Annotated in this window: 51 protein-coding genes, 1 tRNA gene and 2 other RNA genes (1 of these 54 cut by a window edge); 22 read left to right on the forward strand and 32 right to left on the reverse strand. The window is 53.6% G+C overall.

Annotated elements, in window-relative coordinates; genetic code table 11:
- Window positions 1-211: the 3' portion of an amino acid permease gene (locus JTI98_RS03970; RefSeq protein ID WP_044253742.1), read on the forward strand. 1,088 nt of this gene lie to the left of the window's left edge; the window shows 211 of its 1,299 coding nt (coding positions 1,089-1,299); the start codon falls outside the window, past its left edge; it ends in the stop codon at window positions 209-211.
- 65 nt (window positions 212-276) lie between these two features.
- Here JTI98_RS03970 and dppF read toward each other — a convergent pair whose 3' ends face one another.
- The 11 genes from dppF to JTI98_RS04025 all read right to left on the reverse strand — a co-directional run bounded on the left by dppF (window position 277) and on the right by JTI98_RS04025 (window position 11,277).
- Window positions 277-1,290: a dipeptide ABC transporter ATP-binding subunit DppF gene (gene dppF, locus JTI98_RS03975; RefSeq protein ID WP_042998553.1), complete on the reverse strand. Its 1,014-nt coding sequence runs from the start codon at window positions 1,288-1,290 to the stop codon at window positions 277-279.
- Window positions 1,287-2,270: a dipeptide ABC transporter ATP-binding protein gene (gene dppD, locus JTI98_RS03980; protein WP_042998554.1), complete on the reverse strand. Its 984-nt coding sequence runs from the start codon at window positions 2,268-2,270 to the stop codon at window positions 1,287-1,289. Before dppD ends, dppF begins: the two co-directional genes overlap by 4 nt.
- A gap of 10 nt (window positions 2,271-2,280) precedes the next feature.
- Entirely contained in the window at window positions 2,281-3,183 is a 903-nt protein-coding gene (gene dppC, locus JTI98_RS03985; RefSeq protein ID WP_042998555.1) for a dipeptide ABC transporter permease DppC, read from the reverse strand.
- A 9-nt stretch (window positions 3,184-3,192) separates the two neighbouring features.
- The gene (dppB, locus tag JTI98_RS03990; protein WP_042998556.1) at window positions 3,193-4,212 is read right to left on the reverse strand and encodes a dipeptide ABC transporter permease DppB; all 1,020 of its coding nucleotides are present in this window, start codon (window positions 4,210-4,212) and stop codon (window positions 3,193-3,195) included.
- 160 nt (window positions 4,213-4,372) lie between these two features.
- A complete protein-coding gene (gene dppA / locus JTI98_RS03995) occupies window positions 4,373-5,980 on the reverse strand; it encodes a dipeptide ABC transporter periplasmic-binding protein DppA (protein ID WP_044253744.1) in 1,608 nt (535 codons plus the stop codon).
- A gap of 708 nt (window positions 5,981-6,688) precedes the next feature.
- Window positions 6,689-6,821, reverse strand: a non-coding RNA gene (locus JTI98_RS04000) — RtT sRNA.
- 32 nt (window positions 6,822-6,853) lie between these two features.
- Window positions 6,854-6,987, reverse strand: a non-coding RNA gene (locus tag JTI98_RS04005) — RtT sRNA.
- Between the two features lie 32 nt (window positions 6,988-7,019).
- Window positions 7,020-7,096: transfer RNA gene (locus JTI98_RS04010), tRNA-Pro, on the reverse strand.
- A 91-nt stretch (window positions 7,097-7,187) separates the two neighbouring features.
- Window positions 7,188-8,879 (reverse strand): kdo(2)-lipid A phosphoethanolamine 7''-transferase, encoded by a 1,692-nt coding sequence (eptB, locus tag JTI98_RS04015; RefSeq protein ID WP_058587423.1) that lies wholly within the window; start codon window positions 8,877-8,879, stop codon window positions 7,188-7,190.
- 262 nt (window positions 8,880-9,141) lie between these two features.
- Window positions 9,142-10,344, reverse strand: a complete 1,203-nt coding sequence (locus JTI98_RS04020) for an MFS transporter (RefSeq protein WP_044253750.1) — start codon at window positions 10,342-10,344, stop codon at window positions 9,142-9,144.
- Window positions 10,345-10,575: 231 nt separating this feature from the next.
- Window positions 10,576-11,277: an autotransporter domain-containing protein gene (locus JTI98_RS04025; protein ID WP_216081942.1), complete on the reverse strand. Its 702-nt coding sequence runs from the start codon at window positions 11,275-11,277 to the stop codon at window positions 10,576-10,578.
- A 156-nt stretch (window positions 11,278-11,433) separates the two neighbouring features.
- Between JTI98_RS04025 and tag the strand changes: the two genes are divergently transcribed.
- Complete coding sequence (gene tag, locus JTI98_RS04030; RefSeq protein WP_042998561.1) at window positions 11,434-12,012, forward strand: DNA-3-methyladenine glycosylase I; 579 nt, start codon at window positions 11,434-11,436, stop codon at window positions 12,010-12,012.
- On the forward strand, window positions 11,993-12,424 hold the full coding sequence (locus JTI98_RS04035; RefSeq protein WP_044267750.1) for an N-acetyltransferase: 432 nt from the start codon (window positions 11,993-11,995) through the stop codon (window positions 12,422-12,424). Before tag ends, JTI98_RS04035 begins: the two co-directional genes overlap by 20 nt.
- Here the strand turns inward: JTI98_RS04035 and JTI98_RS04040 are convergent.
- Window positions 12,402-14,726, reverse strand: coding sequence for a molybdopterin guanine dinucleotide-containing S/N-oxide reductase (locus JTI98_RS04040; RefSeq protein WP_371811904.1), 2,325 nt, complete (start codon window positions 14,724-14,726; stop codon window positions 12,402-12,404). The two genes, JTI98_RS04035 and JTI98_RS04040, sit on opposite strands and share 23 nt — an antisense overlap.
- Window positions 14,727-14,880: 154 nt before the next feature.
- Between JTI98_RS04040 and JTI98_RS04045 the strand changes: the two genes are divergently transcribed.
- The 6 genes from JTI98_RS04045 (at window position 14,881) to ghrB (ending at window position 20,819) form a co-directional block, all read left to right on the forward strand.
- Window positions 14,881-15,543 (forward strand): OmpA family lipoprotein, encoded by a 663-nt coding sequence (locus tag JTI98_RS04045; RefSeq protein WP_042998563.1) that lies wholly within the window; start codon window positions 14,881-14,883, stop codon window positions 15,541-15,543.
- A gap of 122 nt (window positions 15,544-15,665) precedes the next feature.
- Entirely contained in the window at window positions 15,666-16,682 is a 1,017-nt protein-coding gene (locus JTI98_RS04050) for a LacI family DNA-binding transcriptional regulator (RefSeq protein ID WP_042998564.1), read from the forward strand.
- A 100-nt stretch (window positions 16,683-16,782) separates the two neighbouring features.
- On the forward strand, window positions 16,783-17,532 hold the full coding sequence (locus JTI98_RS04055) for a sugar phosphate isomerase/epimerase (RefSeq protein WP_044253756.1): 750 nt from the start codon (window positions 16,783-16,785) through the stop codon (window positions 17,530-17,532).
- Between the two features lie 3 nt (window positions 17,533-17,535).
- Entirely contained in the window at window positions 17,536-18,474 is a 939-nt protein-coding gene (locus JTI98_RS04060) for a sugar kinase (protein WP_042998566.1), read from the forward strand.
- A 67-nt stretch (window positions 18,475-18,541) separates the two neighbouring features.
- The gene (locus JTI98_RS04065; protein WP_044253759.1) at window positions 18,542-19,822 is read left to right on the forward strand and encodes an MFS transporter; all 1,281 of its coding nucleotides are present in this window, start codon (window positions 18,542-18,544) and stop codon (window positions 19,820-19,822) included.
- A 22-nt stretch (window positions 19,823-19,844) separates the two neighbouring features.
- Window positions 19,845-20,819, forward strand: coding sequence for a glyoxylate/hydroxypyruvate reductase GhrB (gene ghrB / locus JTI98_RS04070; RefSeq protein WP_044253762.1), 975 nt, complete (start codon window positions 19,845-19,847; stop codon window positions 20,817-20,819).
- A gap of 42 nt (window positions 20,820-20,861) precedes the next feature.
- Here ghrB and JTI98_RS04075 read toward each other — a convergent pair whose 3' ends face one another.
- Entirely contained in the window at window positions 20,862-21,572 is a 711-nt protein-coding gene (locus tag JTI98_RS04075; RefSeq protein WP_042998569.1) for a DUF3053 domain-containing protein, read from the reverse strand.
- 443 nt (window positions 21,573-22,015) lie between these two features.
- On the opposite strand from JTI98_RS04075, the gene JTI98_RS04080 reads away from it, so the two are divergent.
- The 4 genes from JTI98_RS04080 (at window position 22,016) to cueP (ending at window position 25,137) form a co-directional block, all read left to right on the forward strand.
- Window positions 22,016-23,386 (forward strand): MFS transporter, encoded by a 1,371-nt coding sequence (locus JTI98_RS04080; RefSeq protein WP_058587419.1) that lies wholly within the window; start codon window positions 22,016-22,018, stop codon window positions 23,384-23,386.
- A 256-nt stretch (window positions 23,387-23,642) separates the two neighbouring features.
- Window positions 23,643-23,933 (forward strand): HTH-type transcriptional regulator, encoded by a 291-nt coding sequence (locus JTI98_RS04085; protein ID WP_216081944.1) that lies wholly within the window; start codon window positions 23,643-23,645, stop codon window positions 23,931-23,933.
- A gap of 272 nt (window positions 23,934-24,205) precedes the next feature.
- Window positions 24,206-24,418, forward strand: a complete 213-nt coding sequence (gene cspA, locus JTI98_RS04090; RefSeq protein ID WP_000014594.1) for an RNA chaperone/antiterminator CspA — start codon at window positions 24,206-24,208, stop codon at window positions 24,416-24,418.
- A 179-nt stretch (window positions 24,419-24,597) separates the two neighbouring features.
- Complete coding sequence (gene cueP / locus JTI98_RS04095) at window positions 24,598-25,137, forward strand: copper-binding periplasmic metallochaperone CueP (protein WP_216081945.1); 540 nt, start codon at window positions 24,598-24,600, stop codon at window positions 25,135-25,137.
- A 79-nt stretch (window positions 25,138-25,216) separates the two neighbouring features.
- On the opposite strand, the gene glyS is transcribed toward cueP, so the two are convergent.
- From glyS to JTI98_RS04110, 3 genes are all read right to left on the reverse strand, one after another.
- Window positions 25,217-27,286, reverse strand: coding sequence for a glycine--tRNA ligase subunit beta (gene glyS, locus JTI98_RS04100; RefSeq protein WP_058587417.1), 2,070 nt, complete (start codon window positions 27,284-27,286; stop codon window positions 25,217-25,219).
- A 9-nt stretch (window positions 27,287-27,295) separates the two neighbouring features.
- The gene (gene glyQ, locus JTI98_RS04105) at window positions 27,296-28,207 is read right to left on the reverse strand and encodes a glycine--tRNA ligase subunit alpha (RefSeq protein ID WP_042323214.1); all 912 of its coding nucleotides are present in this window, start codon (window positions 28,205-28,207) and stop codon (window positions 27,296-27,298) included.
- Window positions 28,208-28,303: 96 nt separating this feature from the next.
- Window positions 28,304-28,609: a YsaB family lipoprotein gene (locus JTI98_RS04110; protein WP_042998574.1), complete on the reverse strand. Its 306-nt coding sequence runs from the start codon at window positions 28,607-28,609 to the stop codon at window positions 28,304-28,306.
- A gap of 177 nt (window positions 28,610-28,786) precedes the next feature.
- On the opposite strand from JTI98_RS04110, the gene JTI98_RS04115 reads away from it, so the two are divergent.
- The gene (locus JTI98_RS04115; protein WP_216081946.1) at window positions 28,787-29,782 is read left to right on the forward strand and encodes an acyltransferase; all 996 of its coding nucleotides are present in this window, start codon (window positions 28,787-28,789) and stop codon (window positions 29,780-29,782) included.
- 129 nt (window positions 29,783-29,911) lie between these two features.
- On the opposite strand, the gene yiaB is transcribed toward JTI98_RS04115, so the two are convergent.
- From yiaB to xylA, 3 genes are all read right to left on the reverse strand, one after another.
- Window positions 29,912-30,259 carry an inner membrane protein YiaB gene (gene yiaB, locus JTI98_RS04120; protein ID WP_042998575.1) on the reverse strand — a complete coding sequence of 116 codons (348 nt, stop codon included), beginning with the start codon at window positions 30,257-30,259 and terminating at the stop codon, window positions 29,912-29,914.
- 167 nt (window positions 30,260-30,426) lie between these two features.
- On the reverse strand, window positions 30,427-31,881 hold the full coding sequence (gene xylB / locus JTI98_RS04125) for a xylulokinase (protein WP_216081947.1): 1,455 nt from the start codon (window positions 31,879-31,881) through the stop codon (window positions 30,427-30,429).
- 97 nt (window positions 31,882-31,978) lie between these two features.
- A complete protein-coding gene (gene xylA, locus JTI98_RS04130) occupies window positions 31,979-33,301 on the reverse strand; it encodes a xylose isomerase (protein WP_216081948.1) in 1,323 nt (440 codons plus the stop codon).
- A 363-nt stretch (window positions 33,302-33,664) separates the two neighbouring features.
- Here xylA and xylF point away from each other — a divergent pair, with 363 nt between their 5' ends.
- The 4 genes from xylF (at window position 33,665) to xylR (ending at window position 38,698) form a co-directional block, all read left to right on the forward strand.
- Window positions 33,665-34,657, forward strand: coding sequence for a D-xylose ABC transporter substrate-binding protein (gene xylF, locus JTI98_RS04135; RefSeq protein ID WP_042998578.1), 993 nt, complete (start codon window positions 33,665-33,667; stop codon window positions 34,655-34,657).
- A gap of 78 nt (window positions 34,658-34,735) precedes the next feature.
- On the forward strand, window positions 34,736-36,277 hold the full coding sequence (locus JTI98_RS04140) for a xylose ABC transporter ATP-binding protein (RefSeq protein ID WP_042998579.1): 1,542 nt from the start codon (window positions 34,736-34,738) through the stop codon (window positions 36,275-36,277).
- Window positions 36,255-37,436, forward strand: a complete 1,182-nt coding sequence (gene xylH, locus JTI98_RS04145; protein ID WP_216081949.1) for a xylose ABC transporter permease XylH — start codon at window positions 36,255-36,257, stop codon at window positions 37,434-37,436. The genes JTI98_RS04140 and xylH overlap by 23 nt, the downstream gene beginning before the upstream one ends.
- Before the next feature lie 83 nt (window positions 37,437-37,519).
- The gene (gene xylR, locus JTI98_RS04150) at window positions 37,520-38,698 is read left to right on the forward strand and encodes a D-xylose utilization transcriptional activator XylR (RefSeq protein WP_042998581.1); all 1,179 of its coding nucleotides are present in this window, start codon (window positions 37,520-37,522) and stop codon (window positions 38,696-38,698) included.
- 50 nt (window positions 38,699-38,748) lie between these two features.
- Here xylR and JTI98_RS04155 read toward each other — a convergent pair whose 3' ends face one another.
- The gene (locus JTI98_RS04155; RefSeq protein WP_042998582.1) at window positions 38,749-39,573 is read right to left on the reverse strand and encodes a protein bax; all 825 of its coding nucleotides are present in this window, start codon (window positions 39,571-39,573) and stop codon (window positions 38,749-38,751) included.
- 316 nt (window positions 39,574-39,889) lie between these two features.
- Between JTI98_RS04155 and malS the strand changes: the two genes are divergently transcribed.
- A complete protein-coding gene (gene malS / locus JTI98_RS04160; protein WP_216081950.1) occupies window positions 39,890-41,920 on the forward strand; it encodes an alpha-amylase in 2,031 nt (676 codons plus the stop codon).
- A 172-nt stretch (window positions 41,921-42,092) separates the two neighbouring features.
- Window positions 42,093-43,346 carry a valine--pyruvate transaminase gene (gene avtA, locus JTI98_RS04165; RefSeq protein ID WP_042998584.1) on the forward strand — a complete coding sequence of 418 codons (1,254 nt, stop codon included), beginning with the start codon at window positions 42,093-42,095 and terminating at the stop codon, window positions 43,344-43,346.
- 34 nt (window positions 43,347-43,380) lie between these two features.
- On the opposite strand, the gene JTI98_RS04170 is transcribed toward avtA, so the two are convergent.
- The 3 genes from JTI98_RS04170 to JTI98_RS04180 form a co-directional block, all read right to left on the reverse strand.
- Window positions 43,381-43,854: a 4Fe-4S dicluster domain-containing protein gene (locus JTI98_RS04170; protein ID WP_216081951.1), complete on the reverse strand. Its 474-nt coding sequence runs from the start codon at window positions 43,852-43,854 to the stop codon at window positions 43,381-43,383.
- A 239-nt stretch (window positions 43,855-44,093) separates the two neighbouring features.
- The gene (locus tag JTI98_RS04175) at window positions 44,094-44,501 is read right to left on the reverse strand and encodes a helix-turn-helix domain-containing protein (protein ID WP_224267565.1); all 408 of its coding nucleotides are present in this window, start codon (window positions 44,499-44,501) and stop codon (window positions 44,094-44,096) included.
- A gap of 479 nt (window positions 44,502-44,980) precedes the next feature.
- Entirely contained in the window at window positions 44,981-45,721 is a 741-nt protein-coding gene (locus JTI98_RS04180) for a MipA/OmpV family protein (protein WP_216081952.1), read from the reverse strand.
- 122 nt (window positions 45,722-45,843) lie between these two features.
- Here JTI98_RS04180 and JTI98_RS04185 point away from each other — a divergent pair, with 122 nt between their 5' ends.
- The gene (locus tag JTI98_RS04185; protein ID WP_042998587.1) at window positions 45,844-46,818 is read left to right on the forward strand and encodes a LysR family transcriptional regulator; all 975 of its coding nucleotides are present in this window, start codon (window positions 45,844-45,846) and stop codon (window positions 46,816-46,818) included.
- Here the strand turns inward: JTI98_RS04185 and JTI98_RS04190 are convergent.
- Both JTI98_RS04190 and JTI98_RS04195 read right to left on the reverse strand, forming a co-directional pair.
- Window positions 46,815-47,951, reverse strand: coding sequence for an HlyD family secretion protein (locus tag JTI98_RS04190; protein WP_216081953.1), 1,137 nt, complete (start codon window positions 47,949-47,951; stop codon window positions 46,815-46,817). The genes JTI98_RS04185 and JTI98_RS04190 overlap by 4 nt on opposite strands.
- Before the next feature lie 2 nt (window positions 47,952-47,953).
- Window positions 47,954-48,280 carry a DUF3302 domain-containing protein gene (locus JTI98_RS04195; RefSeq protein WP_046401671.1) on the reverse strand — a complete coding sequence of 109 codons (327 nt, stop codon included), beginning with the start codon at window positions 48,278-48,280 and terminating at the stop codon, window positions 47,954-47,956.
- Window positions 48,281-48,466: 186 nt separating this feature from the next.
- On the opposite strand from JTI98_RS04195, the gene JTI98_RS04200 reads away from it, so the two are divergent.
- The gene (locus tag JTI98_RS04200) at window positions 48,467-48,781 is read left to right on the forward strand and encodes a hypothetical protein (protein WP_044328075.1); all 315 of its coding nucleotides are present in this window, start codon (window positions 48,467-48,469) and stop codon (window positions 48,779-48,781) included.
- A 46-nt stretch (window positions 48,782-48,827) separates the two neighbouring features.
- Here the strand turns inward: JTI98_RS04200 and aldB are convergent, their stop codons facing one another.
- The 7 genes from aldB to JTI98_RS04235 all read right to left on the reverse strand — a co-directional run bounded on the left by aldB (window position 48,828) and on the right by JTI98_RS04235 (window position 57,299).
- Window positions 48,828-50,360, reverse strand: a complete 1,533-nt coding sequence (gene aldB / locus JTI98_RS04205) for an aldehyde dehydrogenase AldB (protein WP_042998591.1) — start codon at window positions 50,358-50,360, stop codon at window positions 48,828-48,830.
- Between the two features lie 92 nt (window positions 50,361-50,452).
- Window positions 50,453-51,604 carry an L-threonine dehydrogenase gene (gene yiaY / locus JTI98_RS04210; RefSeq protein ID WP_216081954.1) on the reverse strand — a complete coding sequence of 384 codons (1,152 nt, stop codon included), beginning with the start codon at window positions 51,602-51,604 and terminating at the stop codon, window positions 50,453-50,455.
- A gap of 184 nt (window positions 51,605-51,788) precedes the next feature.
- Complete coding sequence (gene selB / locus JTI98_RS04215) at window positions 51,789-53,636, reverse strand: selenocysteine-specific translation elongation factor (RefSeq protein ID WP_216081955.1); 1,848 nt, start codon at window positions 53,634-53,636, stop codon at window positions 51,789-51,791.
- The gene (gene selA, locus JTI98_RS04220; RefSeq protein ID WP_044328736.1) at window positions 53,633-55,024 is read right to left on the reverse strand and encodes an L-seryl-tRNA(Sec) selenium transferase; all 1,392 of its coding nucleotides are present in this window, start codon (window positions 55,022-55,024) and stop codon (window positions 53,633-53,635) included. Before selA ends, selB begins: the two co-directional genes overlap by 4 nt.
- A gap of 98 nt (window positions 55,025-55,122) precedes the next feature.
- Entirely contained in the window at window positions 55,123-55,731 is a 609-nt protein-coding gene (locus JTI98_RS04225; RefSeq protein ID WP_042998595.1) for a glutathione S-transferase, read from the reverse strand.
- Window positions 55,732-55,803: 72 nt separating this feature from the next.
- Entirely contained in the window at window positions 55,804-56,940 is a 1,137-nt protein-coding gene (locus tag JTI98_RS04230) for an HlyD family secretion protein (RefSeq protein WP_058587407.1), read from the reverse strand.
- A 2-nt stretch (window positions 56,941-56,942) separates the two neighbouring features.
- Entirely contained in the window at window positions 56,943-57,299 is a 357-nt protein-coding gene (locus tag JTI98_RS04235; RefSeq protein WP_099433954.1) for a DUF3302 domain-containing protein, read from the reverse strand.
- Between the last annotated feature and the right edge of the window lie 372 nt (window positions 57,300-57,671).

Genomic DNA, 57,671 nt, shown 5'->3' on the forward strand with positions numbered 1-57,671 from the left:
CACGCTGGTGATTTGGGTTTCCTTCCGTGTCTCCGTGCTGGTGTTCTTCCAGCTCGGCAGCCCGCTGTACGGGATCGTCTCCTGCCTGATTCCGTTCTTCCTGATTTATAAAGTCAGCCAGTTGGAAAAACTGCGCGGCCTGAAAAGCTGGCTGATTTTGCTGTACGGCGTTTTGCTCTGTTTGTCGCCGCTACTGAAGCTGATCGAGTAAATGCCTTACCTGGCCTACAAATCACCGTAGGCCAGGTAAAGCGAAGCCGCCATCAGGCACTTTTGTCAGATCGCTGTCTTCTGCGGGTTCTCATCCTGGTCAACCGCAAAACAGGCGACCAGTTGACCGTCGTAGTCTTTCAACTGCGGCTGCAACTGGGTGCAGGGGCCGAAGCGACGACGGCAGCGGGCGTTGAAGGCGCAACCCGGCGGCGGATTCAGCGGGCTGGGCAGCTCGCCGGTCAGTTTGATGCGCTCGCGGCGTTCGTCTGGATTCAGACGCGGCGTGGCGGAGAGCAGTGCCTGGGTATACGGGTGACGCGGATTATTGAAGATCTGATCCTTCGTCCCCTTCTCCACACAACGGCCTAAGTACATCACCATCACTTCATCCGCAATGTGTTCGACGACCGACAGGTCGTGGGAGATAAAGACGTAGGACAGCCCCAGTTCCTGCTGCAAATCCATCATCAGGTTCAGCACCTGCGCACGGACAGAAACATCGAGCGCAGAGACCGGTTCATCGGCAATCACCACATCCGGATCGAGCATCAGCCCACGGGCAATGGCGATACGCTGGCGCTGACCGCCGGAGAACATGTGCGGATAGCGATCGTAATGCTCGGTTTTCAGCCCCACTTTCGCCATCATCGCCAGCGCTTTTTCACGGCGCTGCTCTTTGCTCAGCGAAGTGTTGATCAGCAGTGGCTCTTCCAGAATCTGACCCACTTTCTTACGCGGATTCAGTGAACCATACGGGTTCTGGAACACAATCTGGATTTTCTGCCGACGCAGTTTCTGCGCATGTGGATCGTGCTTAAGCAGATCCTGTCCCTGGTAATACAGTTCACCGCCGGTCGGCGTTTCAATCATCGTCAGCAGACGGCCAAGCGTGGATTTCCCGCAGCCGGATTCGCCCACTACCGCCAGCGTTTTGCCGCGTTCAAGGGTAAAAGAGACCCCATCGAGCGCTTTCACCAGACGTTCAGGAGAGAAAATTCCCTTCTTCACCGGGTAGTGTTTTTTCAGGTCGATCGCCTGCAACAGCGGTTGTTGCGAGGTGGCCTCATGCGTACTCATAGTGTGGGCCTCCCGGCATCATCGAGTGGGTAATGACATTTCGACTGACGACCGCCATCCAGCAGGGCCAGTTCAGGTTCTTCACTGCGGCATTTGTCCGTTGCATAGGGGCAACGCGGGTTCAGCAGACAGCCCAACGGGCGGTCATATTTCCCCGGCACCACGCCAGGCAGTGAGGCCAGTCGCGCTTTATCCTGAGCAAACTCCGGCAACGCGCGCAGCAACGCCTGGGTGTAAGGATGACGCGGTGCGCGGAAAATATCGTGCGCCGCCCCCGTTTCCACCACCTGACCGGCGTACATGACAATGATTTTGTGCGCGGCTTCCGCCACCAGCGCCAGGTCATGAGTGATGAGCACCAACGCCATGTTCTCTTTCTGCTGCAGTTCCAGCAGCAGCTCGATGATTTGCGCCTGGATGGTCACGTCCAGCGCCGTCGTCGGTTCATCGGCAATCAACAGCTTCGGTCGACAGGCAATTGCCATCGCGATCATCACGCGCTGGCTCATCCCACCGGAAAGCTGATGCGGATACACGTCCAGACGCGAGGCCGGATCGGGGATCCCCACCTGGTTCAGCAGGTCAATCGCCCGCTGACGACGGGTTTGCTTGTTACCACCCTGATGCACCTTGATCGCTTCCATAATCTGGAAACCGACGGTGTAGCACGGATTCAGGCTGGTCATCGGGTCCTGGAAAATCATCGCCACTTCGGCGCCAACCAGATTACGGCGCTCTTTCTCAGAAATACGCTTCAGGTCCTGGCCGTTGAACAGCAGATTTTCCGCCATCACGCGGCCTGGATAATCAATCAGCCCCATAATCGCCAGCGAACTGACCGATTTTCCTGAGCCTGACTCACCGACAATACCAACCACTTCGCCCTGATTCACACTGTAGCTGATGCGGTCTACGGCGCGGAATTCGGAACCAACATCGCCGAAATGCACCGATAATTTATCTACATTTAATAACGCCATCTCGAACCTCTTACTGCTTCAGTTTGGGATCGAGCGCGTCACGCAGACCGTCACCCATCAGGTTAAATGCCAGCACCGTCAGCAGGATCGCCAGACCCGGGAAGGTCACGACCCACCAGGCGCTTTGTGCGAACTGCAACACATCAGCGAGCATGGTGCCCCACTCCGGTGTTGGCGGTTGCGCACCCATGCCCAGGAAGCCAAGCGCGGCCATATCGAGAATGGCGTTAGAGAAACCGAGCGACGCCTGAACGATCAGCGGCGCAAGGCAGTTCGGGAAGATGTTGATGAACATCTGGCGCATCGCGCCGGCCCCCGCCACGCGGGAAGCGGTCACGTAGTCGCGGTTGACCTCCACCAGTACAGCGGCGCGCGTCAGTCGCACATAGTGAGGCAGCGCCACGAACGTCAGTGCCAGCGCGGCGTTACCAATCGAGGGACCGAAGACCGCCACCAGCACCAGCGCGAGCAGCAGGCTCGGCAGCGCCAGCATGATATCGACGATACGCATAATGATGTTATCAACGATGCCGCCGAAATACCCGGCCACAAGGCCCAGCACGACACCCATCACCAGCGACAGCACCACCACCAGGCAGCCCACCAGCAGCGACAGACGCGCGCCATACATCAGGCGCGACAGGATATCGCGGCCCACGTCGTCAGTTCCCAGCAGATGCGCCAGCGTGCCGCCTTCCTGCCAGGCCGGCGGCGCCAGCAAGGTATCGCGGAACTGGTCTGCCGGGTTATACGGCGCCAGGAAGTTGGCGAATACCGCAATCAGGATCATGATCGCGACGTACACCAGCCCCACCACAGCGCCCTTGTTGCGTTTAAAATAGTGCCAGAACTCCTGCATCGGCGTCATCGGCACCGGCGCAGCAATAACTTTATTTTCAGTAACCTGTGACATGATGGCCCCTTACTTCTTATGACGAATACGCGGGTTCACCACGCCGTACAGCAGGTCGACCAGCAGGTTGACAAGAATAATCATCGTCGCCACCAGTAACACCCCACCCTGCACAACCGGATAATCGCGACGTTGCAGCGCATCAATCAGCCAGCGCCCAAGGCCAGGCCACGAGAAAATGGTTTCGGTCAGAATGGCGCCCGCCAGAAGCGTTCCCACCTGTAGACCAATCACGGTCACCACCGGCAGCATGGCGTTACGCAACGCGTGAATGATGATGACACGCATACGCGTCAGCCCTTTGGCGCGCGCGGTACGGATGTAATCTTCGCCCAGCACTTCCAGCATCGATGAACGAGTCATTCGCACAATCACTGCCAGAGGGATGGTGCCAAGCACCATCGCGGGCAGGATCATATGCACCACAGCATCAATGAAGTTGCCCTCTTCACCCCAGATTGCGGTGTCGATCAGCATAAAACCGGTCAACGGGTTCGAGTCATCAAGGAACACCATGTCGCTCACGCGCCCGGAGACGGGGGTCAGGTTGAGCTGCACGGAAACCAGCATGATCAGCATCATGCCCCACCAGAAGATAGGCATGGAATAGCCGGTCAGCGCCAGGCCAACAGCAGTATGATCGAAAATGGAACCGCGCTTAACGGCGGCCAGCACGCCCACGGGAATCCCCACGGCGGTAGCGAAAATCATGGCGCAGACACCCAGTTCCAGCGTCGCTTTAAAGCGAGGCACGAACTCGTCCCACACCGGTAAACGGCTTTTCAGCGAGATACCTAAATCACCATGCATAACCCCCCAGATGTAATGGAGGTACTGCTGCCACATCGGCTTATCGAGACCGAGTTCAGCCAACAGTTGAGCATGACGCTCAGGGGAGATACCACGCTCACCTGCCATGATCATCACCGGATCGCCGGGGATCATATGGACAAAAGCAAAGGTGAGAAGAGTGATACCGATAAACGTGGGGATGACGAGTCCCAAACGTCGGAGAATGAACTGCAACATAACCCGGATTCTCTCTAATGACGCACGGCCTGGAACCGTGAGTCTGTATTGCTCACAAATCTTATCCCCTCCTCAATGAGAAGGGGATAAAGCATTACTGCCGGGTGGCGCTACACGTACCGACTTAACGGTGCGTAGCGCTTACCTGGCGTTGCTTTTATTATTCGATAGAGACGTTTTCGAAGTGGTGTTTACCTAACGGATCAACCACATAGCCTTTGACTTCTTTACGCACTGGCTCGTACACGGTGGAGTGAGCCACGATCAGCGCCGGAGCCTGATCGTGCATCACGACCTGAGCCTGTTTGTAGAGTTCAATACGCTTGTTGTGGTCGTCGGTCGCACGCGCCGGTTGAATCAGATCTTCAAACGGCTTGTAGCACCAGCGAGAGTAGTTGGAACCGTCTTTCGCCGCCGCGCAGCTGAACAGGGTCGCGAAGAAGTTATCCGGATCCCCATTGTCGCCGGTCCAGCCCATCATTACCGCCTGATGCTCACCCGCTTTGGCGCGCTTCAGATACTCGCCCCACTCGTAGGTCACAATCTTGGCCTGAACGCCAATCTTCGCCCAGTCGGCCTGAACCATCTCAGCCATACGGCGGGCGTTCGGGTTGTACGGACGCTGTACTGGCATTGCCCACAGTTCAACGGTAAAGCCTTTATCCTGACCGGCTTCTTTCAGCAGGGCTTTCGCTTTCTCAGGATCGTAGGTGTAGTCTTTAACGTCGTCGTTATAGCCCCACATGGTTGGCGGGATCAGGTTCTTCGCCGCAACGCCAGCACCCTGATAAACGGCTTTGATGATCGCGTCTTTGTTCACCGCGTAGGTCAGCGCCTGACGTACTTTGACGTCATCAAACGGTTTCTTCTCGGTATTGAAAGAGAGATAGCCGACGTTCAGACCCGCCTGCTCCAGCAGGTTGATGTTTTTATCCTGCTTCATGCGCGCGATGTCAGCCGGGTTCGGGTATGGCATCACCTGGCATTCGTTCTTCTGCAGTTTGGCGTAACGCACGGACGCGTCAGGCGTGATGGAGAAGACCAGACGATCGATCTGCGGCTTAGTGCCCCAGTAACCTTCGAACGCTTTGTAGAGAATACGGGAGTCTTTCTGGTACTGCTGCAGCTGGAACGGACCGGTACCGATTGGGTTCAGGTCCACTTTTTCCGGCGAGCCAGCTTTCATCATATTGTCGGCATATTCTTTAGAAAGAATAGAGGCAAAGTCCATCGCCAGGTCAGCGAGGAACGGCGCTTCAGGACGCGTCAGCACGAACTGAACGGTGTTATCGTCCACTTTCTTCACTTCACTGATCAGGTCTTGCAGGCCCATGCCTTCAAAGTATTCATAGCTGCCGCCAGAGACTTTGTGGTACGGGTTCTGTGCGTTTTTCTGACGATCGAAAGAGAACACCACGTCATCGGCGTTGAAATCACGCGTCGGTTTGAACTCTTTATTGTCCTGCCACTTCACGCCCTGACGCAGGTGGAAGGTGTAGGTTTTACCGTCTTCACTGATTTCCCACTTTTCAGCGAGGCCCGGAATCACTTCCGTGGTGCCGGTTTTGAATTCAACCAGACGGTTATAGATAGGTACTGAGCTGGCGTCATAGGTTGTGCCAGAGGTAAACAGCTGCGGGTTGAACCCTTCAGGTGAACCTTCTGAACAATAAACCAGAGTTTTAGCTTGTACACTTGCTGCGACAGTCATAGCCACAAGGCTCAGACCAAGCTTCAGCATCCCTGACTTCTTCAAGGAAATACTCATTCTTCTGCTCCAAATGTGATGTTGTTGTTTTACCCTTTGCAGTGGGTTTGCACCGCCTGGCCTTTTTTGTTTTTTAACCGGCTGGGTCGGCGTTAAGAGGTGGGGATTCCGTTCACATAAACGACTGAGTAGCAGCGCGGATTCTCCATGAAATGCCCCTCATGCCCTACAATCTGTCAACAGAATGTGAAAACGTCAATACAGGTATCCATGATTTACAACAACGGTGAGAATTAGCAAACAAAGATTAAAAAAACTTCAGGCGGGTATTTTCAGCAGAGAAATTTATGCTACGCCCAGAACACCAGAATAAACACCTTAATATTTCGCAACATTTGGTGATTAACAATCGTGCAGAATATGAAAAATTTCTGACGAAATGCTGCATATCTGAGCGATAAATCCCACGAACGTTAAAACGCACAGCGGAAAATGCTAGCGCCAGCCATAAGTAACGCAAAAAAAGATTCATGCATAGATAAAAAAAGACAATGGAATATGTCACAAAACCGTTAACAAATAGTGAGAAGTGATGCGCACTTTTTTGTTGATGTTCCGCAGGAATGGATATTTACCTGATGAAGCGATTTCGTAGGCGGGATAAGGCGAATGCCGCCATCCGGCAGTGCGCACCGAATGCCTGATGGCGCTTCGCTTATCAGGCCTACAAAAGCAAAAAACCCTGCTCGTTGAGCAGGGCTTAAAATTTGGTCGGTGATAGAGGATAACTCGCCACRTCGTGGCTCGCCCTGCGGGCCGTTGCTRTCGCAACGTTCTCTCGCTCCGCTCGAGTCGAACCTCTTCCCCCGGAGGTTCTCATCCTCCCAGGCTTCGAATGCAAAAAGCCCTGCTCGTTGAGCAGGGCTTAAAATTTGGTCGGTGATAGAGGATAACTCGCCACATCGTGGCTCGCCCTGCGGGCCGTTGCTATCGCAACGTTCTCTCGCTCCGCTCGAGTCGAACCTCTTGCCCCCGGAGGTTCTCATCCTCTCAGACGCTGAATGCAAAAAACCCTGCTCGTTGAGCAGGGTTTTGAATTTGGTCGGTGATAGAGGATTCGAACCTCCGACCCCTTCGTCCCGAACGAAGTGCGCTACCAGGCTGCGCCAATCACCGAATGCGGGGCGCATCTTACTGCGCAGGTGCGCCCCCGTCAATCCCTTAGTATCAAAATGCCCTTTGATCGGCGAGAAAGTCGTCAGCCCGCTTACTGCGCGACGTTTTTCTGTCCGTCAGGGAGATGACACCAGTTGTTGTTCTCATTAATTCCGCCATTCGGCGAGGTATAACCGAGACAACCCATGATGGTGTCGTACAGCTCCACATGACGGCGCGGCACCTTCATTTCCGCTTCCTTCTTCAGGTGCGCAAACGCCTGGGCGTTGGCCGGGTTCTCCAGGTATTTATCAGACATCCAGACCATCATCGGCACGCGGAACTGCTCCGGTGGCGCCATCTTACGTGGCGTACCGTGCAGGTGCTCGCGCTCATTGATTGACTCACCGTGGTCGGCAGCGTAGAACACAATCGCTTTCTTATCGCGTACCTGATCAATCACCGTGTCGATAAAATGATCGACGTAGGTAATCGAGTTATCGTATGAATTAATCATCAGGTCTTTTGGGCACTTACGATCGATAGCGTAACATTCCGGCTTCCACTGAGCGAACTCGCGCGGATAACGCTGAGTGTAGTTGTAGTGAGAGCCCTTAGTGTGCAGCACAATCAGATGCTTACCCTGCGGGTTTTCCTGCAGCGAACGATCAACCTCATTGACCAGCAGCATGTCATCCACGGCTTTACCCCGGTTACGTGGCTCAGCAGCAATTTGTTCGCGATAGGCAATGTTGTCGGCCATCGTGTTGCTGTAAAACCACATCTCACTCTGCATCGCGTAGAGATCGGAACTAAAGCCTAACTGCTTGAGCACCGCAAAGACGTTTTGCTCTTTCAGCGTACGCTGTGGGTTGTCTTCGGCCCCACCCTGACGAACGAACATACAGCGCAGCGACAGTTTCGTCGCGGTATCGCAGGAATAACCACGATACATCACGACGTTCTTCTCTTTGGCAAGCTTCGGCGTGGTGTCGCGTTCATAGCCCAACATTCCCATATGATCCCAGCGCGTGGTTTCACCAATAATGAAAATCACGTAAGTGTCATCCAGGTTCTGTGTCGGGGTATAGGTGAATTTCTTCGCCGGGTTGATGAGCGATTTGTTATCCGATGATTCATCCACCTGCGCCCAGGCATACAGGCCCAGTGCAGACAGCCAGTTTGACGGCAGATAAGAGTTCGCCAGTACGCCGCCGTAACTCGGCATATCGACACCGGCAATACGATCGGCACGCTTCTGATGCATCTCCAGAAGACGAATTGGCACCCAGACCAGCAGCCCCGCCATCAGCACAATCAGCGCGCTGCGCCAGCGCACTTTTGGCGTGCAGAGCTGACGCCAGAAGGTATCCGTCGAGCGGTTAAACCAGATGAAGATCAACGGAAGAAGACTCACCGCCACCAGCCAGAGGACAAACGTCCAGCCGACCACCTCTTTGGAGAGATCGATATCCGTGGTCATGACCGAGGCAACGATGCCGTAACCGATCATCACGTTCATAAAAGTCATGTAATAACTTGCGCCCGCTGAAATCAGCACCAGCAACGAAGCCAGAACACGCCACACCGTCCTGCCCATCAGTGACAGGAGTCGTAAAAAGAAGAACGTTGCCAGCACAGTGCCAGCCAGTTCAACCACCGCGGAGATTCCATTCCAGAGGGTAAAATCTTGCGCGTAACCGTCAAACCGACGGAGGTAAACCGCGCCATTCATAAACAGACCGATATAGATCGCGAGCAAAAAACTCAGCTTTTGCTGCGACATCGACGTAATGTATCTCATGCAAGCAAGCCCTGGAAATCGAGGGGTTAACACAGCCTGCGCAACGGCGACATCCGCCGGGCAGGTGAAATTGCGAAGGTAGTCAAATAGTAAAATCGACACGCGCGGCTAAGTAGACCACAAGCAGCAAAGAAAGTGGCAACAGAGAATGTGATCGAAAGAGATATTTACAAAAAATCAAGTTTGAAAGCAGACTATTCACAGCAGATATAACAAAAAAAGGCCAGCTCATCGGCTGGCCTGTAGAAAATCTTACGGGATATCAGGCGTGTGCCATTTCCAGCACCTCGCGTTTTGGCTGACGAATGGTGGTGGAGAGCGCCAGCGAGAGAATCAACAATGCAAAGATGACACAGAAAGTCACGTAGAACCCACCGAACAGCGACGCGATAATCGAACCGCAGATGCTGCCAATCCCAAAGCCGAGATAAATCACACCATAATTTTTCGCCAGATTGTTCAGACCGAAGAACTCGCTGACCAGTGACGGGAAGACGGTGATCGTCCCGCCAAAGTTAAAGGCGATGCAGGCAATGGCAGCAAAGAAAGTCAGCGCATTCAGCGGCGCAAACAGCAGAGCGGCCATCCCCACCAGCGACACCACCTGACCAATGGTGATCACACGGATACGGGCAATTTTATCGGACAGGATCCCCAGCACCAGACGGCCGGAGAGGTTAGCAATAGAAATCACCGTCACCGCATTGGCCGCCGACGCCACGTCCATATGCGCCAGTCCCTGAGCGATATCTTTCGCCACGCCAATCACATACAGTCCGCTCATACACGCCGTCAGGAACATCACCGCCAGCATCCAGTACTGCGGTTTACGCATGGATTGCGCCAGGGTGTAGTCGTTTTCTACAACACCATTTTGCGTTTTGACCTCCTGATTCGGCGCATCTTTCATTAGCGTAGAGCCGAAGACAATCATCACCAGCACAATCGCGCCCCAAATCACAAAGGTGTTTTCCAGACCGACGGTTGCCAGAAGTTGGCTGTCGATAAATTTGAAACCCAGGCTTCCCAGACCATAAGAACCAATGGCAAAGGCAGAAATTAGCCCTTTACGCTCCGGGAACCACTTCACGCAGTTGGACAGTGTTAACAGATAGCCCGCGCCATCGGCCAGGCCTACCAGCACGCCTGCGCTCAGCCACAGCATCATCAGGTTACTGGAGTGCGCAGTCAGGAAGAAACCCAGCCCTAGCAGTATACCGGACGCCATGGTGACGCGCTTCACGCCAAAACGTTCCTGCAACTTCCCGGCGACAGAAGAGGAGATCGCCAGACCTAAGCTCAACAGACCAAAGGAAAAAGCTACCTGGCTGACGGGTTCACCCAGTTTTTCTGAAAGCACGCCATTAAACAGGCTCCAGGTATACACAGAACCTAAGGCGAATTGCGTAATGATGGTACCGATAAGGGTCAACCAACGGGTGCGCTGATACGATGCGGTTTTCATGGCAGTCTTCCTGCATAAGCAAAAGGGATAAATTCTCTGCCAACAACCATAACGAAATGCATTTTATGCAGGGAAAAAACGGCATGAAGTGCCATCAGAACGGAATGAAATGCCTGGAATGCGGAATGAATGACGAGACAAAAATCCATTGAATGAATTTTTTCCCGGTCAGTTAGTGCCTACTATCGCCACAAACACTGTTATCACTGCGTTTAAATTGTAAATTGCAGGTTAAAACCTGGCACTTACTCCCATTGTGTAGAGGTAGTTGGTACTGTTGGTGGTATTTTCCGCCTGCGAGAGCGCAGCATAAGCCGCCATGTGCTGATTGAGCAGCATATCTGCGCCTACCGTCACGTCCAGCCAGTTATTGTCCTGAGTGGTCGCCGTCATTCGACTGAGCCCCGACTGCGCCTTCCAGATATTTTCGCCAAACTGCTGGTTATAGCTGATTTGCGCCCACGGTCGCAGCTCGCCAAACTGCGAATTCACCCGCCAGCCCAGCGTACTGACGCTGGCATGCCATAACGGGTCGGGCGACTGGCTGACCACGCTATCGCCAAATTCGTTATAAATAGCGGGCGTGGTGCCATCGTAATGTAATGCCGCCACCGGTCCGGTCGTGACGTCGCCAGAGACGGGAAAATTCCAGCCCATACTCATGCCGCTGGTGGCCTCCGTCGGCGAAGCTTGCTCAAGGTTCACCGCCAGACCCGGCACAGTTTGTGTCGTCCGGATACGTTCCGCCAGAATGTCGTCATAGCGCGGTTGGTGATCGCTGTCCCATGTATAGCGTTCAGTCGTATATCCAGGCGTATTATCAACGATATATTCTTGCTGCCAGGCACGGGCTGTGTTGATGTAAAGCGAACAAACTACGACGCTCGCCAGGAGAATAATTTCCCGGCGACCACTGCATTTTTTTATCATCATCAATGCGACTCCAGAAGAGAGCCGAAATCGGCGATATTATTGTCATTGTAATTAAGGATGACAGGCGAAAGCCCTGTATTAAATATTGTCTTTTTCGCGGGAGCGTCAAGGCACCCGGAACGATATTTTTATGGCAAGTCAAAGAGCGAGGGAAGTATGGAACGTTGCGGTTGGGTCAGTCAGGACCCCCTTTATATTGCCTATCATGATAACGAATGGGGCGTACCCGAGCACGACGGTAAAAAACTGTTCGAAATGATCTGCCTGGAAGGTCAGCAGGCCGGCCTTTCGTGGATCACCGTCCTCAAGAAACGCGAGAATTATCGCACTAACTTCCACCAGTTCGATCCCATCCGCGTGGCAGCCATGCAGGAAGACGATGTGGAAAGACTACTGCTTGATGCCGGGATCATCCGCCATCGGGGGAAAATTCAGGCCATCATCGGTAATGCCCGGGCATACCTGGCGATGGAGCAAAACGGCGAACCGTTTGCCGACTTCGTCTGGTCATTCGTGGATAACCAGCCACAAATCACCCGCGCCGCCGCGTTGGGCGAAATCCCGACCTCCACGCCCGCCTCCGACGCCCTGTCGAAAGCGTTAAAAAAACGGGGATTCAAGTTCGTCGGCACCACTATTTGCTACTCCTTCATGCAGGCCTGCGGACTGGTCAATGACCACATCACCGGCTGTTTCTGTCATCCAGGAGATAAACATGATTCGCGAGTTTCATAGTGCGGACATGACGCCATTGCTGGCGTTATGGTTGGAAAGCACCATCTATGCGCATCCTTTTATCGCAGAACGCTACTGGCATGAGAGCGAGGCAGTGGTGCGCGATGTTTACCTGCCCGCCGCCAGAACCTGGGTCTGGGAGGAAGACGAGGCGCTGAAAGGGTTTGTGAGCGTCATGGACGGGCGTTTTTTAGGGGCGTTGTTTGTCGCCCCGAATGCGTTACGTAGCGGGATAGGGAAAGCGCTGGTACAGCATGTTCAGCAGTGTTTTGACGTGCTGAGCCTCGAGGTATACCAAAAAAACCAGAACGCGGTGAATTTCTACCACGCGCTGGGCTTTCGTATCGAAGACAGCGCATGGCAGGAAGATACCCAGCATCCCACCTGGATTATGGGCTGGCGGGCGGAGTAAACGCCGTAAGCGTGAGTGCTGGCCCGCTGTATTTCTCCAGCCACGCCAGCGCGGTATTGCCCGCGCAGCCGTTCCCCAGACGCGAACTGGGCAGGTCTTTGGTCAGCACATTCACCGCGCCGTTTTTACAGATGCCCCCGGCAGCAAGGTCGAGATCCGGCCATGCCCCTTCATGAATGCAGATAACGCCTGGTTTGATACCGTCAGTGACCACGGCGCCTGCAAGGATCTGACCACGGTGATTCCAGATGCGTACCACATCACCCTCACGGATGCCGCGCGCCTGAGCATCTTGCGGGTGAATCGTCACCGGCTCACGATCTGCCACCGCATACCGTTCACGCAGGTGACTGTAGTTAAGCTGGCTGTGCAAACGATGCGCCGGGTGCGCCGACACAATCTGTAGTTGCTCCGGTTCGGCGTTGCCGTGCCACTCATCCGGTTCCAGCCACATCGGGTGTCCGGGGCAATCTGCATAGCCGTAACCGGCAATTCGCTGTGAGTAAATCTCGATCTTACCGCTGTCGGTTTTCAGCGGATGCGCGTCCGGGTCACGACGAAAATCCGCAAAGCGGATAAACTGCGCATTGGCCGGATTTTCCGGCATTTCAATCAATTGATTCGCTTCCCAGAATTCGGCAAACGGCGGCAGCGTCACCTGCTGGCTGGCCCCGCGCTGCCCGGCAATCGTATAAAACGTCTCCAGCCATTCCAGTTCGCTCTTCCCTTCGGTAAAGCGTTGATAACCGCCCTGCTCCCAGCGTTCGCTCAGCGCGGCAAAAACATCGAAATCATTGCGCGCTTCGTACTGCGGCGGCACGACCTGCTTCATGGGCACCAGATGCTGGTTACTGTAATCCCCGGTCATGGTGAGATCGTTACGCTCAAAGGAAGTCGTCGCAGGCAGCACAATATCGGCATGCTTCGCCGCCGCGGTCCAGAAGCATTCGGAAATCACCACCAGCTCCGGTTTTTGCCAGGCGCGAATCAGTCGGTTGGTGTCCTGGTGATGGGTAAAATTCGCCCCGCCCGCCCACCAGATAAAGCGGATATCCGGGAAATGACGGTTCATCCCGTTATGCTGATACGGCGCGCCGGGGTTTTCCAGTGCTTCCACAATGCGCGCTACCGGAATTTTCTCCACCGCGTCGGTCCCGCCTTGCAGGCTGCCCTGCATTGACGCCAGCACCGCAGAACGGCGTGTCGGGTTTCCGCCATTGGCAAAATGATACGAAAGGCCAAAACCACCGCCAGGTATACCAGGCTGCCCCAGCATGGCGGACAGGGTGACAATCATCCAGTGCTTTTGTTCGCCAAACTGCTGGCGTTGCATGCCCCAACCGGCCATCAACATCGTAGTATTTTTATGGAATAACTCTGCCAGTTCACGGATTTTGGCCGCCGGAACGCCGCAAATCGGCTCCGCCCACTCTGCCGTTTTGGCAATACCGTCGCTCACGCCCAACAGATAGTCTGAAAAGACCTCATAGCCCGTGGTACAGCGGGCAAGAAACGCCTCGTCATGCCAGCCATGTTCTACCAGCGTATGCGCGATGCCGAGCATCAGCGCCACGTCAGTCCCCATGTGCGGCGCAATCCATTCCATTTTGTCGCCAAAGAAATCAACGGTTTCCGATCGCATCGGATCAATACAGATCAGCCGTTTCCCGCTATTACGCAACGCGTCAAAGTAAGGGATCCCTTGTTCATCCGACGCATTCCAGGCAATTTTCAGGGTATTCAGCGGGTTGGCGCTCCATAACACCACCACCTCGCTGTGTTCCAGAATCACCGGCCAGCTGGTTTGCTGTTGATAGACTTCGCTACCGCCCACCACGTACGGCATGATGGCCTGCGCCGCACCGGTGGAGTAATCCCCAAGATGTCCGGTATAGCCGCCCGCCAGCGCCATATAACGTTGTAATAACGTCGCCGACTTGTGCAGAACACCGTTGGAACGCCAGCCGTAAGAACCGGCAAAAATGGAGACGGGGCCATACGTATCGCGAATGCGTTTATGCTGCGTATGAATCAACGCCAGCGCCTCGTCCCAGCTCACACGCACAAACTCATCCTGTCCGCGTACACCCTGCGGTTTTTCCGGCGAAGCCAGAAACCCTTTACGTACCATCGGATAGCGTACCCGGCTTTGACTGTGCACTTGATCGCGAACCGCACTTTGCAGCGAATTGGGATGCGAGGTGGGCAGCGCACCCTGGGAAGAGAGCACCTTTTCTCCGTCCGTTTCGACAAGAATGGGGCCCCAGTGGGCGGCGGTTAACACTGAATGATGCGTCGTCAAGCCAGGCACTCCTGCTGATGGGCTGAGGTATAACGGCGTTCAATGTTACTTACAAATTTCAGAGAGATCCCTGGAATTTTCTTCATCTTCACACGTCATAATCAACCGCCACGGTCGCTGTGGCAAAAAATAAGAATGTCATTAAGGAATTAAGATGAAGAAACGTGTTTTAGTCATTGCCGCTATCGTGAGCGGCGCCCTGGCGGTTTCTGGCTGCACAACCAACCCTTACACCGGCGAACGCGAAGCGGGTAAATCCGGCATTGGCGCGGGCATTGGATCGCTGGTGGGCGCGGGTATCGGCGCTCTCTCCTCGTCGAAGAAGGATCGCGGTAAAGGCGCACTGATTGGTGCCGCGGCAGGGGCAGCGCTCGGCGGCGGCGTCGGTTATTACATGGACGTGCAGGAAGCAAAACTGCGCGACAAAATGCAGGGAACCGGCGTAAGCGTGACGCGAAGTGGCGATAACATCATTTTGAACATGCCGAATAACGTCACCTTCGACAGCAGCAGCGCCACCCTGAAACCGGCAGGTGCCAACACGCTGACCGGCGTAGCGATGGTGCTGAAGGAATACGAAAAAACCGCCGTCAATGTCATCGGGTATACCGACAGCACCGGCGGCCAGGATCTGAACATGCGTCTGTCACAGCAGCGTGCGGACAGCGTGGCCAGCGCACTGATCACCCAGGGCGTTGCCGCCAACCGCATCCGCACCAGCGGCATGGGTCCGGCAAATCCGATCGCCAGCAACAGCACGGCGGAAGGGAAAGCCCAGAACCGTCGTGTCGAAATTACGTTAAGCCCGATTCAGTAACGGTTGCGCCGGGCGGCGGCATTGCCTTCCCCGGCTTTAAACCCACCAACAGGCCCGGTAAGCGTAGCGTCATCAGGCATTTTCGCGCTAAGGTATGCTCACCAAAGGCAAGGAAATCAGCGATGAGCAAATCAACACGCCCCACCATCAGCGATGTCGCGAAAGCGGCAAAAACCGGTAAAACCAGCATTTCACGTTATCTCAACGGCGAAAAACACCTGCTTTCCGATGCCCTGCTGGCGCGTATTGAAAAAGCCATTGCCGACCTCGACTATCGCCCCAGCCTGATGGCACGCGGCCTGAAACGAGGTCGCACCCGTTTGATTGGCCTGATCATTGCCGATATCACCAACCCCTATTCCGTCCACGTGTTAAGCGGTATCGAGGCCGCCTGTCGCGAGAAAGGCTTTACGCCGCTAGTCTGTAACACCAATAACGAGGTGAACCAGGAATTGCACTATCTCGATCTGCTGCGCAGTTATCAGGTCGAAGGTATTGTGGTCAACGCCGTGGGGATGCGTGAAGAGGGGTTGAATCGCCTGCAACAGTCCGCGTTGCCGATGGTACTGATCGATCGCAAAATCCCTGACTTCGCCTGCGACGTCGTCGGGCTGGACAACACTCAGGCCGCCACCACCGCCACCGAACACCTGATTGAACAAGGCTTTGAAGCACTGCTGTTTCTCAGCGAACCGCTGGGGATGGTCAATACCCGTCGTGAACGACTGAGCGCCTTTCGGGCAACACTGGCACGTTATCCGGGCGTTGTCGCCGAAAACGCCGAAGTTCCGCTTTCCGAGAATACGCAACTCGATAACACCTTACGGCAGTTCCACCAGCAGCATCGCGGGATGCGCAAGGCAGTGATTTCCGCTAACGGTGCGCTCACCCTTCAGGTCGCCCGTTCACTGAAGCGCATTGGCCTCAACTGGGGCAGCGATATTGGTCTGTTGGGGTTCGATGAGCTGGAATGGGCTGAACTGGCAGGGGTCGGGATCACGACTCTGAAACAACCCACGTGGCAGATTGGTTATGCCGCTGTCGAACAAGTGGTACGCAGGATTGAAGGCGGCAGCGACGCCATTCATGAACAGGTTTTCTCCGGCGAGCTGATCGTTCGCGGCTCCACTGCCCGTTAATTTTCCTTCGTGATGGTGATCATAATTTCGACACATCACGCTTTTCTTTGGAACCGGTTCCATCTAGCGTAATCACATTAGCGTTAGTTCTGGAGTTCCTATGCAAAGAAAACTGATAGTGGTCACCGCTGCCTATGGCCACGACACTGTCCGCGCTGCCGGCGGACAAACCGCGATGCTGCCTATCATTGCCGGTGCAGGTGCAGACGGCGTCGAAATTCGCCGCGAACTGTTTACTGACGCTGAGCTCAGCGCCCTGACCACACTGGCGTCAGCCATCGAATGCTTCGATCTGCTGGCCTGCTATTCCGCGCCACAACCGCTGTTCATGGACGATGGCCGCCTCAATCTACAACTGCCGTCACTGCTTCAGGAAGCGCAAACGCTGCGCGCGCTATGGCTGAAGGTTTCGCTGGGCCATTTTGTCCACGCAGAACAATTTGACACCCTGCGCGACTGGCTGGAAAGCAGCGGTATGGCGCTGGTAGTCGAGAACGACCAGACCGCCTGCGGACGACTGGCCCCCATGCAACGTTTTAACGCCGCCTGTCAGCAACATGCGCTGCCTGTACACCTGACCTTTGATATGGGCAACTGGCTATGGGTAGGCGATTCGCCAGAAGAGGCCGCTCATCAACTGGCGAAGTCAGTGGGTTATGTTCACGTTAAAGCCGCCACCGCGCACCACGACAGCTATCGCGCCGTTCCCCCGGACCAGGCAGAGCCCCGCTGGCTCGACCTGCTCAAGTTGTTGCCCACCGACGTTCCGCGCGGCATTGAATTCCCGCTGGAAGGGGCCGATCTGACTGCGGTTACCCGCCACTACGTCGATTTGTTACGTAAGGAGTAAGGCATGAAGCATTCACTGGATGTCATCACAATCGGCGAAGCGATGGCGATGTTTGTAGCAACGCAGACCGGCGATCTGGCCGAGGTTGAGCAATTTATCAAGCGTGTTGCCGGTGCCGAACTGAACGTTGCCACCGGCCTGGCACGACTGGGACTGAAAGTCGGCTGGGTGAGCCGCGTAGGTAACGACAGCTTTGGTCGCTTTGTTCTCAACTCACTGAAAAAAGAGGGGATTGATGCGCAGGGAGTCACCCTGGATGAGCGCTACGCAACCGGCTTTCAGTTAAAATCTAAAGTTGAAAATGGAACCGATCCCATTGTGGAGTATTTCCGTAAAGGGTCCGCCGCCAGCCATCTGTCCGTTGCGGACTACCACGACGCGTATTTCTCCAGTGCCCGTCATCTGCATCTGAGCGGCGTCGCTGCGGCGCTTTCCCCCAGTTCCTATGAACTGCTGGCGCACACGGCGCGCACGATGAAAGCCCAGGGCAAGACACTCTCATTTGACCCCAACCTGCGTCCGGTGCTGTGGAAAAGTGAAGCCGAGATGGTTGAGAAACTGAATCGTCTCGCATTCCAGGCCGACTGGGTATTACCGGGCCTGAAGGAAGGGATGATTTTAACCGGACAACAGACGCCAGAAGGGATTGCGGATTTCTATCTCCGTCACGGCGTGAAAGCCGTGGTGCTGAAAACAGGCGCAGACGGCGCCTGGTATAAAACCGCCGACGGCGAAAAAGGCAGCGTTGCCCCGGTCAAAGTGGACAACGTAGTCGATACGGTCGGTGCCGGCGATGGCTTTGCCGTCGGCGTCATCAGCGCCTTACTGGAAGGTCGTACGCTGTCACAGGCCGTCACACGCGGCAACAAAATTGGCGCACTGGCCATTCAGGTACAGGGCGACAGCGAAGGCTTACCCACACGTGAAACGTTAGGCGAATAACCTTACGTAATGATAACAGCCCCCTGTACCCTACAGACAGCGGCGGCAGAAACAACAGAGGTTGATTATGGCAAACTCAACAAATGCAGCAAAACGCTGGTTGTACATCATGCCTATCGTGTTCATCACGTATAGTCTGGCGTATCTTGACCGTGCAAACTTCAGCTTCGCGTCCGCCGCAGGCATTAACGAAGACCTTGGCATCACCAAAGGGATCTCATCCCTGCTCGGCGCCCTGTTCTTCCTCGGCTATTTCTTCTTTCAGATCCCCGGCGCGGTGTATGCCGAACGCCGGAGCGTGCGCAAACTGATTTTTGTCTGCCTGATTTTATGGGGCGGTTGCGCGTCGCTGACCGGGATGGTCAGCAATATCCCGGCGCTGGCCGCTATTCGCTTTATTCTCGGGGTAGTGGAAGCCGCTGTTATGCCAGCGATGCTGATTTACATCAGTAACTGGTTTACGAAGTCGGAGCGTTCGCGAGCAAATACCTTCCTGATCCTCGGTAACCCGGTGACGGTCCTGTGGATGTCAGTGGTGTCTGGTTACCTGATCCAGGCGCTCGGCTGGCGTGAGATGTTCATCATCGAAGGGGTTCCCGCCATTCTGTGGGCCTTCTGCTGGTGGGTGCTGGTGAAAGACAAACCGGCGCAGGTCGGTTGGCTGACCGAGTCAGAAAAAACGGCGTTGCAAACGCAACTCGAACAAGAGCAGCAGGGGATTAAGGCTGTACGCAACTACGGCGAAGCGTTCCGCTCCCGTAATGTGATCCTGTTATGCATGCAATATTTCACCTGGAGTATTGGCGTCTACGGCTTCGTGCTGTGGCTGCCATCAATCATCCGCGAAGGCGGCGCGAATCTGGGAATGGTCGAAGTGGGCTGGCTCTCTTCTGTCCCGTATCTGGCAGCCACCGTGGCGATGATTATCGCCTCCTGGGCCTCGGATAAATTACAGAACCGTAAACTGTTCGTCTGGCCTCTGCTGCTGATTGCCGCGTGTGCTTTTATCGGTTCCTGGGCCGTCGGCGCGAATAACTTCTGGGCCTCTTATACCCTGCTGGTGATTGCCGGTGCGGCGATGTACGCCCCGTATGGCCCGTTTTTCGCCATCATTCCGGAGATGTTGCCGCGCAACGTTGCCGGTGGCGCAATGGCGCTAATCAACAGTATGGGCGCGCTGGGCTCGTTCCTCGGCTCGTGGTTTGTCGGTTACCTCAACGGCGCCACCGGCAGCCCGTCCGCCTCGTACATTTTTATGGGGGTGGCGCTTTTCGCCTCAGTATGGCTAACTTTAATTGTTAAGCCTGCTAATAATCAGCACGTCCCGGTTGGCGCACGCCACGCGTAAACTTTCACTCATGGAGAGTCATATGAAGCCGTCCATTATTCTCTACAAAGCGTTACCTGACGATTTACTGCATCGCCTGGAAGAACATTTCACCGTCACCCAGGTGCCGGACCTGAGCCCGCAGACGGTTGAACAACACGCGCAAGCCTTTGCCAGTGCTGAAGGTCTGCTGGGCTCCAGCCAAACCGTCGATACCGCGCTGCTGGAGAAAATGCCGACGCTCCGCGCAACCTCAACGATCTCCGTGGGGTATGACAATTTCGATGTGGATGCGCTGAACGCACGTAAGGTACTGCTGATGCATACGCCCACCGTGCTGACGGAAACCGTTGCCGATACGATCATGGCACTGGTGCTATCGACCGCTCGCCGCGTTGTGGAAGTGGCCGAGCGCGTGAAGGTCGGCGAATGGACCTCCAGCATTGGTCCTGACTGGTTTGGTATTGATGTGCACCACAAAACGCTGGGGATTGTCGGGATGGGACGCATTGGTCTTGCGCTGGCACAGCGCGCCCACTTCGGCTTCAACATGCCGATTCTCTACAACGCCCGCCGCCACCATCAGGAAGCGGAAGAGCGCTTCAACGCCCGCTACTGTGACCTCGATACGCTGTTGCAGGAATCAGACTTTGTCTGCCTGATCCTGCCGCTGACCGACGAGACGCATCATCTGTTTGGCGCAGAGCAGTTCGCTAAAATGAAATCCTCTGCCATCTTCATTAATGCCGGACGTGGTCCGGTGGTCGATGAAAACGCGCTGATTGCCGCACTGCAACAGGGCGAAATACACGCTGCCGGTCTGGATGTGTTTGAGCAAGAGCCACTACCAGTTGATTCACCGTTGTTGTCGCTGAGTAACGTTGTGGCGGTACCACACATTGGTTCAGCCACCCACGAAACGCGCTATAACATGGCGGCCTGCGCGGTAGATAATCTGATTGATGCGCTGCAAGGAAAGGTCGAGAAGAACTGCGTGAACCCGCAGGTTGCGGGGTAACAAAAACAGCCGGGAGGCGCTATCGCCTGCCCGGCAGCTTCATCACTGAATAGCGTTAACCGCCGCAGTCCAGGCCTGGTTAAATGCCTGATGCTGCGAGGCCAGCGGCCCAATCAATGCGTTGTACTGACTTGCCTGCTGCGAAGTCGGGAACTGAATACCATTCGCCACAAAACTCACCTGCGTATCCTGCTGCGCGACAAAATCACCCACCTGGACCAGTTGCTGAGTGAAGATCTGCGCGGCCGGGATCAGCGGCTGCAACGCGTCTGCGGGCGTCGTCACCACTTTCTTATACACCTGGTCAAACACCGGCTTCAGGTCATCGGCCTGTTTCAGTGCGCCATGCGCCGCATCGGCCTGCAGTTTCGCATTCTGCAACTGCTGACCCAATACGCCGAGAGAACCGTTCAGGTCACGCAGCGGCCCACGTTGCGTCACATAATCCTGTGGCACACGGATGGCATTAACGCTATCAACAACCGGACGCAACGCGGAATCCATCGCCTGGTTCACCTGCTGTGAGTAGCCATACAGAATCGCGTAATCAGAAACAAACGGACCGAACTGTTTTTTCTGATCGGCGGTCAGGGTGGGTAGACGCTCGCCGCTACGCATCACCGTATTCTGTAGAAAATCGACAAACGCTTTACGCTGATCGCCTTCTTTATCAAAACACCCACTCAGGCTAACTACCATTAACAACGCCGCAAGAGGCGCAAACCAGCGAGAGCAGGACTTACCTGTCGCCATTTTAATACTCCTTTCACCCAAAAATGCGCACTGCGCAATACGCGTGCCTTACGGCTTACAAGGATAGTCCAGGTCAGGCTCGCAGGATACCCCTTCCGCGTAATCTTGTGGCGGAAATTCGTCTGGCGAAATAGCGATGACCAAATTGTTATTTTATTGTTAAACACATCACATTTACCACCTCTGTTCTGAGGGCATTAACAAGAAGTAGTTCTATGATTTTAATAGCTTTTCAGCATTAAGTCGGCCAGTGAAGGGGCAATTCGTACGATTATCGCACGTTAACCTCGGTGGGGTGATTGCCGAACACGGGCTTCAATGTTTTGATTAATTGAACGATTAACGAATAAACGTTCGATAATCGCACAATTAATCCTAACGCTTGCGGTGGAGAAAATAAAAACACCCTCTGTCCCCCGCGTTGCTTTCGCAGGAATGACCGCATGACAAACAAAACGACTGATATTCAAGCGTTTATTAACGAGCATCCCTTTTCAAAATACCAGTGGATGATTCTCGTGCTGTGTTTTGTGACCGTCGCGATGGACGGATTCGATACCGCGATTATCGGCTTCATCGCCTCCGATCTCGTTCAGGAGTGGGGCGTTGAAAAATCCGCGCTCGGCCCGGTCATGAGCGCCGCGCTGGTGGGGCTTGCCGTCGGAGCGCTCACCGCGGGTCCAATGGCTGACCGCATCGGTCGCAAAAAAGTCCTGATTATGTCGATTCTGGTGTTTGGCGGCTTCAGCCTGCTCACCGCCTTTGCCAGCACGCTGAACCAACTGACGGCATTGCGCTTTTTAACTGGTCTGGGTCTGGGGGCGGCAATGCCCAATGCCGCGACCCTGATGAGTGAATACGCGCCAGAACGCCGTCGCGCGCTGCTGGTGAATCTGATGTTCGTCGGATTCCCGATTGGCTCGTCGATGGGCGGGTTTGTCTCCGCCTGGCTGATCCCGCATTACGGCTGGCAAAGCGTACTGATCCTCGGCGGCGTGATGCCGCTGGCGCTGGCAGTGGTGTTGATCGTTTTACTGCCGGAATCTGCCCGTTATCTGGTGGTTAAGAACAAATCACAGCAGCAGATTGGCACCATTCTGCGCCGTATCGCCCCGCTACCGGAAGCGACGCACTTTGTCCTGCGTGAAACCGGCCAGATTAAAGAGAAATCGGCGCTGGGCGTCATCTTCTCGCCGCGTTACGCACTGGGCACGGTGATGCTGTGCCTGACCTACTTTATGGGGTTGCTGATCTTCTATCTGCTGACCAGTTGGCTGCCGCTGCTGATCCGTGAAACAGGGGCCACGCTGAGCCAGGCGTCCATCATTACCGCCTTGTTCCCGTTGGGCGGCGGAATTGGCGTCCTGGTGCTGGGCGCGCTGATGGACAAATTCAACCCGAACAAAGTGGTGGCGGTCGGCTGGTTGTTAACCGGGGTGTTTGTCTGCCTGGTTGGGTTCTCCACCAGCAGCCTGGTGCTCATGGGGGTGATGGTTTTTATCGCCGGGACAATCATGAACGGCGCGCAATCGTCCATGCCCGCGCTGGCGGCGGGTTTTTACCCCACACAAGGTCGCGCGACTGGCGTGGCATGGATGTTAGGTCTGGGCCGTTTCGGCGGCATCCTCGGTGCGTTTAGCGGCGCCTTCCTGATGCAGGCGCAACTCGCGTTCGAAACCATCTTTACATTCCTGGCCATTCCGGCACTAGTGTCTGCCTTTGCCTTGATGGTGAAATACTGGGCAGGTAAACGCCAGCTGTCTGGCGCATCAACGCCGACAGAATCACCGACTCACGCCGCGCAAAAAGCCTGATTTTTCCTCCTGGCAGGTAATCACCTGCCAGGAAATAGTCATATTTTCGTAATCTTTACAATTCCCATTACCACGCGGGATATAGTGCCCGTTATCAAATCGTTAGCAAGCTACAAATCCGCTGCCATCTCGCCGCTGAAACGAGTCTTGTCCCCCTCTTAAACTGTGACGCCCAACGCGCTTTCTCATTTACGACTATTCTTAACTGGCTTCGATGAAATTCACGATCTCGCTGTGTGATTTAAAGGAGTTCTCAATGGAATCTAAAGATCCAATGTTTGAGCTGCTGAGCAGCCTGGAACAAATTGTTTTTAAAGAAGAAACATCAAAAATCACCCTGACGCATAAGCCAAGCCCCTTTAGCGAATTTGAACAGTTACGCCGGGGGAGCGGGCTGGAAATGGATGATTTCGCCAGAGCGTTAGGCGTAACGGTTGCACTGGTACAGGAGTGGGAATCAAAACGCGTTAAACCCTCCAGTACCGAATTGAAGCTGATGCGCCTGATACAGGCTAACCCGGCATTGAGTAAGCAGTTGATGGAGTAATCGACAATCGTTGATGAACGGTCCTGATACAGGACCGTTTTCTGACCACTTAACCCATCGGGCGAAAAATAACAGTTGCATCACCAGGCGTTACATGAGTTAATGCGTTCCACGGTTTGACGTACAGACCATTAAAGCAGTTTAGTAAGGCAGTCCCCTTCAAGAGTTATCGTTGATACCCCTCGTAGTGCGCATTTCCTTAACGCTTAAAAAATCTGTAGAGCACGCCATATCGCCGAAAGGCACACTTATTTTTTAAAAGGTAATACACTATGTCCGGTAAAATGACTGGTATCGTAAAATGGTTCAACGCTGACAAAGGCTTCGGCTTCATCACTCCTGACGATGGCTCTAAAGACGTGTTCGTACACTTCTCTGCTATCCAGAACGATGGCTACAAATCTCTGGACGAAGGTCAGAAAGTTTCCTTCACCATCGAAAGCGGCGCTAAAGGCCCGGCAGCTGGCAACGTAACCAGCCTGTAAGCTTAAATAAGCTCAGAATTCGAGATCCCTGCCAGACGGCGGGGATTTTTTTTATCTCTTACCCGCCTTTCGATATCCCTGTTTCCCTTCTTTGCATTACTTTACCTGGCCAGCCTTTGACCTTTCCCTAAGGGTAAGCTTTATAGTGAAGACCCTGTTTTTCACATGGAATTGATGCTATGTCCAGACTCCCGTTGTTCTTCACGCTAGGTTTACTCACCAGCGGCGCCGCGTTTGCTGCATCGCCAGAAACCACATTCCTTGCCGAACATGGTCTTGCCGGTAAGTCAGTCGAGCAGATCGTGGATACCATCGATCAAACGCCACAATCCCGTCCGCTGCCGTATTCGGCTTCCATCACCAGTACCGAGTTAAAACTCGCTTCTGATGGGCAGATGTATACCCTGCCGTTGGGCGAAAAATTCTATCTCTCATTTGCACCTTACCAGCAGCAGACGCACCCGTGCTTTAACCACAGTTTGTCCGGCTGCCAGGGTGAAATGCCGGACACGACGTTCAACGTTAAAGTGACGGATAACAAAGGCAATGTGCTGATTCAGAAACCGCTCAAAAGCTATCAGAACGGGTTTATCGGCGTCTGGTTGCCGCGCAATATTGAAGGGACAATAGAAGTGAGCTACAACGGCAAAACGGCATCACACGCCATTGCCACGAAGGATGACAGCCAGACCTGTCTGACGGAATTGCAGTTGCTGTAACTCTTCCTGTCCCGTCCATAAAAAAACCTGCCCGAGGGCAGGTTTCAGCGTTTGTCTGCGGTGGTGACTTGCGCGATGTTTATTGCAGCAGCGAAATATCCGCCACACGCAGGAACAGCTCACGCAGTTTTTCCAGCATCGAGAGGCGGTTGATACGCAACTCTTTATCCTCGACGTTCACCATCACTTTTTCGAAGAATAAATCGACCGGCTCGCGCAGTTCAGCCAGTTCCACCAGCGCGTCCTGGTAACGGCCTTCGGCAAAGTACGGTTCGAGCTTGTCACGCAGTACCACAACCTGCATCGCCAGCGCGATCTCTTCTGGCTCTTTCAACGTTGAGGCATTAACACGCTCGTTCAGCGTCTCATCAGACTTCGCCAGGATGTTAGAGACACGCTTGTTGGCTGCCGCCAGCGCAGATGCCGCTTCCAGCGTACGGAAGTGCGAGACCGCCTTCATACGCGCGTTGAAATCAGCCGGACGGGTCGGACGACGTGCCAGCACCGCCTGGATGGTATCCACGGTGTAACCTTCATCCTGATACCAGGCCCGGAAGCGACCGAGCATAAAGTCGATCACGTCATCCACCACGTTCGCGTTGGTCAGCTTATCACCGTACAGACGCACCGCTTCCTCGGTCAGCGTTTGCAGATCGAGGTTCAGGTTCTTCTCAACGATAATGCGCAGCACGCCCAGCGCAGCACGACGCAGCGCAAACGGGTCTTTGTCCCCTTTCGGGTGCTGACCGATACCGAAGATTCCCGCCAGGGTGTCCATCTTATCCGCAATCGCCAGTGCGCAGGCAATCGGGTTAGACGGCAGGTCATCACCGGCAAAGCGCGGTTGATACTGTTCGTTCAGAGCGACGGCAACATCTTCCGCTTCACCATCGTGGCGAGCATAGTGCATGCCCATTACGCCCTGGGTATCGGTGAATTCGAAGACCATGTTGGTCATCAGGTCACATTTCGACAGCAGGCCCGCACGGGTGGCATGGTTAACGTCTGCGCCAATCTGACCGGCAATCCAGCCCGCCAGCGCCTGAATACGATCGGTCTTGTCGCGCAATGTACCCAGCTGCTGTTGGAACAGCACGGTTTGCAGACGCGGCAGGTGATCTTCCAGTCGTTTTTTACGGTCAGTATTGAAGAAGAACTCGGCATCCGCCAGACGCGGGCGCACCACCTTCTCGTTACCGGAAATGATTTGCTGAGGATCTTTCGATTCGATGTTCGCAACGAAGATGAAGTTCGGCAGCAGTTTGCCGTCGTTGGCGTAGACCGGGAAGTACTTCTGGTCACCTTTCATGGTGTACACCAGCGCTTCAGAGGGTACCGCGAGGAATTTCTCTTCGAATTTCGCCGTCAGTACCACCGGCCATTCCACCAGCGAGGTCACTTCTTCCAGCAGGCTGTCGCTCAGATCGGCATTACCGCCGATCTTGCGCGCCGCGTCTTCGGCATCCGCTTTGATTTTGGCTTTACGCTGTTCGTAGTCGGCAATAACCTTACCGCGCTCCAGCAGGATTTGCGGATACTGGTCAGCATTGTCAATGGTGAACTCCGGCTCGCCCATAAAGCGATGGCCGCGAATAATGCGATCGGACTGAATACCCAGAATGGTCGCCGGAATGACTTTGTCGCCCAGCAGCAGAGTCACGGTATGAACCGGACGTACGAAATGCACGTCGCTTGCTCCCCAGCGCATCAGTTTCGGGATCGGCAGTTTCGCCAGCGATGTAGCGATCATGTTCGGCAACAGCGCTTCGGCACTTTCGCCTTTCACGTGTGCACGATACAGCAGCCATTCGCCTTTATCGGTGGTCAGACGCTCAGCCTGATCAACGGTAATACCACAACCCCGAGCCCAGCCTTCTGCCGCTTTGCTCGGTTTGCCTTCGGCATCAAATGCCTGGGCAATCGCCGGACCGCGTTTTTCAACTTCTCGATCGGGCTGGGATTCCGCCAGATTAGCGATTTTCAGCGCCAGACGACGCGGTGCCGCAAACCATTCAACATGGCCGTGCGCGATGCCAGCATTATCCAGCTCCGCCGTCACGTTCGCAGCAAAGGATTCCGCCAGGCTGCGCAGGGCTTTTGGTGGCAGCTCTTCAGTGCCGATTTCCACCAGGAAAGTTTTCTCAGACATGGCCGCCTCTTATTTGTCTTTATTGCACATCGGGAAGCCGAGGGCTTCACGGGAAGCGTAGTAAGCTTCTGCCACTGCTTTAGTCAGGGTACGAATACGCAGAATATAGCGCTGGCGTTCGGTGACGGAGATGGCTTTGCGCGCATCCAGCAGGTTGAAGCTATGGGCGGCCTTCAGAATACGCTCGTAGGCAGGCAGCGGCAGCGGCGTTTCCAGCGCCAGCAGTTGCTGCGCTTCTTTCTCGTACTGCTCAAAGCAGGTGAACAGGAAGTCCACGTCCGCGTATTCGAAGTTGTAGGTGGATTGCTCCACTTCGTTCTGATGGAACACGTCGCCATACGTGGTTTTACCCAGCGGGCCGTCGCTCCATACCAGGTCGTAAACGCTGTCTACGCCCTGAATGTACATGGCCAGACGTTCCAGACCATAGGTGATTTCACCGGTGATCGGCTTACATTCCAGTCCGCCGACCTGCTGGAAGTAAGTGAACTGCGTCACTTCCATCCCGTTCAGCCACACTTCCCAGCCCAGACCCCAGGCACCCAGCGTCGGGTTTTCCCAGTTATCTTCCACAAAGCGAATGTCGTGGATGGTTGGATCCATACCCAGCTCTTTCAGCGACCCGAGATACAGCTCCTGGATGTTGTCCGGAGAGGGCTTAATCACCACCTGAAACTGATAGTAGTGCTGTAAACGGTTCGGGTTTTCGCCATAGCGTCCATCAGTTGGACGACGAGAAGGTTGCACATACGCGGTTGCCATCGGTTCTGGCCCCAACGCACGCAGGCTGGTCATCGGGTGCGAGGTACCTGCACCCACTTCCATGTCCAAAGGTTGAACAATGGTACAGCCCTGACGAGCCCAGTAATCCTGTAATGTCAGGATCAGGCCCTGGAAGGTCTTGGTATCAAACTTTTGCATAGTATTTCGTGCTGGATACGTGTGGTTTTAAAAGGAAGGGATCAGTATACCCGCTGACTGCAAGATATACAGTACGAAACGGGAAAAAGGCAGGGCTTAACGCATGGAAAGATGTAAAAACTGCCCATCCGCATCAAAAGAGCAGACAAAACTCTCTTTACGGAAGGTAGCGCCGCGCATCTCATAACTTCCCTGAAATTGTTCAAAGCCCGTAACATCAATTTTCTGCGTACCGGTATTATAGCGTCGCGCAGCCTGATCTTTGCACAGCGCTTCCATATCCAGCGTGCGCGTGGGGCTGACTTTCACTTTCTGCGCCTTTTGTGTCGGCGATGGCTGGGAGGGTGTACATCCTGCCAGCAACAGAATCACCATTGCTGGAAAAAAAGATTTCATCATCATTTTATTACCGCCTAATTTACTGATCAGTCTTATTATTATTACGTTCGGTGTGGCAGACGCATTTTGCGAATCTCATCGGACCATCACAACCTTTAGTGTAAAAACTCAGATTAATCCAGCGGGACAGGCTGACAAAATGTGAGTCAGACCATTTTTGAAACGAAAACAGAGGAACTGATGCAGCCCAAAATTTTCTGGATTGATAACCTGCGAGGGATCGCCTGTCTGATGGTGGTCATGATTCACACCACAACCTGGTACATCACCAATGCACAAAGTGTCAGTCCCGTTAACTGGGATCTTGCCAACGTACTAAATTCGGCTTCACGCGTCAGCGTGCCGCTATTTTTTATGATTTCGGGCTACCTCTTTTTTGGCGAGCGCAGCGCACAACCACGCCATTTTTTACGCATCGCGCTGTGCCTGCTGTTTTACAGCGCCGTTGCCCTGCTCTACATCACATTGTTTACTTCGATTAACGCCGAACTCTCCTTAAAAAATCTGCTGCAAAAACCGGTGTTCTATCATCTGTGGTTTTTCTTCGCGATCGCCGTGATCTATCTGGTCTCGCCGCTGATTCAGGTGAAAAACGTGAGTGGCAAAATGCTGCTGGTGCTGATGGTGGTCACTGGCATTCTCGCCAATCCGAATACCGTGTCGCAAAAAGTGGGCGGATTCGAGTGGCTCCCCATTAATTTGTATATCAACGGCGATACCTTTTACTACATTTTGTACGGGATGCTAGGACGCGCTATCGGCATGATGGAAACACAAAAACGCGCGCTTTCCTGGTTAAGCGCGGGGCTTTTCGTGCTGGCGGTGTGGGTCATCTCTCGTGGGACGTTGCATGAACTACAGTGGCGCGGCAATTTTGCCGATACCTGGTATCTCTATTGCGGCCCCATGGTCTTTATCTGTGCTGTCGCGCTACTGACGCTGGTGAAAAACACGCTGAATACGCAAACGGTCCCTGGGCTGGGGCTGATTTCACGCCATTCACTCGGCATTTATGGCTTTCATGCGCTCATTATTCATGCCTTGCGCACCAGCGGTCTGGAAATCAAACGCTGGCCGCCGCTGGATATGTTGTGGATTTTCAGCGCGACTCTCGTGGGCAGTTTACTACTTTCAATGCTGTTACAACGCATCGATACGCGCAGGCTGGTCAGTTGATGTGAAATGCCCGGTCGTGGCGCCGGGCATTTCAGAGAGACTAAAACCGTTATCAGGGAGAACGCCGTCTCAGACGCCGTAACAAATAGCAAGCCAGGAAACCCCACAGCAAAGTGATCCCCTTTTTATTTAATGATCCGATGCACGAATCAGGCGTACAAAACCCAGTAGACCCATAAAGAGCGCCACCGGATAGAGACCCCGCCCACTCAGTGAAAGCGGTGCATTGAGGATGCCGACCAGAAACAACCCCAGCGTGATAAGCGCGACCAGTTGGCACACGGTAACGACGCTATCGTCCAGTTGGTCGCGTTTTTCCTCACGTAGATAAACGTATGTGACAAACATTGCGGTCACCAGGACACCGAGGAAATAACCTTTTCCGCTCAGTAAGGGGCATGCCATCCCTAAGCCGATAACGTAAGTCGATGTGCCTGAGATGAGCAACAACCAGGAAATTAACGTTGAGCTTTTCACTGGGATCTCCTTATCCAACGGATGCAGATTAGGGATAACCTATGAAAGACAACACTGAAAAATGAACAGAAAATGGAATTTCAGAATAAATCCATATATTTAATTTATTGATCAATTATTTATATGCTTTGGGTTAATCCCTCCTGCAAAACAGGAGGGATTCAGACTCAGGACATGAGTGGAAGTAGCTGCTGATAAAGACGGCGGAAGGTTTCCCGGCGCTGTTGATAAACGCTATGGCGTTGCCTGTCGGGCATATGTGTTTGTTCAAGCGGAAGTTGCGGCAATAGCTCGGCTAATGACTTCTCCGGATTCATCGCAATTTGCGCCAGACGAGCGGCACCCAGTGCCGGCCCCACATCACCACCGGTGCGATAATGCAGTTGCAGGCCGCTGATATCCGCCAGCATTTGCCGCCAGTACGCGCTGCGCGCACCGCCGCCGATCAGCGTGATGCTTTGCGGCTTCACCCCACAGGCATGTACCACATCCATCCCGTCGGCCAGCGCATAGCCCACGCCTTCCAGCACCGCGCGCGCCAGCTCAGCCGGTCCATGCTGATGGGTCAGACCAAAGAACACGCCTTTCGCCTGCGGATTATTGTGCGGCGTACGTTCACCTGAAAGATACGGCAAGAACCAGACAGGGTCGGCTGCCTCATCAGCCTGCTGCGCCGCATCAATCAGCGCCGGCACCGTCTTCAGACCGGTTAATGTTGCCGCCCAGTCCAGACAGGAGGCTGCACTTAGCATCACCGACATCAGATGCCAGCGCTCAGGCAACGCATGGCAAAAGCTGTGTACTGCGCTTTCGGGCTTGCTCAGGAAACCGTCACTGACGGCAAAATAGACGCCGGACGTTCCCAGTGACAGCATGGCCTGATCGGCATTGACCATCCCCACGCCGACTGCGCCCGCCGCATTGTCGCCACCGCCTGCAACGACAGAAACCGCAGGCATATCCCACGCCATTGCGACATCAGGCAGCAATTTGCCGGTAATCTCACTCCCTTCAAATAACGCGGCCATATGGTCACGGGTCAGGCCGCAGGCATTCAGCATCACGTCACTCCAGTCACGTTTTTCCACATCCAGCCACATCGTTCCCGCAGCGTCAGACATATCGCTGGCAAATTCACCAGTCATGCGTAAACGCAGATAGTCTTTCGGTAGCAGCACCTTTGCCACCTGATGGAACACCGCTGGCTCGTGGCGCTGTACCCACAGCAGCTTCGGAGCCGTGAATCCAGGCATCATCAGGTTACCCGTGATGGCGCGCGACTGCGGCACCATTGACTCCAGCAACGCGCACTCCTCGCCACAACGTCCGTCATTCCACAGAATGGCCGGTCGCAGCACCTGTTGCTGGCTGTCGAGCAACGTCGCGCCATGCATCTGCCCGGCAATCCCCAGCGCTTTCACTTTACTTAACGAATGCTGCTTGCCCAACGCCTTCAGGGCGCGGTCGGTCGCCAGCCACCACTGTTCGGGATCTTGCTCCGACCAGAGCGGATGAGGACGGGAGACGGTGAGTTTTTCCGTTTGCGATGCGACCACCTCGCCTTGCTCATTGAGCAAAATCGCTTTCACGCCCGAGGTGCCAAGATCGATCCCAATATACATAGGGTGGGTTCCTTAAACTGAAATGCCCGGTGCCACAACGCTCACCGGGCTTGTCAAATCACCAACCGGGAAACGCTGCGTCACCCGGCGATGTCGATTATTTATCGAACAGGTAATGATTCACCAGGTTTTCCAGCTGTTCCTGATGACCGCTCTGATGCACCGGCGCCAGGTTGTGCTGTTCAGCATAATGCGCCAGTTCGCTTAACGACATCTGTCCTTTCAGGATCTGCTGACCCAGTTCGCTACTCCAGCCGGCATAACGTTTCGCGACGCGCTTATCCAGCTCGCCATCCTCAATCATGCGCGCGGCAATTTTCAGCGACAGCGCCATCGTGTCCATCGCGCCAATATGGCCATAGAACAGATCGTATTTATCCGTACTCTGACGGCGCACTTTGGCGTCAAAGTTCAGGCCACCGGTGGTGAAACCGCCCGCTTTGAGGATTTCGTACATCACCAACGCGTTCTCTTCTACGCTGTTCGGGAACTGGTCGGTATCCCAGCCCAGCTGCGCATCACCCCGGTTGGCATCGACAGAGCCAAACAGACCCAGCGCAATCGCCGTGGCGATTTCGTGGTGGAATGAGTGACCTGCCAGCGTCGCGTGGTTAGCCTCAATATTCAGTTTGATCTCTTTTTCCAGACCGAACTGCTTGAGGAAGCCGTAAACGGTCGAGGCGTCGTAGTCATACTGATGCTTGGTCGGTTCCTGCGGCTTCGGCTCAATCAGCAACGTGCCCTGGAAGCCCGTTTTGTGCTTGTGCTCAACCACCATTTGCATGAAGCGGCCAATCTGCTCACGCTCCTGACGCAGGTCGGTATTCAGCAAGGTTTCGTACCCTTCACGTCCGCCCCACAGCACGTAGTTTTCACCGCCCAGTTTGTGCGTGGCATCCATCGCCGTTACCACTTGGGTGGCCGCCCAACTGAACACTTCCGGATCCGGGTTCGTCGCCGCCCCGGCACCATAACGGGGGTTGGTGAAGCAGTTTGCCGTACCCCACAGCAGTTTCACGCCGCTCTGCTCTTGTTTCTCTGCCAGCACATCCACCATTTCGGCGAAGTTATTTTTGTACTCTTTCAGCGACGCGCCTTCCGGCGAAACATCGACATCATGGAAGCAGTAGAACGGAACGTTCAGCTTGTGGAAAAATTCAAACGCGACGTCCGCTTTACGTTTTGCCAGCACCAGCGCATCCCCCGGTTGCTGCCACGGACGATTAAACGCCCCGACACCAAACATATCAGCCCCGTTCCAGCAGAAGGTATGCCAGTAGCAGGCTGCAAAACGCAGATGATCTTCCATCCGTTTGCCCAATACGATCTCATCAGGGTTGTAATGACGGAATGCTAACGGATTAGTGGAACGGGGGCCTTCATAACGAACGCGATCGAGTTGGTCAAAATATGCCTGCATAATGAACTCCATAATCAGGAAATACGACGAGAATAGGTCATGTCGTAATATTGAGCACTCCCCTCCCGTTGCTCAATTATGTTATTTCACACTGCTATTGAGAGAATTCACAAGTGTGCGCCACCTCGCAAAATAAAAATATCCATTTGCAAAAAATGGGTACTCTGCTGGCATAAATGCAACATTCAGTCTTCACCGTAAAAAGTACGATCCTGGTCATAATTCAGGAAATAAACCAAATTTCGTAACCGCAAGATAAAAATCTGTAATTGTCTTCCCCGTATGAATTGCTAAATTCTGCAACGTCTTATGCTGTGATTGTTACTTTTATTGTTGCTCCCTCTAACGAAAGGCATCACGATTATGAAGATGAAGAATCTCTTACTCACTGTCTGCACCTCCCTTTTGCTCACCAGCGTGGCGGGACATGCCAAAGAAATTAAAATCGGCATGGCGATTGATGACCTGCGCCTCGAACGCTGGCAGAAAGATCGCGATATTTTCGTCAGCAAAGCCGAATCGCTTGGCGCAAAAGTCTTTGTCCAGTCCGCGAACGGGAATGAAGAAACCCAGATGTCGCAGATTGAAAATATGATTAACCGAGGCGTGGATGTCCTCGTTATTATTCCTTATAACGGACAAGTATTAAGTAACGTGGTTAAAGAGGCGAAACAGGAAGGTATTAAAGTTTTAGCTTATGACCGCATGATCAATGACGCAGACATCGATTTCTATATTTCATTTGATAACGAAAAAGTCGGTGAATTACAGGCCCAGGCATTAGTTGAACGTGTCCCTCAGGGAAATTATTTTCTGATGGGCGGCTCGCCGGTCGATAATAATGCCAAACTCTTCCGCGCCGGGCAGATGAAAGTTTTAAAACCGTATATCGATTCCGGAAAAATAAAGGTGGTTGGCGATCAGTGGGTTGACGGCTGGCTGCCGGAAAATGCGCTGAAAATTATGGAAAACGCCTTAACCGCGAACAATAACAACATTGACGCCGTTGTCGCCTCCAATGACGCGACGGCAGGCGGTGCGGTTCAGGCGCTCAGTGCGCAAGGGCTTTCAGGAAAAGTGGCGATTTCAGGTCAGGACGCCGACCTTGCGGGTATCAAGCGCATTGTCGCAGGAACACAAACAATGACCGTGTATAAACCGATTACGCTGCTGGCAAATACCGCCGCCGAAATCGCCGTAGAACTGGGTAACGGACAGCAACCTAAAGCCGACGCTACGTTAAACAACGGTCTGAAAGATGTCCCCTCCCGCTTATTGACGCCGATTGACGTTAACAAAAACAACATCAATGAGACCGTGATTAAAGACGGATTCCATAAGCAGAGCGAACTGTAAGCGCAGCGCCCCAGCGATGGCTGCGGGCGCGCATTTCCCACTACGCCCGGTTCTCTCATTGGCTACTGCGGAGTCGCTATGTCCTGTCTACTTGAAATGAAGAACATCACCAAAACCTTCGGTGTCGTCAAGGCGATTGATAACGTCAGCCTCAGACTGAATGCCGGTGAAATTATTTCATTATGCGGCGAGAATGGCTCAGGTAAATCGACGCTGATGAAAGTACTGTGCGGTATTTATCCCCATGGCAGTTACGAAGGTGAAATTGTATTTGCCGGAGAAACGCTACAGGCCAACCATATTCGTGATACCGAGCGCAAAGGGATTGCCATCATCCATCAGGAGTTAGCGCTGGTTAAGCACTTAACCGTGCTGGAGAATATTTTCCTCGGTAGCGAAATAAGCCGTCATGGCGTGCTGGATTACGACATGATGACCCTGCGCTGCCAAAAATTGCTCAGGCAGGTCAGTCTGGCAATTTCGCCCGATACCCGGGTGGGCGAGCTGGGCCTTGGTCAGCAACAGCTGGTTGAAATTGCGAAAGCGCTGAATAAACAGGTGCGCCTGCTGATTCTGGACGAGCCGACAGCGTCACTCACCGAACAGGAAACGACGGTGCTGCTGGAGATCATCCGTGATCTGCAACAGCACGATATCGCCTGCATCTACATTTCACACAAGCTGAACGAAGTGAAAGCCATTTCCGACACGATCTGCGTGATCCGTGATGGCAAGCATATTGGCACCCGCGACGCGGCTGGCATGAGCGAAGACGATATCATCACTATGATGGTTGGCCGTGAACTCACCGCACTCTACCCCAGCGAACCTCACACCACGGGTGAAGAGATTTTACGCGTTGATCACCTCACGGCCTGGCATCCCGTCAATCGCCATATTCGCCGCGTGAATGACGTTTCCTTCTCACTAAAGCGCGGCGAAATCCTGGGGATTGCTGGTCTGGTCGGCGCGGGACGCACGGAGCTTGTTCAGTGTCTGTTTGGCGTCTGGCCCGGACGCTGGGAAGGAGAGGTGGTGATTGACGGTCAGTCCGTTAACATCCGCAACTGCCAGCAGGCCATCGCCCACGGGATCGCCATGGTCCCGGAGGACCGCAAACGCGATGGCATTGTGCCGGTCATGGCGGTGGGGAAAAACATTACCCTCGCCGCGCTTGATCAGTTCACTGGCAAGGTAAGCCAGTTAGACGATGCCGCCGAATACAAATGCATCCTCGAATCCCTGCAACGTCTGAAAGTCAAAACGTCTTCTCCTGAGCTGGCGATCGGACGTCTGAGCGGTGGAAATCAACAAAAAGCCATTCTGGCGCGCTGCCTGTTGCTTAACCCGCAAATTCTCATCCTTGATGAGCCTACCCGGGGCATCGATATCGGCGCGAAATATGAAATCTACAAGCTCATTAACCAGCTCGTTCAGCAGGGTATCGCCGTAATTGTCATTTCGTCTGAATTGCCCGAAGTGCTGGGGCTCAGCGACCGCATTCTGGTGATGCATGAAGGAAAACTGAAAGCCAACCTGGTCAATCATAACCTGACGCAAGAGCAGGTGATGGAAGCCGCTTTGAGGAGCGAACATCATGTCGAAAAACAATCCGTCTGACGTTAAACTCACCGCCCCACTGACGGGCGTTTTTCCTGGGATTAAATCGCTGAATCTACAGGTGTTCGTGATGATAGCGGCCATCATTGTGATCATGCTGTTCTTTACCTGGACAACGGACGGTGCGTATCTCAGCGCACGTAACGTCTCCAACCTGCTCCGCCAGACCGCGATTACGGGGATCCTGGCGGTCGGCATGGTATTCGTCATCATCTCAGCGGAAATCGATCTCTCCGTCGGTTCCATGATGGGACTGCTGGGCGGCGTCGCGGCTATCTGCGACGTCTGGCTGGGTTGGCCGCTGCCGTTCACCATTATCGTCACGCTGGCGCTGGGATTGCTGCTCGGCGCCTGGAATGGCTGGTGGGTCGCTTACCGCAAAGTTCCCTCATTTATTGTGACTCTGGCCGGGATGCTGGCGTTTCGCGGTATCCTCATCGGCATCACCAATGGTACAACCGTATCGCCGACCAGCTCCGCCATGTCGCAGATTGGGCAAAGCTACTTATCCAATGGATTGGGCTTCACCCTCGGCGCGATGGGTTTAATGGTGTTTATCGGCTGGCAGTGGCGCGGGCGCATGCGCCGGCAGTCCCTGGGTCTTGATGCCCCGGCGTCAACCAGCGTAGTGGGCCGCCAGGCATTAACTGCCGTGATTGTGTTAGGCGCCATCTGGCTGTTGAATGATTATCGCGGCGTGCCGACGCCCGTTCTGCTGCTGGTATTTTTGCTGCTCGCCGGGATGTTCATGGCGACACGAACCGCATTTGGCCGACGTATTTATGCCATAGGGGGTAATCTGGAGGCCGCCCGCCTTTCCGGCATTAACGTCGCGCGGACCAAACTGGCGGTGTTCGCCATCAATGGTCTGATGGTGGCGATTGCCGGGCTCATCCTCAGTTCGCGTCTCGGTGCCGGGTCGCCATCGGCGGGAAACATCGCCGAACTGGACGCCATTGCCGCCTGCGTCATCGGCGGAACCAGCCTGGCGGGTGGCGTCGGCAGCGTTGCCGGCGCAGTGATGGGGGCATTTATTATGGCTTCTCTGGATAACGGAATGAGTATGATGGATGTCCCAACGTTCTGGCAGTATATCGTGAAGGGAGCGATTCTGTTGCTGGCAGTATGGATGGATTCAGCGACAAAACGCCGCGCCTGAACTGCTGAAAAATAGGGCTATTTTTATGCCGGTCACTCCTGTCCGGCATTGTCGTTTATGAAAGAGTGAGCAGAGACAGAACCATGTTTGATAAACGTCACCGTATTACCCTGTTATTTAATGCCAATAAAGCCTACGACCGTCAGGTGGTGGAAGGGGTCGGTGAATATCTACAAGCCTCGCAATCCGAATGGGACATCTTCATTGAGGAGGACTTCCGCGCCCGCATTGATAACATCAAAGAATGGTTAGGTGACGGCGTGATTGCTGACTATGACGACGATGAAATCGCACGATTGTTAGTTGACGTCCATGTGCCCATCATCGGTGTCGGAGGCTCCTATCATCTGGCGGAAAATTATCCTCCTGTCCATTATATTGCCACCGATAATCATGCTCTCGTTGAGAGCGCCTTTCTGCACCTGAAAGAAAAAGGCGTCAACCGTTTTGCCTTCTACGGCCTGCCTGCCTCCAGTGGAAAGCGCTGGGCGGCGGAACGCGAGCATGCCTTCCGCCAGTTGGTGGCGGAGGAGAAGTATCGGGGGGTGGTGTATCAGGGACTGGAAACCGCGCCTGAACTCTGGCAACACGCGCAAAATCGACTGGCGGACTGGCTGCAAACCCTACCGCCGCAGACGGGTATTATCGCGGTCACTGACGCCCGCGCCCGCCATGTTCTTCAGGTCTGCGAACACCTGCATATTCCGGTACCCGAAAAGCTGTGCGTCATTGGCATTGATAATGAGGAATTGACCCGCTATCTGTCACGGGTTGCGCTGTCATCGGTGGCTCAGGGCGCGAGGCAAATGGGCTATCAGGCGGCAAAGCTGCTACATCGCCTGCTGGCCGATGAGGAACTGCCGCTCCAGCGCATCCTGGTGCCTCCGGTGCGCGTCGTTGAACGTCGTTCGACAGACTACCGTTCCCTCTCCGATCCCGCCGTTATTCAGGCGATGCACTATATCCGTAACCACGCCTGCAAAGGCATCAAGGTGGATCAGGTACTGGATGCAGTTGGGATTTCACGTTCCAATCTGGAGAAGCGATTTAAAGAAGAAGTGGGAGAGACCATTCATGCGGTGATCCACGCTGAAAAGCTGGAGAAAGCGCGTAGCCTGTTGATTTCCACGACGCTGTCGATCAACGAAATCTCGCAGATGTGCGGCTATCCTTCGCTGCAGTATTTCTATTCCGTCTTTAAGAAAGAGTACGACACGACGCCGAAAGAGTATCGCGATCTGAACAGTGAAGTGTTGATGTGATGCGGTGGGACCGAAACAAAAACGCCTTCTTTGCAGAAGGCGTTCGGGGATTACATATGGGCTGCGATTAATCGCTGGTTATCCTGATACATCGCGAACAGATAATTGTTGTAACTCTGCCCCTTCGTTGAATAACCCTTCAGCTTATGAATCATCGCTGTCGCCGTTACTTCCTGATCCGCTTTACGCAACTGTGCGCGTGATTTACGGAAAGAGGCGTAAGCCGGATGCGTGTTCAGGTTAATCACATAGGCGCTGACCGACTCTTTGACGGAATCGAACTGCGAGTAACCTTTCACTTTACCTGGCGCATTGTTACAACTCCCTTTCGCACACTTCATGCCGAACAGGTTGTTATTACTACGCGCAAGCTTAGAAGTACCCCAACCGCTTTCTGCCGCAGCCATCGTCGCCACCATACTGGTCGGGATGATGTCTACGCGCTCCAGCAACGTATTCCACGGAATACTCCGGGTGTTGCCCGACCATTTCACCTTGTAGCGCTTCGCAATATCTTTCATGCGTTTACGCTCAGTCGGTGACCAGCGATTCTGATACTGCTTTGAGATCAGCCAGTTACGATCGGCAGTGATCGCCGCATTTTGACTGGTAATATAAGGCATAACCGTCCGGAGAAACGCTTTTTTCCTTGGTGTTCCGGAAGGGTATTTTCGCAAATCAGGAAGTGAACTGCTCTTTGCACTATTGCGAGAATACTCTTGTTTACTGCTTACCTGTTTATTACTTGTCTTGGTTACGTGGGACTTTTGACTCGATGTTGTTGTGTGCGTCTTTGCCAGCACCTCACCCGAAAATACGATGGTGAGTAACATAAGAATCATTGCCCCATATCGTCGTATGGGAGTCAATATCATTAGGTCTCCTGGTCGGATTGAATCATTCCAACACCTTATATTTTTCACAATTTTGAGAGTTGAATCTCAAATCATATCAAAAATAGCGATCAAGAGCACCCTAATGAATAGGCCAATTCCGAAACCATGTCACGCATAAACTATCCCACAAGGAACTAATTCGAACGATTTGTGGTGGTTATCGCAAATTAAGGCTATTTTTTGCCCAAAATCACTCATCCGCGCCCCTCATCCTGGTTGAATGCAGTTGAAGGATGAGTTTCGTCAGCGGGTTCTCAGGCAAACTGGTTAAAATCGCCGCAAAAAGGACCGCACAATGAAACTTGCTGCCATCGCCCTCGCGCTACTGCCAGGCATCACGAGCGCCGCAACATGGACGTCTCAGGGCTTCCCCTCTTTTACCGCGGAGGGAACCGGTAAGTTTGCCAGTCACGCTGAATTGACGAAGGGTACTCGTTCCTTAACGCTCAATTTTGACCAACAGTGCTGGCAGCCGGCTAATACGATAAAACTCAATCAGATGCTGTCGCTGATCCCGTGCGAAGGGACCCCGCCACAGTGGCGTCTGTTCAAAGATGGCCGTTATACGCTGGAAATCGATACCCGTTCTGGTACGCCAACGTTAATGATTACGCTGCCGCGCGAAGCCGAACTTACCGCCAATGTGGCGCGCCAGTGTCCGAAGTGGGATGGAAAGCCACTGACGTTAGCGGTCGCGCAGACTTTCCCGGAAGGGAGCGTGGTACGCGATTTTTACAGCGGACAGACCGCCACGGTGAAAAACGGTCAGATAACCCTGCAACCCGCACCTGCCAGCAATGGCCTGTTACTGCTGGAACGGGCAGAGACCGACGCACCAGCGCCGTTCGACTGGCACAACGCCACGGTCTATTTTGTGCTCACCGACCGCTTCGAGAACGGCGATCCGTCCAATGACCAGAGCTATGGTCGCCATAAGGACAGCATGGAGGAAATCGGCACGTTTCATGGCGGCGATTTACGCGGTCTGACTCACAAACTGGATTATCTGCAACAACTGGGCGTGAATGCATTATGGATAAGCGCTCCGTTCGAACAGATCCACGGCTGGGTGGGTGGCGGCACGAAAGGCGATTTCCCGCACTATGCCTACCACGGTTATTACACGCAGGACTGGACTACGCTTGATGCCAACATGGGCAACGAAGCCGACCTGCGTGCGCTGATTGACGGCGCACACCGGCGCGGGATCCGCATTCTGTTTGATGTCGTAATGAATCATACCGGCTACGCCACGCTGGCAGACATGCAGGAATATCAGTTCGGCGCGCTCTACCTTTCTGGCGATGAGCTGAAAAAAACGCTCGGTGAGCGATGGACCGACTGGAAACCTGCCGCCGGGCAGAGCTGGCACAGCTTCAATGATTACATCAACTTTAGCGATAAGGCCGCCTGGGAAAAATGGTGGGGTAAAGTGTGGATCCGCACTGACATTGGCGATTACGACAATCCTGGCTTTGACGATCTCACGATGTCGCTGGCTTTCCTGCCGGATCTGAAAACCGAATCGACGATCCCATCTGGTCTGCCGGTGTTTTATCAACATAAAGCCGATACGCGTGCGAAAGCCATTGAGGGCTACACGCCCCGGGATTACCTGACTCACTGGCTGAGTCAGTGGGTGCGCGATTACGGTGTCGATGGATTTCGCGTCGACACGGCAAAACATGTCGAACTTCCGGCCTGGCAACAGTTAAAAACGCAGGCCAGCGCGGCACTGGTTGAATGGAAAAAAGCGAATCCGGACAAAGCGCTCGATGATAAGCCGTTCTGGATGACGGGTGAAGCCTGGGGTCACGGCGTAATGCAGAGCGACTACTATCGTCACGGTTTTGACGCGATGATCAACTTTGACTATCAGGAGCAGGCCGCAACAGCCGTCGATTGCCTGTCAGGTATGGATCTCGTCTGGCAGCAGATGGCGGAAAAGTTACAGAGTTTCAATGTATTGAGTTATCTATCCTCGCATGATACTCGTCTGTTTCGTGAAGGCGGAGATAAAGCCGCTGAGTTGCTGCTGTTAGCGCCCGGTGCCGTACAAATATTCTATGGCGATGAGTCCGCGCGACCTTTCGGCCCCACAGGCTCTGATCCGTTACAGGGCACACGCTCTGAGATGAACTGGCAGGATGTCAGCGGAAAATTGGCCAACAACGTTACCCACTGGCAGCGCCTCGGTCAGTTCAGAGCCCGGCATCCGGCCATCGGCGCAGGCAAGCAAACCACGCTTTCGCTCAAACAGGGATACGGCTTCGTTCGACAGCACGGCGACGACTCGGTGATGGTCATCTGGGCAGGCCAGCGTTAACGTAAACCGGCGTCTGAGGCCAGACCCCCTCAGACGCAGCAAAACAAAACACTACACTGAAGAAAATTATAAGCATAAAACGTCAAAGCACCCGTTTCAGCTCGATTTGCACCCTGCCAGTGCTAGCGTTAAGGTAACTCACTTCGACTCAGCGTTTGACAGACCATCCGTTATGACATTTTCACTTTTCGGCGACAAATTCACCCGCCATTCAGGCATTACCCGCCTGATGGAGGACCTCAACGACGGTTTACGCACCCCAGGCGCAATCATGCTGGGCGGCGGTAATCCGGCACAAATCCCGGCGATGCAGGATTACTTCCAGACGCTCCTGACTGAGATGCTGGAAAACGGCAAACTCACTGATGCGCTTTGCAATTATGACGGCCCGCAGGGGAAAACCGAGCTGCTGACCACGCTTGCTTCGCTGCTCCGTGAAAATCTGGGTTGGGATATCGAACCGCAGAATATTGCGCTAACAAATGGCAGTCAGAGTGCGTTTTTCTACTTGTTTAACCTCTTTGCAGGCCGCCGCGCTGATGGGACCACCAAAAAGGTATTGTTCCCTCTCGCACCGGAATATATCGGCTATGCGGATTCCGGGCTGGAAGAGGATCTGTTCGTCTCGGCGCGTCCCAATATTGAGCTGCTGCCAGAGGGTCAGTTCAAGTATCACGTAGATTTCGAACATCTGCATATTGGTGAAGAGACCGGGATGATCTGCGTCTCCCGGCCAACTAACCCGACGGGTAACGTCATCACAGATGAAGAACTGATCAAACTCGATACGCTTGCCAACCAGCACGACATTCCACTGGTCATTGATAATGCCTATGGCGTGCCGTTCCCGAGCATTATTTTCAGCGAAGCGCGTCCGCTGTGGAATCCCAACATTGTGCTGTGCATGAGTCTCTCCAAACTGGGGCTGCCCGGCTCACGCTGCGGCATCATCATCGCCAATGAAAAAATCATCACGGCCATCGCCAATATGAACGGCATCATTAGCCTTGCGCCAGGCGGGATTGGGCCGGCCATGATGTGCGAAATGATTAAGCGTAACGACCTGATGCGACTGTCAGAAACAGTCATCAAACCGTTCTATTTTCAGCGTGTTCAGCAAACCATTGCGATCATTCGCCGCTATTTACCTGAAAATCGCTGCTTAATTCACAAACCAGAAGGGGCAATTTTCCTCTGGCTGTGGTTCCAGGATTTGCCGATCACCACCGAGTTACTCTACCAGCGTCTGAAAGCACGCGGCGTACTGATGGTGCCGGGACATTACTTCTTCCCGGGGCTCGATAAACCCTGGCCGCACACGCACCAGTGTATGCGCATGAACTATGTTCCCGATCCGGAGAAAATTGAAGCTGGGGTGAAAATTCTGGCTGAAGAGGTGGAGCGCGCCTGGAAGGAAAATCAGTAACGCCATCCCGGCCTGATCGGGCCGGGTAATGCGCTTATAAAGGCTGAGCGTGCAGACGCTGGCGCTGCACGCTCGCCGCATCCACACACTTCAATGCCCCTGTCGGGCAAGCCTCCACGCAGGCTGGGCCCGTATCACGATGCCAACAGAGATCGCATTTCACTGCCTGTACGCGCGAGGTTTGTGCAACAACGTTCATTGCGCCGAACGGGCACGCCAATATGCAGCTTTTACAACCAATACAGCGCACCTGCTCAACAAAAATGTGTCCACGATCGCGACGAATGGCCTGTGTCGGGCAAACATTGGCGCACGGTGCGTCTTCACACTGATGACAGGCAACGGCGGTGGTAAAGGTATTTTCCTTAATAACCCGGATGCGCGAGACAAAGTGTTCTGCTGACACCGCGGCACAGTCCTGATTCTCCTGATGCGACACCACGCAAGCGACTTCACAGGTACGACAGCCAATACACTTAGTCGCATCCGCCATGATAAACCGGTTCATTGCACCCTCCCCCCGCCATAAAACCACAGAGTGCCAGAGAGAATAGCGCGGCTGCCTTGATCAAACAGGGGAAATGGTCGAATTTTGTCAGATGCCAGAAACGTTCAGGGGATTCGCCTTATACTTACGACCGGATTTCTGCCTGACGCATAAAAAAAACCCTGGGCGTTGACGTCCAGGGGAATAATCCGCAGGCGACATCACGCTGCGGAATAAGCTGGCACCCGATTGAGTGATATCTATATTTGATAATCTGCCTCATCAACCGCACTGTAGAGCGGTTGAATATTATCCAGTGCCAGTATGTATCCGCTTCCTTTTACGCTAACGATGGAATGCTGAGGTAATCCCAGCAAATATAATTTGTTGTTGAGATTTTTAACCATCGTAGACAAACGCTGTGTGGAAGCACTTAATTCATTTTTTTCCCAGACGTTGACGAGTAACTCATCTTTTGAAACATAATGGGTCCTGGCGTTCAGTAAAAGATAAACAAACAAGCGTAGCATTGTGCGGTTAAAAAATACGCCACCAAATGCAATGACACTGTCCATTTTATTTACCGGCAGCCTGAAAATTCTCGACTCACTGATATCAAAAAATATTTCCCGACCTATCATAAATCCATGTAACTGGTATTCCATCATTACATACTCACGTTTTACTGAACTATCGATAGCTAAACATGTGTAAGTCCTTGTAGATATTGTCTTACGCAAGTTTAAAAAAAATAGAGTTAATTTCAATAGATACCTGAAGCGTTCATTTTAATCGCGCCGCAAGCAAAGTGCAGACTGAATACCTAAAAGATCAATCCAGGCGCTGTTAAATAATCTCTAAAAACAAATTATTAGAGCGTTATTCTATTTCAGTGTGAATATTCGACAATACAAGTTAAACGGGCATATTTATCACAAATTACAGCTTAATATGCTGCATGGATCAATAATGCGTCATGGAGAGGGAAAGTGACTCCCGGCAACAGAGCGTTCCGGGACAATTATTATTACAGTGTAGTTCTCTTAACAGAAGAGCGGTAGAAATATGCCGGACAGCGGCAGACCTGTGAATTGACCCAATCCCAGGCCGGGACAATGGCCGCTGTCCGGCAATTCTTCTCATACTTTTAGAAGCGCCAGCTCACGCCTGACATGAAAGTAAAGCTGTCATCACGGTCGATCATCGGGCTGTCTTTGATTTCATCTGGCAGCACGCTGTAAGCCGCGCTCGCCATCAGAATAATGTTGTCAGTGACGGGGTATTTTGCGGTCAGGCTGACGTAAGGAACCCAACTGTCCTGTGCGGAATAGCGATCCAGACCGCTGCGACGGGATTCACTGCCTGACACACCGTAATAGTAGTCGTTGAAATTTTCATCGTAGTAAAGCACGCCAGCAGACGGGATCAGAGCAAGCTGTCCGACAGGAATTTTACGGAACAGTGATAATTCCCCCATCCAGCCATTGCTGTTATCCAGAACATCTGCGGTCGCAGAAACTTTCACGCTGCCCCAATTTTCATGATGATACCAGGCCGCGCCCGCCATTATCGTACTGTCACGCTTGTCGAGCTTTTTCATGGCGTGGTCGTCGTTATCGCCAGGATCAAATTCCAACGGCATCCAGGAAGCGGTCAGACTAAATTCATTTTGTTCACTTTTAGACAAAATGTAGCCCAGCGTGGTTTGCCGAACATAGAATGATTCGCCTTCATAACTAATGAGGGGAATAGCATGGGTATTTTCATTATACCCGCGATAAGGAGATTCATTATATATCGCACCCGCACCAATGGATAATTCCGAAGCAGATGCACTGGCGATAAAGGAGAAAGCAAATAGTGCCACTATATTGCGTTTAATTAACATGCCCGACGTTCCATTTAAAATAAGCCACAAAGCGTCGAAATAATAATGCTTACAAATTCGTCGGTGCAAGGCACATATTTATATAGTAATATATAAAAACTTATATATATTGGGCTGCTGTGATGAATAAATTACAACTCAAGCATCGGGAATTAAAGATCATCTCGGTCATTGCCGCCAGTGAAAACATCAGTCATGCCGCAACTGTTCTCGGCATCGCCCAGGCCAACGTCAGCAAATATCTTGCTGATTTTGAATCAAAAGTCGGCCTTAAGGTTTTTGACCGGACGACCCGGCAACTGACGCTGACCCCTTTTGGTGCGGCACTTCTGCCCTACATTAATGATATGCTCGACAGAAACGCGCAGCTAAATCATTTCATTGCTGATTATAAACACGAAAAGCGAGGGCGAGTAACGGTGTACGCGCCGACAGGCATCATCGCTTACTTATCGAAACAGGTTATCGCCAGAATTAAAGACATTGGCGACATCTCTTTGTCGCTGAAAACCAGCAACCTTGAGCCAAAAGCCTTTTATGAAGGCGTCGAGTTTCCTGACGACTGTGACGTGTTAATTACCTATGCCCACCCGAAAGATGAATCACTGGTTGCCAGTTTTATTACCAAATATGCAGTGACGGCCTTTGCCAGCCAGACTTACCTTGAAAAGCACCCGCTAAGCCGACCTGAAGACCTTGAGCATCACTCCTGCATCCTGATCGATTCTATGATGATTGATGATGCCAACATCTGGCGCTTCAACAGTGCCGGCAGTAAAGAGATGCGCGACTATCGCGTGACGGGGAACTACGTTTGTGACAATACCCTGTCGGCGCTGGAACTGGCGCGCAACCATCTGGGTATTGTGTTTGCACCCAATGAAAGCGTGAAAAACGATCTGAAGGCCGGGACGCTCGTCCCTTGCTTTTCAGAACAGCATGAGTGGTGGCTGGACCTGGTCGCGATCTTCCGCAAGCGGGAGTATCAGCCCTGGCGAGTTCAGTATGTACTGGATGAGATGTTACGGGAAATCCGCAACCAGCTTGCTCAGACGCAACTGTTGCGTCCCGAGCAAGACTCAATCATCGACAATTAATGATCGAGATAAAGGTAATGTACCCAACTGGTCATGCGCAACAATACCTTACGCATGACCGAGACATGGCTGAAATGGTCGGAGTAGACCGCGACCTGTGCATAAATTCCATCCGGTAATGCACGTAAATCAGCATGCTCCTTCAACTCGATCGTGGCAATGACACCTTCTGACCCCGGCACCGTATTCAACGACTGTAACGTCCCGGTCGACTGGTATGTTCCACCAGGCACCGCCGGACTGATGGCAGCCAGCTTACCGCTGAATACCTTGCCCGGTAAGGCATTGAATACCACTTCCGCGTCATCGCCGGGTTCCAGTCGCAGCAACGAGTTCTGGCGGAATTGCGCGACAATTTGTCGCTTCTGAGCAGGAATAAATACCATCACCGGGCGCAAAGGCAGCGAGGCGGCATAGGTTCCCGGGCGAATCAGCACCTGGGTTACATAACCGTCACTCGGCGCGCGAACGATGGTTTGTTCCAGATTATATTCCGCCTCGGCCAACTGCGCTTTCAGACTGGCTATCTGCGAGTGCTCACCCATTACCAGGCTGTCTAACTGGCTTTGAATCTGCTGTTGTTCCGCCGCTGACGATTTAACCGAAGCCTCCTGCGCCAGGTAGTTCTGCCGCGCGACGTCAATGTCGCGCTCAGAGAATGGATTCACCTCCGCCTGACTCCCCTGCGCATAACGCTGATACTCCCTCGCAAACTTGTCTCGCGTAGCTTTTGCCTGCTGGGTATTGGCGGTCATTTCATCCAGTTCGGCATCCAGCGCATGCTGCTTATGTTGCGCCGTCACAATATCCGCCAGCAGACGATCCACCCTGGCCTGATAGCGCGTGGGATCAAGCCTTAACAGCACTTCACCTTTTTTAATCAGCGTATTTTTCTTATCCGTCACTTCAATCACTACGCCTGTGACCTGCGGAACAACGGGAATAGACATCACCGCTTTTTGCGCTTTAAATGTATAGGGGTGGTTGTAATTCATTAATAAGATTAAACCGCTGACAATAAATATTCCCCCCAGCGCCGCCGTCGGTATGGTCCATTTATTAACAGGAATGTTGAAGATCTTAAAAATCGCCCATGCGAAAGCCACATAGGTCAGGATAATCAGTAAATCCATAATTAATACTCGCCAGAAGAGGATTTCAGGTCAGCCAGTTGTTTTTCCAGCCCGGCAATACGCTCCTGGAGTTGCACAACACCAGGTTCAGGATTTTGCATTCCCCACCCGCGTTCCGGACGATAGAGCGTGGCCCAAATCCACAAGAAAGGCCAGATAACATGTAATGTAAACAAACTCACCCACCCCGCAACATGAATAGCATCGGCATGAGGATGATTGCGTTTTTTCGCAATTAAATAGGGAATATCATGTAAAATAATAATTCCGTAGAAAATGACGAGGAATACAAAAATCAACACCCCAAGCGCAAAATAATCGAGAAACATATTCCTCCCAGAGAATAGAATCAAAAAAAAAGAGTTTGAGAATGATAGTGGAATGACCAGATGTTGTGCAATTGTCATATTTATATATCGACATATGGTTTTTTATATATTGTACATTTTTTCGTATATTGTTTTTTATGCACGTCGCAGTTTATTATGTTTAAACATCAATACAAGGGAACAAAAATGAACAACGCGGAAACCTCATCCACCGTCAGCCTTAAGCGCATCAAAGCGGCCACTATTTACCGTTTATTACTTATTGGCCTTGGTATCCCAATGATATCTTTCAGTTTTATTTGTGGCGTTTTGAGTCTCTTTGGCTTTGAACTGGTGAAATGGAACGAGCAACCCGTGCATGGTGTAATGGCGATTCCTGCCGCGCTGTTCAGCGGTGTGTTTATCACCGTACTGTTCACCGTTTTCATCGGGTCGATTGCCTGTCTGGGACTGTGGGTCTACAGCCGTTTCCGTCCGTTACAGGTAAAGGTGTTGGATTAATCATTATGCCCGATAAGCAAAGCGCTATCGGGCATAACGCGGTCAGTTAAAAGAGTCCCAGCGGTTTATCGGAGTAGCTCACCAGTAAACATTTTGTCTGCTGATAGTGCTCCAGCATCATCTTGTGGGTTTCGCGTCCAATCCCCGACTGCTTGTAGCCACCAAAGGCCGCATGAGCCGGGTAAGCATGGTAGCAGTTGGTCCATACGCGTCCTGCCTGAATACCGCGTCCCATTTTATACGCCAGGTTACCGTTACGGCTCCAGACGCCCGCTCCGAGGCCGTACTGGGTATCGTTGGCTAGCTCCAGCGCCTCGTCCATTGTTTTGAACGTGGTCACCGCCAGTACCGGGCCAAAGATCTCCTCCTGGAACACGCGCATATTATTCTTACCAGACAGGATGGTCGGCTCGAGGTAATAGCCGTCTTTCAGTTCACCTTCAAGCTGCTTACGCCGCCCACCGGTCAGGACATCCGCCCCTTCTTTCTTACCGATATCAATGTAATTCAGGATGGTTTCCATCTGCCCATGAGAGACCTGTGCCCCCATTTGCGTCACGCTGTCCAATGGGTTACCGCTGCGGATGCTTTCTACGCGGCGAATGGCGCGCTCCATAAAGCGTTCGTAGATGGATTCCTGCACCAGCGCACGACTCGGACAAGTGCACACTTCACCCTGGTTAAAGGCAAAGAGCGCAAAACCTTCCAGCGCCTTATCGAAAAATGCATCCTCTTCGTCCATCACGTCGGCGAAGAAAATGTTCGGTGATTTCCCGCCCAGCTCCAGAGTGACCGGGATGATATTCTGCGTGGCATATTGCATGATCTGCTGCCCGACTTCCGTCGAGCCGGTGAATGCCACTTTAGCAATACGCTTCGAAGTTGCCAGATACTCGCCAATCTCTCCACCCGCGCCGTTCACTACGTTCACTACGCCAGGCGGGAGGAGATCGCCAATCACTTCCATCAGCAGTAAAACGGACAGCGGCGTCAGGCGGGCAGGTTTAAGCACTACGCAGTTTCCTGCCGCCAGCGCGGGCGCCATTTTCCAGCTCGCCATCAATAAGGGGAAGTTCCACGGGATAATTTGTCCGACCACGCCGAGCGGTTCGTGGAAGTGATAAGCCACGGTGTCGCTATCCACTTCACTGATCCCGCCCTCCTGGGCGCGAATACAGGAGGCGAAATAGCGGAAATGGTCGATTGCCAGCGGGACATCCGCCGCGCTGGTTTCACGGATCGGCTTACCGTTATCCCAGGTTTCCGCCGTCGCCAGCAGTTCGAGGTTCTGCTCCATACGGTCGGCAATCTTGAACAGAATCGCCGCCCGATCCTGAACAGAAGTATGCGCCCACTGGTCTTTCACCTTGTGGGCCGCGTCGAGCGCCAGGTCAATGTCCCTTTTACCGGAAGAAGCCACTTCGCATAACAGTTGCCCGGTGACGGGCGTCAGGTTCTGGTAATACTCGCCGTCACTCGGGGCAACCCAGTCACCACCGATAAAGTTGTCGTAACGGGCCTTTAACTTCAGGGGAAAACCGTACTCGCCGGGCTGAATACGGGGAGGGTTATTGGTCATGATCGTCTCCTTGCTCCAGGTGTATAACAAGGGTAGACGGGGCTGGCGATTTTCTCGCCAGCCGCTTATAGGTTTACGATAGCGGTCACGAATTACATCGCCGCGCGATAGATCGCCATAATCTCGTCGTGCGTGGCCTGAATTGGGTTAGTCAGACCGCAGGCATCTTTCAACGCATTGGCCGCCAGCACCGGAATATCTTCTTCTTTCACGCCCAGGGCTCGCAGACCCGCCGGGATATTCACCTGCTGCGCCAGTGCGCGGATCGCCTCGATGCAGGCTTCTGCGCCTTCGGCGTCGGTCATCCCTGCAACATGAACCCCCATTGCTGCCGCACAATCACGCAGACGCGCTGCGGCCACCTGGCTGTTGAATACCTGAACGTGCGGCAGCAGGACGGCATTACACACACCGTGCGGCAGGTCATAGAAACCGCCTAACTGGTGCGCCATCGCGTGGACGTAACCTAATGACGCGTTATTGAAGGCCATCCCCGCCAGGAACTGCGCATAGGCCATCGCTTCACGCGCATGCACATTGCCGCCCGATTCCACGGCAACGGCCAGATTATCAGAAATCATGGTCATCGCTTTCAGGGCGCAGGCATCGGTGATCGGCGTGGCGGCTACAGAAACATAGGCTTCAATCGCATGGGTCAGCGCGTCCATGCCGGTCGCCGCCGTCAGCGATTTTGGCATGCCGATCATCAGCGAAGAGTCATTTACCGAGAGCAGTGGCGTGACGTGTTTATCCACAATCGCCATTTTGATGTGACGGTCAACGTCAGTGATGATGCAGAAACGCGTCATTTCAGAGGCGGTTCCTGCCGTGGTGTTAATCGCAATCATCGGTAATTGCGGTTTTGCCGAGCGATCAACGCCTTCATAATCACGAATATCGCCGCCATTGGCGGCCACCAGCGCAATCCCTTTGGCACAATCATGTGGGGAACCGCCGCCCAGCGAAATAACGCTATCGCAATCATTTTCTTTCAGGATCTTCAGGCCGTCGGCGACATTAATTGTCGTAGGATTAGGGTGCGTACCATCATAAATAACGCTGAAAATATTATGTTCCTGCAATGCTTTTTGAATATCACCCGCCATGCCTAATTTCGTCAGCACACTGTCGGTGACAATTAACGTCCGACGAAAGCCATATTCCGCCATAGCATTCATTGCATCTTTTAATGAATCAGCCCCAATTATATTCACAGAAGGAATATAAAATGTAGAAGCAGCCATATGCTCAATCCTTAATAGTTTTTGAAGGGATTGCAGCATACGAACGAATCTCAGGAGATAATATGATCACAGCGGTGTTTATTTAATGAAAAAATAAAAGAGCACATTAGGCTACAAATTAATGGGCTCTTTTCGTCTCAACCTATTTATTATGTCAATTCATTCTTATTTTTAATAAATTGTATTATTCCTTTGCCGGAAATAATAATGCATCGCGTAACAGGTGATCGTTTCCACGGCGACGCGTAAAGCCAATCCGGTCGAAATATTCCAGAATCTGAATCGCCAGCTTTCGGCCTACGCCCAACCGATCGCGAAAATCCGCAGCGCAGGTTGATCCTCTCTCCTGATCCAGTTCGCGGATCATGCTGGCGAAAGCCACAATGCGATCGTTACGGTAGTAACGATCTTTTACGATCGCCGTAATCATCCCCTGCTGCGCCGCCTGCCGCAGTACCAGACGCATGGTCTGCTCCTCGGTCGCGGTTTCACGCGCGAGATCGCGGACCCACCAGGGTTCGTCACCAAATAACGGCGCGGCTTTAAGCCAGATAGCCTGCTGTTCGTCAGTAAACCCTGTCTTGTGATCCGGCAGATGCAACCAGCCATGGTGGCTGTGAATATCGCCGCTGTCGCGCATTTGTTCAATCAACAACAGCACCAGCGCTTCATCTTCCATCGGCAGCGCCATACGGCGCAGGCGTTCGCGCCCCGGACCAGGCTCATCACGATGTTGTTCATGGTAAGTCGCCAGCGTGTCGAGGATTTTGCGCTGCCAGCGTGCGGCAACTTCCGCATTCAGCAGGCTGTAACCTGCCTGAATAAATCCATGCTGGTGAATGAGCGAACGCATACCTTCGCCATTTAGCTGGCGCGCCCACGCAAAGTCGGGCAGATTGACCGCCCCGCGTTGCAGGTGGACCACCAGCGCGGCACCGTCATCTTTCGCCGCCGCCAGTGACGCCAGCCATTGCAGATACTCGGGTTTACGTTTGCCGCGACGTGGCGGATTAAGTGCAACCACCCGCGCCCCGGCAAGCGTCGCGCGCGCGGAGATATCGCGCAGCACCAGCCGGTCGTTATCGGCCAGCAGCAGAGGCGTATCAAACACCAGTTCCGCCAGGTTAGCTTCCAGCAGCGATACCCGCCCGGTCACATGACTCGCCGCATGGTGAATATGTAGCGGCTGCCACTGCGTAAGCGGGACGTGGCTTTCCAGCGCGACAATCACCCGCGTGAACGGCTCAGGCGGGGCGTCTGAAAGCAGCCAGTCACCCCGGTTAAGCTGCTCCTTTTCAGCATCGCCGACGATATTCAGCGCGATGCGCTGCCCGGCATGAGCATGCTCACTCGCCTGATTTTGCGCGTGAAGTCCGCGCACGCGCACAGATGCATTCACGCCGGTCAGCCACAGCGTATCCCCAACGTTTACTTCACCGCTCAGCGCGGTGCCGGTCACCACCAGCCCGGCGCCTTTTACAGTAAAGGCACGATCGATAGCCAGTCTGAACGTCTGATTCCGGGCGTGTTCGCGGGCGGGCAGTTGCTGCAAATGTTCGCGTAACGCCTCAATCCCGCGACCTTCATTCGCGGCCGTCACAAATAGCGTCGCCTGCGCAAAGCCATACTCACGCAGGACATCCTCCACCTGCTGTTGGACCTCCTGCACCCGCGTATCATCCACACGGTCAGCTTTGGTCAGCGCCACCGTCAGCGTCGGATTCCCGGTCAATTGCAGGATCGCCAGATGTTCGCGCGTTTGCGCCATCACGCCATCGTCGCAGGCTACCACCAGCAACGCATGATCGATTCCGCCCACGCCCGCCAGCATGTTTGAGAGAAACTTCTCGTGACCGGGAACATCGATAAAGCCCAGCACGCGCCCGTCTGGCTGCGGCCAGTAGGCATAGCCCAGGTCGATGGTCATGCCACGCTTTTTCTCTTCCGGCAGGCGATCGGCATTCACGCCGGTAATGGCCTGCAGCAGCGTCGTTTTCCCGTGGTCGACATGTCCGGCGGTCGCAATAATCATTTCAACAACATCTCCATAAACCGGGTCTCATCTTCAAGACAGCGTAAATCCAGCCACAGTCGGCCCTCGTAAATCCGGCCGATAACCGGAACCGGTAGCTCACGCCAGCGGGTCGCCAGGGCTTCAAGACGGCTTCCGCGGCCGTCGTGCGGTGTAAAGGTTAATGCCGCGCTGGGGAGCCGATCAACTGGTAAAGAGCCACTGCCGATTTGCGACAGACAGGGCTGTACGCTCACCGCAAACTCCGCACCATAGTGCGCGGCCAGCGGCGCCAGAAGCCGCTCCGCCTGAGACTGAATAGCGTCTTTGCGTCGGGTCAACAGGCGCAGCGTCGGCAGTTTCTCGGCCAGCGCTTCCGGGTGGAGATACAGACGCAACGTTGCTTCCAGCGCAGCAAGGGTCATTTTATCCGCCCGCAACGCACGTTTAAGCGGATGACGCTGCAATTGTGCAATCATCTCTTTCTTACCGACGATGATCCCAGCCTGCGGACCGCCCAACAGCTTGTCGCCCGAGAAGCTCACCAGGCTGACACCCGCGGCAATCAACTGCTGCGGCATTGGCTCTTTCGGCAGACCGTACTGGCTCAAATCGACCAGCGAACCACTACCGAGATCGGCCACAACAGGAACATCCAGCGCCTGGCCGATCTGGACCAGCTCCGTTTCATCAACAGAGTGGGTAAACCCTTCGATGCTGTAATTACTGGTATGTACCTTCATCAGCAGGCCGGTGTTTTCATTTACCGCCTGACGATAGTCATCGGCATGCGTCCGGTTAGTGGTTCCCACTTCATGTAGCGTACACCCAGCCTGACGCATCACATCCGGGATACGAAACGCGCCGCCGATCTCCACCAGCTCACCGCGTGATACCACCACCTCTTTACCGGCGGCGGTGGCGGCCAGCATCAGCAGTACCGCCGCCGCGTTGTTATTCACAATGCAGGCATCTTCCGCGCCGGTGATACGGCGCAGCAATTCCGCCAGCGCGCGGTCACGATGCCCGCGTCCCGCGCCGTCCAGATCATACTCCAGCGTCACCGGCGAGCGCATGGCCTGCGCGACAGCCGCGACGGCCTCTTCAGCCTGTAAAGCGCGACCCAGATTGGTATGCAACACCGTGCCCGTCAGGTTAATTACCGGGCGCAGCGCACTCCGGGCCTCCTTTTCCAGCCGAAGACTCACTTCCTGCGCCCAGTTTTCACACCACGCAGGCAACGTCTGCGTATCGCGAATCATCTCTCTTGCTTCATCAAGCAGTTGACGGAGCAGATCAACGATACGGGTATGCCCGTGGGTCTCACGCAGGGTAAGAAATTCACTTTCACGCAATAAGCGATCAATGGCGGGAAGCTGACTGTAGAGCGAACGGGTTTCGGTCGTCATGAAAAGGCCTGGCTGTGGGTGACCCTCCCCACAACGGGGAGGGATATCGACATAGAGGAGATTGTAACGTGAGATTGCCTGGACGGACAGAATATGAATCAAGCCTTTGGGGGTTCAGTGCGGGCAAAACTCTCGCGCTGAAACAGCGTCTCCACCAGCTTGACCAGGTGAGGTCGGCTCACGCACCAGCCCGGTGAGACGCGGCGGAAGTTGAGATAGCCCACCGCGCAGGCAATGGCGATGGTCGCCAGATCAACCGTGTCAGGTTTAATCGTCCCGTCGACCAGGTACGCTTCCAGCGCATCCAGACTGCGGTTGATTTTCTCGCGCTGGCGCAACAGTTCGGTTTCCGATTGCTGCGCGGCGGGACGTGCCTGCTCGCGCACCGACACCAGACCGGCGTCCATAATCCCATCGGCCAGTGCCTCAAGTTGACGGACTTTCAGCGAGGCCAGCGGTTCACGCGGCAGCATCGCTGGCGCAATATCCAGCAGTTCAATGTATTCGGCGATAATTGGCGAATCGAACCAGTACTCCCCATCGTCAGTCACCAGCGCCGGTACTTTTCCTAACGGATTGTACTGCGCGACGCCATTTTCCGCGTTGTAGGGCAGTTCATTAACAAATTCGAATGTGATGCCTTTTTCCAACAGCAGGATCGAAATTTTTCGTACAAACGGGCTGGTGTAGCTACCAATGAGTTTCATGATCAGTCCTTTTCGCCAACACAAAACAATGAGTATGGCTCACGCAGCGGGAAAAGGCAGGTGACGGCGTTCTCAATGATCCAAATAAAGGTAGTGCATCCAACTGGTCATGCGCAGTAACACCTTACGCATGACCGAAACATGGGCGAAATGGTCGGAATAGACTGCCACTTGCGCGTAGATGCCGTCGGGTAACGCATCCACATCGGCATTCGGGTCCAGTTCAATCGTCGCCAGGACGCCATCGGTCCCGGGCACCACCGTCAGGGACTGTAATGCTCCCTGAGCCTGATACGAGCCGCCCGGCACCACAGGCAATATGCTGGTCAACTTACCGTGAAAAACTTGCCCAGGAAGCGCGTTAAATACCACCTCCGCGTCGTCGCCGGGTTCAAGACGAAGCAGCGAGTTCTGCCGGAACTGAGCGACAATCTGCCGCTTTTGTTCGGGGATAAAGACCATCACCGGACGCAGCGGTAGCGCGGCAGCGTAGGTACCGGGTCGTATCAGCACCTGGGTGACGTAGCCGTTGCTGGGCGCGCGAATAATGGTCTGTTCGAGGTTGTATTTCGCCTCTGCCAATTGCGCCCTCAGGCTGGCAATCTGCGACTGTTCGCCGTTAACCATGCTGTCTAACTGGCTTTGAATTTGCACCTGCTCAGCCACTGAACCCTTCACCAGCGCATCCTGCGCCAGATAATTTTGCCGGGCGTTATCAATATCGCTTTCTGAGAAGGGGTTCACCCGCGCCTGGCTGCCCTTCAGGTAACGCTGATAATCTTTATACAGCCGATCGCGCTCCGCAGAGACCCGCGTCGTATTAGCCTGCGCTTCTGAGAGCTGGGCTTTCAGCGTCTGGATATTATGCGTGGCGGTGACCAGATCGGCCTGTAACCTGTCCACGCGCGCCTGATAGCGAACCGGGTCGAGTTTAAATAGCACTTCACCCTTTTTAATCAGTTGGTTATTTTTATCCGTCACCTCGCTGACAATTCCGGTAACCTGCGGCGTAACAGGAATGGAAATAACGGCTTTTTGCGCAGTAAAGGTATACGGATGGTTATAGTTCATTAACAGGATCAGGCCGCTGACCAGAAATACACCGCCTAATGCCGCCGTCGCCAGCGTCCATTGATTCACCGGTATGCGGAATATTTTGAAGACTGCCCACGCCAGCGCGACGTAGGTTAATATAATCAACAGATCCATGATTAACTCTCCGGAAACGTCGTATTGTCAGCCGTGTTAACTTCGGCCAGTTTTTTCTCGAGTTGTGTAATACGCGCAGATAACGCGGCAATTTCAGGATCTTGTCCCGGCGACGTGATGTGATTATGCATCCCCCAACCGCGTTCCGGTTGGTAGAGGGTTGCCCAAATCCACAAAAACGGCCAGATTACATGGAGCGTAAACAGACTCACCCAGCCTGCGGTATGAATAGCATCGGCATGCGGGTGGTTGCGTTTCTTCGCAATTAAATAGGGGATATCATGGATGGCAATAACGCCGTAAAAAATCACCAGAAAGACGAAAATCAGCACACCTAACGCGAAATAATTTAGAAACATATCCGCCTCGACTTCACGCCCATTTGAGTTTTTATTGCAGGCAGCCGAATGCAATTTGGCTGATGATTTGAACATAATTGGAGTTATGCATTTTCGCCATCACGCCAAAGACTATTTTTCACGCCAGATGGTTATTTAATGACATCAGGCCAGGTGACAACGAGAGGAATCTGCCCAGGATCACATCGGGACAAATCTGGATGAATATTTCTTGTGATTCAGATCACAAACATTCAACAAACAGCCAAATATAAAACGTGAATTACATCACAAATTAATGCCATTAATGGTTCAGAACGACGGTTTGTTGTTTTTTTACACAGCTGTTTTGTGATTAATGTCACATCAATTACCTCCCTACCCCCTATATTT

It is taken from the genome of Citrobacter sp. MGH 55 (assembly GCF_016906145.1).
GTDB lineage: Bacteria > Pseudomonadota > Gammaproteobacteria > Enterobacterales > Enterobacteriaceae > Citrobacter_A > Citrobacter_A amalonaticus.

Excerpts from the sequence above, each read along its gene's own strand:
- JTI98_RS04235 (WP_099433954.1), bottom strand. The coding sequence starts at position 57,299 with ATGTTTCTAAATTATTTCGCGTTAGGTGTGCTGATTTTCGTCTTTCTG.
- JTI98_RS04115 (WP_216081946.1), top strand. The coding sequence starts at position 28,787 with ATGCAGCCCAAAATTTTCTGGATTGATAACCTGCGAGGGATCGCCTGT.
- JTI98_RS04085 (WP_216081944.1), top strand. The coding sequence starts at position 23,643 with ATGGAATCTAAAGATCCAATGTTTGAGCTGCTGAGCAGCCTGGAACAA.
- JTI98_RS04155 (WP_042998582.1), bottom strand. The coding sequence starts at position 39,573 with ATGATATTGACTCCCATACGACGATATGGGGCAATGATTCTTATGTTA.
- JTI98_RS04025 (WP_216081942.1), bottom strand. The coding sequence starts at position 11,277 with ATGATGATAAAAAAATGCAGTGGTCGCCGGGAAATTATTCTCCTGGCG.
- JTI98_RS04230 (WP_058587407.1), bottom strand. The coding sequence starts at position 56,940 with ATGGATCTGTTGATTATATTAACCTACGTCGCGCTGGCGTGGGCAGTC.
- JTI98_RS04065 (WP_044253759.1), top strand. The coding sequence starts at position 18,542 with ATGGCAAACTCAACAAATGCAGCAAAACGCTGGTTGTACATCATGCCT.
- xylF (WP_042998578.1), top strand. The coding sequence starts at position 33,665 with ATGAAGATGAAGAATCTCTTACTCACTGTCTGCACCTCCCTTTTGCTC.
- xylB (WP_216081947.1), bottom strand. The coding sequence starts at position 31,881 with ATGTATATTGGGATCGATCTTGGCACCTCGGGCGTGAAAGCGATTTTG.
- ghrB (WP_044253762.1), top strand. The coding sequence starts at position 19,845 with ATGAAGCCGTCCATTATTCTCTACAAAGCGTTACCTGACGATTTACTG.
- cspA (WP_000014594.1), top strand. The coding sequence starts at position 24,206 with ATGTCCGGTAAAATGACTGGTATCGTAAAATGGTTCAACGCTGACAAA.
- JTI98_RS04180 (WP_216081952.1), bottom strand. The coding sequence starts at position 45,721 with ATGTTAATTAAACGCAATATAGTGGCACTATTTGCTTTCTCCTTTATC.
- aldB (WP_042998591.1), bottom strand. The coding sequence starts at position 50,360 with ATGACCAATAACCCTCCCCGTATTCAGCCCGGCGAGTACGGTTTTCCC.
- JTI98_RS04020 (WP_044253750.1), bottom strand. The coding sequence starts at position 10,344 with ATGAAAACCGCATCGTATCAGCGCACCCGTTGGTTGACCCTTATCGGT.
- xylA (WP_216081948.1), bottom strand. The coding sequence starts at position 33,301 with ATGCAGGCATATTTTGACCAACTCGATCGCGTTCGTTATGAAGGCCCC.
- dppC (WP_042998555.1), bottom strand. The coding sequence starts at position 3,183 with ATGTCACAGGTTACTGAAAATAAAGTTATTGCTGCGCCGGTGCCGATG.
- dppD (WP_042998554.1), bottom strand. The coding sequence starts at position 2,270 with ATGGCGTTATTAAATGTAGATAAATTATCGGTGCATTTCGGCGATGTT.
- glyQ (WP_042323214.1), bottom strand. The coding sequence starts at position 28,207 with ATGCAAAAGTTTGATACCAAGACCTTCCAGGGCCTGATCCTGACATTA.
- selA (WP_044328736.1), bottom strand. The coding sequence starts at position 55,024 with ATGACGACCGAAACCCGTTCGCTCTACAGTCAGCTTCCCGCCATTGAT.
- yiaY (WP_216081954.1), bottom strand. The coding sequence starts at position 51,604 with ATGGCTGCTTCTACATTTTATATTCCTTCTGTGAATATAATTGGGGCT.
- selB (WP_216081955.1), bottom strand. The coding sequence starts at position 53,636 with ATGATTATTGCGACCGCCGGACATGTCGACCACGGGAAAACGACGCTG.
- JTI98_RS04035 (WP_044267750.1), top strand. The coding sequence starts at position 11,993 with ATGATTCGCGAGTTTCATAGTGCGGACATGACGCCATTGCTGGCGTTA.
- glyS (WP_058587417.1), bottom strand. The coding sequence starts at position 27,286 with ATGTCTGAGAAAACTTTCCTGGTGGAAATCGGCACTGAAGAGCTGCCA.
- xylR (WP_042998581.1), top strand. The coding sequence starts at position 37,520 with ATGTTTGATAAACGTCACCGTATTACCCTGTTATTTAATGCCAATAAA.
- eptB (WP_058587423.1), bottom strand. The coding sequence starts at position 8,879 with ATGAGATACATTACGTCGATGTCGCAGCAAAAGCTGAGTTTTTTGCTC.
- JTI98_RS04185 (WP_042998587.1), top strand. The coding sequence starts at position 45,844 with ATGAATAAATTACAACTCAAGCATCGGGAATTAAAGATCATCTCGGTC.
- dppA (WP_044253744.1), bottom strand. The coding sequence starts at position 5,980 with ATGAGTATTTCCTTGAAGAAGTCAGGGATGCTGAAGCTTGGTCTGAGC.
- dppF (WP_042998553.1), bottom strand. The coding sequence starts at position 1,290 with ATGAGTACGCATGAGGCCACCTCGCAACAACCGCTGTTGCAGGCGATC.
- xylH (WP_216081949.1), top strand. The coding sequence starts at position 36,255 with ATGTCGAAAAACAATCCGTCTGACGTTAAACTCACCGCCCCACTGACG.
- JTI98_RS04140 (WP_042998579.1), top strand. The coding sequence starts at position 34,736 with ATGTCCTGTCTACTTGAAATGAAGAACATCACCAAAACCTTCGGTGTC.
- JTI98_RS04190 (WP_216081953.1), bottom strand. The coding sequence starts at position 47,951 with ATGGATTTACTGATTATCCTGACCTATGTGGCTTTCGCATGGGCGATT.
- JTI98_RS04175 (WP_224267565.1), bottom strand. The coding sequence starts at position 44,501 with ATGATGGAATACCAGTTACATGGATTTATGATAGGTCGGGAAATATTT.
- tag (WP_042998561.1), top strand. The coding sequence starts at position 11,434 with ATGGAACGTTGCGGTTGGGTCAGTCAGGACCCCCTTTATATTGCCTAT.
- cueP (WP_216081945.1), top strand. The coding sequence starts at position 24,598 with ATGTCCAGACTCCCGTTGTTCTTCACGCTAGGTTTACTCACCAGCGGC.
- JTI98_RS04050 (WP_042998564.1), top strand. The coding sequence starts at position 15,666 with ATGAGCAAATCAACACGCCCCACCATCAGCGATGTCGCGAAAGCGGCA.
- avtA (WP_042998584.1), top strand. The coding sequence starts at position 42,093 with ATGACATTTTCACTTTTCGGCGACAAATTCACCCGCCATTCAGGCATT.
- JTI98_RS04045 (WP_042998563.1), top strand. The coding sequence starts at position 14,881 with ATGAAGAAACGTGTTTTAGTCATTGCCGCTATCGTGAGCGGCGCCCTG.
- malS (WP_216081950.1), top strand. The coding sequence starts at position 39,890 with ATGAAACTTGCTGCCATCGCCCTCGCGCTACTGCCAGGCATCACGAGC.
- JTI98_RS04225 (WP_042998595.1), bottom strand. The coding sequence starts at position 55,731 with ATGAAACTCATTGGTAGCTACACCAGCCCGTTTGTACGAAAAATTTCG.
- JTI98_RS04055 (WP_044253756.1), top strand. The coding sequence starts at position 16,783 with ATGCAAAGAAAACTGATAGTGGTCACCGCTGCCTATGGCCACGACACT.
- JTI98_RS04195 (WP_046401671.1), bottom strand. The coding sequence starts at position 48,280 with ATGTTTCTCGATTATTTTGCGCTTGGGGTGTTGATTTTTGTATTCCTC.
- JTI98_RS04060 (WP_042998566.1), top strand. The coding sequence starts at position 17,536 with ATGAAGCATTCACTGGATGTCATCACAATCGGCGAAGCGATGGCGATG.
- dppB (WP_042998556.1), bottom strand. The coding sequence starts at position 4,212 with ATGTTGCAGTTCATTCTCCGACGTTTGGGACTCGTCATCCCCACGTTT.
- JTI98_RS04170 (WP_216081951.1), bottom strand. The coding sequence starts at position 43,854 with ATGAACCGGTTTATCATGGCGGATGCGACTAAGTGTATTGGCTGTCGT.
- JTI98_RS04110 (WP_042998574.1), bottom strand. The coding sequence starts at position 28,609 with ATGATGATGAAATCTTTTTTTCCAGCAATGGTGATTCTGTTGCTGGCA.
- JTI98_RS04080 (WP_058587419.1), top strand. The coding sequence starts at position 22,016 with ATGACAAACAAAACGACTGATATTCAAGCGTTTATTAACGAGCATCCC.
- JTI98_RS04200 (WP_044328075.1), top strand. The coding sequence starts at position 48,467 with ATGAACAACGCGGAAACCTCATCCACCGTCAGCCTTAAGCGCATCAAA.
- JTI98_RS04075 (WP_042998569.1), bottom strand. The coding sequence starts at position 21,572 with ATGGCGACAGGTAAGTCCTGCTCTCGCTGGTTTGCGCCTCTTGCGGCG.